Below are 54794 nucleotides of genomic sequence, written 5' to 3' on the forward strand. Positions count from 1 at the left end.
CGACGATGACGATCGCGGAGTTGAACGCGGCGGTCTGGCCGATCAGCGCCGGTCGCAGGTACGAGTCCGAGAGGGTGACGAACAGCCCGTAGACGGCGAGCGCGCCGCCGGCGGTCGGTCGCCCGACCGCGACGAGGTACGCCGATGCGGGGATCCAGACCCCGAACGCGCCTACCAGCGGCAGCAGCGTCAGGACGAACGTGGCGACCGTGAGGAAGACGATCGCCGGGACGCCAGCGACGAACAGACCGGCGCCGAGCATCACCGCCTGGATGGCGGCGACGGCGACGTTCCCAACGACCGACGCCCACATGAGATCGTCCAGTCCGGCCCGGAGTTCGGCCAGGTCCTCGTCCGGGACCGGTAGCACCCACTCGATCCACGCGAGCAGTCCATCGCCGTCGCGCAGCAGCGTGAACAGGACGAAGAGGGTGACCGTCAGCCCGATGAACAGTCCGGGGAGGCTCCCGACGAGGTCGACCGCGCCGTTCGTCACCTCCCGGATGGCCGCGGCGATCCGGCCCTGGTTGGCCTCGTAGACGGCGACCAGGTCGACGGCGTAGCCGTTCGCCTCGAACAGCCGCTCGATCCGCTCGACGTCGATGTCGCCCCGCTGGATGGCGCGGACGACGTCGAACGACTGACGGACGGCGAGCGAGAGGACCCAGACGAGCGGGAGCAGGACGACCAGCAGCGTGGCGACGACGACGCCCATCGCCGCCGCCATCGGTCGGACGTACCGCTCCAGACGCCGCTGGAGCGGGTAGAGGATGTACGCGAGGACGACACCGAACAGGACGAACTGGAGGTACGGCAGGAGGACCGACAGCGCGAGGACGACGCTCACCAGCGCCACGGCGGTCAGTCCCGGCTGTTCGACGACCCAGGCCGGCGGTGTAGGGCCATCCGACATGGCCGCCGGTTCAACCGCCCGATATATTAGTTTGGTGATGGGACGGCCGATCGACGGATGGGACCCACCCACCGGGATGACCGCTCAGTCGTCGGCGCTGACGGGCCCCTCGTCGGCCTGGGCGTACCAGAGGTCGGCGTAGTCGCCGCGCTCGGCGAGCAGTTCCTCGTGGGTCCCGCGCTCGACGACCCGGCCCTCGTCCATGACGACGATGCGGTCGGCGTCGCGGATGGTCGACAGCCGGTGGGCGATGACGAAGGCGGTTCGGTCCTCGACGAGTCGGTCGAGGCTCTCCTGGATGCGCTCCTCGGTCTCGGTGTCCACGTCGCTGGTCGCCTCGTCGAAGATGATGATCTCGGGGTCGTTCAGCAGCGCGCGGGCGATGGCGACGCGCTGGCGCTGGCCGCCCGAGAGCTTGACGCCCCGTTCGCCGATCTGGGTGTCGTAGCCCTTCGGCAGGTCCTCGATGAACGCGCCCGCCTCGGCGGCCTCGGCGGCCTCGCGGACCCGCTCGCGGGCGGTCTCGGCGTCGGCCGCCCGTCGTCGGTCGGGCCGCGGTCGCTCGCCGTCAGCGTCGGTCTCGCGGGCGCGACGCTGTTCGCCGGCCAGTACCTCCCGGTCGCCGTAGGCGATGTTCTCCGCCACCGTTCCCGAGAAGAGGTACGGCTGCTGTTCGACGACGGCGACGTGGTCGCGCAGGGTCTGGAGGCGGTACTCGCGCACGTCCGTCCCGTCGACCCGCACCGCGCCCTCGTCGGGGTCGTGGAACCGAGGAACGAGCTTCAGAAGCGTCGACTTGCCGGCGCCCGTCGGACCCGCGAGCCCGACGGTGTCGCCGGATTCCACCGCCAGGTCCACGTCGCAGACGACCGGCTGCTCGTCGTACGCGAAGGTCACGTCCTCGAAGGCGACGCCCCCGTCTATCGCGTCGGGCTCGTAGGGGTCGGCGGGCTCGGTGATCGCCGGCTCGCGGCCGAGCAGGCCGAACACCCGCTCGGCGCTGGACTTGGCGAGCTGGTACTTATTGGCGGATTTGCCGACCCGTCGCATCGGGGAGTACAGCCGGCGCAGATAGAGGAAGAAGACGGCGAAGGTACCGGCGCTCAGGGCCGCCTCGCTCTCGGGATTGGCGATGAAGTCCATGCCGGCGACGTAGAGGATGGCGACGAAGACGACGCCGGTCAGCAGGCGCAGGCCCGCGAAGAAGGCCCGTCGGATCCGCAGCGCGGCGACCTTCTCGTCGTGGTAGCGCTGGCTCTGGGCCTCGACGCGCTCGCGCTCGAAGCCGTAGCGGTCGAAGGCCTTGATGACCGCGGCCCCGCTGAGGTTGTTCTCCAGACGAGTGTTGAGCCGCGAGACGGTCCGGCGGATCGACCGGTAGCGGGGCTCGATCCACGTGAGGAAGTAGCCGCTGGCGATCCCGATGACCGGCACCGGCGCCAGTGCGATGAGCGCGAGCTTCACCGAGTACGTCGAGAGGATGACGGCGATCCCGCCGACCGTGGCGACGACGCGGATGAACTGGCGGAACTCCGTGTTGAGAAACGACTCCAGCCTGTTGATGTCGCTGTTGAGGATCGACATCATGCCGCCGGTCTGGTGGTCGGCGAAGAAGTCCATCGACAGCCGCTGGAGGTGGTCGTAGGTGTCGTTGCGCAGGTCGCGCTGGATCTTCTGGGCCGCGGACTGCAGGAGGTACCGCGAGACGAAGCGGGTCACCGACCGGACGAGATAGGCCACCGCGGCGAGGACGACCAGCCGTCGGAGGAACGCCACCTTCGCGGCCTCGCTCGCGATCGCACCGCCCGGGAGGAGCCCGGCCTGGGTCAGCAGACCCGGTTCGCCGTTGTTCAGGAGGACGCGGTCGATGGCCGCGGCGACGATGATCGGCGGGACCAGCCGGGCGAACCGCGTCAGGAACGACGCGACGACGCCGACCGTCAGCCGGGGCCAGTACGGCGTCGCGTAGCCGAACAGCTGGATCATCGGGTTGCCGTCGAGGTTCTCCCGTATCCCCTCGAACCCGCCGTGTTCGTCGCTCATTGAGTGCCCGTTCGGCTCCGCACTCAAGTATCCCGGGCTTGCGGTCGGGCGCGCCGGCTCGGCGGCGCCGGGGGGCCGAAGGGGTCGGAGCCGCGGCGTTCGATTATCGCGGGCGAAAATCCGGCAGTCAGCTATAACACCTCCCTCGTGGATGATTTCGTATGATGGATACGTCGTCGATCGACGTGCTGCTCGTCGACGACAGCGGCTTCTTTCGCACGATCGTCTCCGACCGGCTGGGGGAGGCGGCGGACATCTCCGTATGGAAGGCCGAGAACGGCGAGCAAGCGCTCTCGACCCTCGCCGACCGCTCGGTCGACTGTATCGTCAGCGACTTCGAGATGCCCGGGCTGAACGGCCTGGAGCTGTACAGGCGCGTCGAGGAGGAGTACGGGCTTCCTTTCATCCTCCTGACCGGCCAGGGCGACGAGCGGACGGCCAGCCGGGCGATCGGCGCGGGCGTCGACGACTACCTCCGGAAAGACGACATCGCCGAGGAGGGCCAGCTGCAGCTGCTGGCCAACCGCATCGAGAACGTGGTCGCCCAGCGCCGCGCCAACGAGAAGTACGAGCTGCTGGTCAACAACACGCCCGACGAGATCACGCAGGTCGGCGTCGACGGGACGATCGCGGCCGCCAACGAGGCGGCCGCCCGCTCGTTCGACACCACCCGCTCGGAGCTGACCGGGGCGCATCTCTCGGACATGCTCCCGAAGGAGACGGCGGCCAGCCGCATCGAACACGGGCGGCGCGCGCTCACGGCGGGGTCGGCGGTCACCTTCCAGGACAGCTTCGGCGTCCGGCACTTCCACAACGTCGCCGCACCGGTCAGCGTCGGCAGCGAGGCCGACTCCTTCCAGCTCATCACCCGCGACATCACCGAGCAGAAGCGCCGCGAGCGCGAGCTGGAGACCCGGACGGAGGAGCTCGCGGTGATAAATCGGCTCGTGCGCCACGACATCAACAACGACATCCAGTTGCTGCTCGCCTGGGCGGACGGGATCGACCGGTACGTCGACGACGAGGAGGGCCAGGAGTACGTCGACCGCATCCAGGGGACCTGCGACCACATCGACGAGCTGACCACGATCGCCCGCGACTTCGTCGACTCGATCGGCAGCGACGCGGAGTTCTCGCTGACCGGGATCGACCTCCGGCAGATCCTCGACGACGAGATCGAGAAGGCCGACCGCCGTCACGACGACCTGACCGTCACGGCCGAGCGTCCGATCCCGTCGGTCGCCGTCAGAGCGAACGAACTGCTGTCGTCGGTGTTCGGCAACCTGCTGAGCAACGCCGCCCGCCACAACGACGCGGCCGACCCGCACGTCAGCGTCGGTGTCGAGGAATCGGCCACCGAGGTCACCGTCCGCTTCGCCGACAACGGGCCCGGCGTCCCGGACTCGCAGAAGGACGCCATCTTCGGCAAGGGCGAGATGGGACCGGAGAGCCCCGGAACCGGCATCGGACTCTACTTGGCGCACACGCTGGTCGAGCAGTACGGCGGCGAGATAGCGGTGTCGGACAACGAGCCGACCGGCTCGGTGTTCACGGTCACCCTCCCGAAACACGCGTGAAGCGACCGGCGGTCGTCGCCGCGATACCCGGCTACACGTAGATGTGTCCTTCCTCGCGGGGGCCGTGGCGGGGCGGGTCGGCGCCGACGCGACCGGCCGACACCGCGGCGGCGAGGCTATCCAGCGCGTCGTGGCTCGACTCGTAGGTGTCGCGGAACGCCCCGATGTCGACGCTACAGGCCTCGATCCCCTCGAGGTTCGTCGCGCGGCGCCGGCGGTGGTCGCCCTTGTAGCCCTCGCGATAGAGGCCGAGCCAGCCGAAGGTGGCCGCGGGGTACACCTCGACGACGCGAGTGCTCGCCGGCCCCGACTGCATCGGCGCGACGGTCGCGTCGGGGTCGCCGGCCAGTCCGGAGAGGACGTTGCGGACCCCGTAGAAGGTCTGGTACTGGACGATCGAGTCGTAGGGGCACAGCGCCGCCCGCCGGAGGTCGGTCTCCCGGCGCAGTTGCGCGGTGCCGTCGCCCGTGTAGGCCCGGGCGGTCGACCGGCAGGTCGAGGCGAAGCCGTCCGGGTCCTCCGGCCCGTCGCCGGTCAGCCAGTCGACCAGGCCCAGCCAGGTGCCGCCGCAGTGTTCGTCGAGCAACGCCTGCGGGAGGCTGAACGGGAAGTCCAGCCCGACGACCGAGAAGTCGGTCGCCCGCTCGCGGAGGCCGGCGTGCGCGCGCTCGCGGCCGACACCCCACTCGTCGGCCGCGCTGTAACAGTCGTCGACGACGAGCCCCTCCCCCGTCGACCGCGCCTCCGTCAGCCACAGCGAGCGCCCCGCGTCCGTCGCACCGCTGAAATCCACGCCCAAGACACGCGAACCCATACCACCCGTCTCTCACTCGTCCGATATGAAGGTTCGGCTTCTCCGAGTCGGGCCGGGCGAACGTCGCCCGCCAGACCGCTAGATACCTCCGAAATTCGGTGGATACCGAACACCAGTCCCGTTCGAACTGATCGATATGAGGTCTTAATACGCCACTCCGTCCTAGTGGCCCCTTACACAAAGACGTTATACGTCTATTTTCGCTACAAATTTAGCGCAACTGTGGTAGAAAAAACCGAAAGTAGAAGTGAAGCCGCAGATAATAGTGGTAGTGATGGGCATATGATCGGTCGTCGGTCGGTGTTGCAGCTCCTCACGGCGCTCGGAACTGTTGGGGCGACCGCTGGCGCCGGCGCGGCCACGGATGCCTCGTCGCCCCCTGTCGAGAGTCGCGACGCTCCGTCGATAACGAGCCCGGCGGACGTGGCCGACCAGGAACAGGACCAGCCTGTCGGGACCGAAGCGTTGCTATCGTATCTTGAGGCCAAGTACGGCGACATGCTCACCGAGGCGGACCTCTCGACGTTGGAGGAGGAAGTCGCCGGGAACATCTCCACCGCACAGGCGCTCGACGACACCGCGCTCGCTAACGGGGACGATATGGCGTTGCGGTTCGAGCCCTACCGGGGGGAGTGGGACTGATGCCGGTCTCCGACGAGGACCTATTCGATACGGTCCCGGAGCTGGGTGAGAAGCTCAGAGACGGCGAGTTCACGTCCCGGGAACTGACGGAGGCGTACCTCGACCGACTGGAGGAGATCGGACCGAAGCTGAACGCGGTTGTGACGACGACCGAGGAGCGCGCTCTGGAGTACGCCGACCGGGCCGACGCGGAGCTGGCCAACGGGGTCGATCGCGGGCCGCTCCACGGAATCCCTTACGGACTCAAGGACCTGGTTGCAGTCGACGGGTACGAGACGACGTGGGGCGCGGCCCCGTATCGCGATCAGGAGTTCGACTACAACGCCGAGATCGTCGAGCGGTTCGACGACGCGGGCGCGGTGCTGGTCGCGAAGCTCGCGATGGTCGAACTTGCCGGAGGCATGGGGTACTCTCCCGACGCGATGAGCTTCACTGGCACCGCCTATACGCCCTGGAACCTCGACGTCTGGAGCGGTGGCTCCTCCAGCGGCCCCGGGGCGGCGACGGCTGCCGGCCTGGTCGGTTTCTCGATCGGCTCGGAGACGTGGGGATCGATCTTCTCCCCGTCCGGAAACTGTGGGCTGTCGGGACTGCGACCGACCTATGGCGCGATCAGCAGGTACGGCGCGATGGCGCTGTCGTACACGATGGACAAGCTTGGACCGATGTGTCGGTCCGCGGAAGGTTGTGAGATGGTCTTCGAGGCTATCGCCGGGCCGGACCCGAAAGATCACACCTCCCTCGACCGGATGGACACGATCCGGAGCCTCGAACCCAGTGACCCCGTCCGGCTGGCGACGCTGGATCTGGAGGCCGATGACACGAACTTTCAGGACTCGCTGGAGACGCTCCGGGAGTTCGCCGAAATCGAGGAGATTTCCCTGCCCGACCTGCCCTACGGCGAGACGGCGTCGCTCACTCTCTTCGCGGAGGCGGGCTCTGTGTTCGACGATCTCATCGAGTCCGGCGACGTGCAGGACCTCACCTCCCCCCAGGGGAGCATCGGCGGGTACGCCTACGACACGATCCTGGCCAAAGACTACATCACAGCCAACCGAATCCGGCGTAAGATCCAAGTGCAACTCGACGAGGCGATGGCGCCGTACGACGCGGTTGTCCTGCCGAATCGGGCGCTGGGCGGCGCGGCAAACATCGCCGGGCTGCCCGGAATCTCCATCCCGAACGGGTTCGACGAAGAGGGCGTCCCGACGGCACTGATATTCACTGGTCGGGCCTTCTCCGATCTCAAACTCGCGGAGATCGCCAAAGAGTATCAGTCACGGGCCGAGGGCGTCGACTACACCGAACTGCTCGACATGCCGGTCTATCAGGACGAGGACGCGGGAGCGGCGAGTAGCTGAACGGGGTCAAACGGCCGCGTCGACCCGGGATCGGATTAGAACCCCGATTTCGGCCGTCGGAATGGCGAAAACAGTATCCGTCGGCCGTCCGAATCCGCGGGTATGCCACCGACGAAGGAACTCAAGTGTACGGACGACGACTGCTTCCTCGACATGTTCGAGAACCACTACACCTACGACGTGCCCGACGACCACGGCGTCTCCGACCTGTCCTGTCCGGTCTGTGGCGGCACCGACTGCCTCGAGGAAATCGAACTGTAGCCGGCCCGCGGGCGTCCCCGGGGACCCGATCGCTCTTCTGTCCCGACGCCGCGGGCACAATCCTGAAGGCCGTACCGCACTAACCGGCGGGTATGAACACGTTGCGTGACATCGGCGAGTCGCTGGGCAACACCGTGCTGGAGAACGTCGGGCGGGCGATGGGCCGCGCCCAGGAGCGGACGCCGCTGCCGGTCGACCTGCTGGAGAGCGACGACGCCTACCTCGCGGTGTTCGACGCGCCGGGCGCCCGGCCGTCGGACGTGCAGGTGCAGTTCGACGCCGGGCTCGTCGAGGTGCGGGTCGACCGCTTCCGCGGCTTCCACGAGGGCTTCGAGATGCGCTACCCCGGCCGGGGACTGGCGCTCGACGGCCACGTCGAGCTCCCCGCCGAGGCCCGCGTCGACGCCGACGCGGCGACGGCGACGCTGCGGGAGAGCGGCACCCTCGAAGTGCGCGTCCCGAAGGCCGAGCCCGTCGACCCCGACACCGACGAGGCGCTCGAAGCCGACGAGGTCGACGAGGTCCGCGACGAGGCGGACGCCGACGAACTGGACGCCGAGGCCCGCGACGCCACCGACGAGTCCGACGCGACCGACGGCGAACAGTAGCGACGCGGTCGCGGTCGCCGGTGCGGTCCCTTCTCAGTCGTCGACGGTCATCCCTTCGACCACCGAGAACTCCTCGTCGCCGTCGAAGCGGTCCGGGTCGAAGGGTGCGATCACGTCGCCGCCGAGCATCTCCTCGGCGACCCGCTCGCCCAGCGCCGGCGCACGCATGAAGCCGTGGCCGTGCCAGCCGGTCGCGACGTACAGGCCGTCCCGGATCTCTCCCAGTAGCGGGTCCCGGTCGGGCGTCGCGGTGCAGAGCCCGGCCCACGACCGGTGGACGGCGAATTCCCCACCGGGAGCGGTGTCACAGACGGTGTCCAGCCACGTCAGCGACGCCCGCTCGAACGCGTGGTCGGCCGTCTCGTCGTAGTCGTCGGGGTCGAACTCCCGCTCCTGGGTGCCGTCGCCGACGAGCAGCCCGCCGTCGCGGGGGCGGGCGTAGCGGCCCCCCGTCGCGTCGTAGCAGGTCGGCACCCCGCCGGCCCCGTCGAGCGGGTCGGTCACGAGCGCCTGCACGCGGTAGGGTTTCATCGGGACCGGGACGCCGATCTCGGCGAGCAGGCGCTTGGTGTGGGCGCCCGCGGCGACGAGGACGGCGTCGAAGCGCTCGACTCCCGTCGGCGCCTCGACGGCCGTCCCGTCGGCGGCGAGTCGAACGGGCGTCCCCGTCTCGACGGTCGCACCGGCCGACTCGGCGCGGTCGCCCATCGCGGCGACGTACGAGGCGGGGTCGAGGTAGCCGGCGTCGCGGGCGACGGCGGCGGCCGCTACGTCGACGCCGGCGAGCGGGGGGAACCGGTCGGCGAACTCGTCGGGGTCGAGTGTCGTCACGTCGCGGCCGTTGGCGCGCATGCGGTCGGCGCTCTCGCGGACGGCGTCGGCGCGGCGGTCGTCGCCCGCGCGGGCGAACCAGACGTAGGGGTGTTCGACGAAGTCGATGGCGCCGCCGGCGTCGAGATCCCGGAACCGCTCGACGGCGCGGGCGGCGACGGCGGCGTCGACGTCCTCGGCGAAGGCGTCGTAGGCGATGCCGGCGGCGCGGCCCGAGGCGCCGCCGGCGAGGTCGTCGCGTTCGTAGAGGACGGTGTCGGCGCCGCGGGCCGCGAGGTCACGGGCGGCGGTGACGCCGAGGGCGCCGCCGCCGACGACGGCGACGCGGGTCACAGGAACGGGTCGAGCCCGCGGGCGGGGTAGCCGACGATCCGGTCGGCGCCCGCGTCGCGGAGTTCCTCGACCCGGTCGGCCACCGTCTCCACGTCGCCGACGAGGCCGTAGTCGCGGACGGCCTGCGAGAGCACCTCGCGGGCGCGCCCCCCGGCGGCGGCGTCGGTGACCGCGCCGTCGGGCAGCGCCGAGCGGACGGGGCCGCGGCGGGCGGCGTAGTCGCCCAGCGCGTCGAGGACGGTGTCCTCCTCGTCGGTCAGAACGGTCGGCGCGTAGAGGGCGACCTCGCCCTCGTAGCCCGCCTGTCGCAGCGCGCGGAGTCGCCGGTCGGTGCCGGGGCCGAGCAGTTCGAACTGCGTGCCGCCGACGGCGAGGGCGATCCGCTCGATCCCCTCGGTACCGACCCAGGGGTCGCGCGAGCGGGCAGCGGCCTCGCGGAGGCGGGGCGCGACCGCCCGCTCGGACTCGGTCTCGGTGAGGTAGGCGCGGTGGCCGGCGACGAGGATCCGCCGGACCGGCTCGGGCAGCGACTCCGCCAGGTCGCGCTCGCCGAGCGGGTCGAAGCCGTCGGCGCGGACGGGCGTGGTGACGCGAACCGCCTTCTCGTCGGCCAGCGCCGACAGCGTCTCCGGAGACGGCAGGTGTTCGCGGCCCTCGTAGTCGACCGCGAGCCGCTCGACGCCGAGGTCGACCGCCCGCTCGACGTCGACCTCGGCGGGTTTGATCGCGGCCGCGTCGATCCCTGCCTGCGACAGCGTCGCGCCCTGAAGCATCGTACTCGTTCGCTATCGACCGGCGGGGAAAAGCTCTATCGCTTGGCGGTGCCGTCCCGTTCGTTTAAGCCCCGTCACCGCAAACGGACGGGGTACGATGCTCACAGCGGGTTCGGCCGCACCCGATTTCATCCTGCCGGGGACGGACGGCGAGACGATTCGCGAGTACATGCTCGCCGAACACACCCGGGAGGGGCCCGTCGTCCTGGCGTTCTACCTGTTCGACTTCCACCCGACCTGCACCGACGAGCTGTGCGAGATCCAGAACCTCGGCTGGTTCGACGTGCGCGAGGACGTGACGGTCCTCGGGGTCTCCCGCGACAGCGCCTTCAGCCACCGGGCGTTCGCCCGCGAGTACGACATCCCGTTCCCGCTGCTGACCGACAGCGACGGGGCCGTCAGCGAGCGCTACGGCGTCCGCATCGACGAGCTGGCCGGTCACCGCGACGTGTCCAACCGGGCCGTCTTCGTGGTCGACGCGGATACGAAGGTCCGGTACGCCTGGGCCGCCGACGACCCCTCGGCGCAACCCGACTGGGAGGCGGTCCGGGCGGCGCTGGACGACCTGTAGTCGAGCGACCGCTGCCGCCGAGACGGCTCCGCCGGTCCGGTCGCGACGGCCCCGTCGCGGCTCAGGCGTTGCGGCTGATATCGCGGAAGGTGTCGACGATCTCCTCGAAGTCCCGGTGTGACTCCTGTAGTTCGCGGCCGAGCTCCTCGGCCTCGCGCTTGCGGCGCTCGTACTCGTCGTTTTCGGCCAGTTCCGCCGGCGTCAGCTCCGATTCGAGCACTTCGAGCTTCGAGACGACCGAGAAGAACTCCTCCAGTTTCGGGTCGCCGGACTGCCGACTGTCGAGTTGCTGGTCGAGCGTCGTCAGCAGCGTCTCCGTCTCGATGGGCTTGGAGAGGTAGTCGTCGAAGTCCATCTCCAGGATGTTCAGGTCGGGGTCGACGGCGGTCGTCATCACGACGACGCAGTCGTAGCCGCGCTCGCGGATCTCGGCCAGCACCTCGTCGCCGTGGACGTCCGGCATCCGCCGGTCCAGCAGGACGGCGTCGACGCTCCCGTCTATCGACTCGAGCGCCTCGCGCCCGCCGTAGGCGACCCGCGTCTCGTAGCGCTCGCGGATCTTCAGCGCGAGCACGTCCGCTACCTCCGTCTCGTCGTCCACGACGAGGACCGTCGGTCGACCGTGGGCGTTCGATGACACTGCTCTATCCCCGCTGAGGACTCACCGCGTTTCACTCTGTTGGCCCGCGTCGGGCGAGCCGGTCCCCGGGGGCCGCCCCTCGACTCGCCGGCGTGACCGCCCCGGCCGACAACGTTATATGTGAACAAGTACCATGATACGGCTGGGATACCGATGTCACAGCACCCGGACCGGTTCCGCCGCGCGGACGCAGCGATACTCCACCACCTCGCCGAAGAGCGGCCGACATACGTGGCGCTCGTCGCGAACCGTCTGGGGATGCCGACGGACTACGCGCAGCGACGGATCGACAGGCTGGTCGAGGACGACCTCGTCGAGCCCGTGAGCGAGGAAGTGGTCTACCGGATCACCCGTCGCGGGGAGCAACGCCTGGCCGCCTACACCGACCGCGAGGGAACGCCCGAACCGGGCCTCGTCGCCGGGAACTGAGCGGAAACTCCGGCCGAACGGCTCGCGGCCCGTTCGCTGACCACCCGTCGCGAATCACTGCTTCTCTCGCCGCTCGTAGAGGACGAGCGCGACCATCGAGAGGACTTCCTCCCCGTCGGCCTCGGTCGTGACCGCGACCGAGGCGAGCCCCGACTCGCCGTCCCAGCCGTCCTTGTCGACGATCTCGGTCGTCACGGTGAGTTCGTCGTCGGGCCTGACCGGGCGGCGCCAGCGCAGTTCGTCCACGCCGAGCCCGCCGCGGGTCGCCCCTTCGGAGAGGTGGTTGTCGACGAGCAGCCGCATCGTCATCGCGGCGGTGTGCCAGCCGCTGGCGACCAGCCCGCCGAACGGCGAGTCGGCGGCCGCCTCGGGGTCGGTGTGGAACGGCTGGGGGTCGTAGCGCTCGGCGAAGTCGGTGATCTCCGCCGCGGTCACCTCGTAGCTGCCGTACTCGTCGGTGTCGCCGACGGTCAGGTCCTCGAAGTACTCCATCGCGCGGCCGTACGCGCGGCCGGTTGAAAAGCTCACCAGCCGGTCGGGGCTGGTCGGGGAGCGGCGGGGGAGAAGACGGGCGGCGTCGCGAGCGGTCGATATCGAACGGGGGAAAGCGGCGTTCCGTCGGTCAGGGAGCGAGCGCGCTGGTCGCGTTGGCGCTGGTCGCGTTACCGGCGGTGGCGTTGCCGGAGCCGCCCGCGCCGTTCTCGTCGAGCCAGCTCTGGAACTCGTCCTGGGTGCGGACCTCGACGGTGCCGAGCATCTGTGAGTGGCCGACGCCGCAGTACTCGGCGCAGTAGAGCTGGTGTTCACCGGTGTCGGTCGCCTCCGTGACGATGTAGTTCGACTGGCCGGGGAAGGCGTCCTGCTTCAGACCCATCGAGGGGACGTGGAACGCGTGCAGCCAGTCGGACGACGTGATGTTCAACCGCACTGGCCTGTCGGTCGGCAACACGAGCGTGTTGGCGTTGGTCACGTCGGAGTCGGGGTAGTGGAACTGCCAGTTGTACTTCTGACCGGTCACCTGCACTTCCAGCGCCTCCTCCTCGCCGTCGGTGACGGTGTCGAGGTCCGTGTCGGGCGTGGCCGTGACGAACGGGTCGGCCAGCACCTGATAGGAGGCGACGCCGACGAACAGCAGGATGATGGCCGTCGCGACGGTCCAGGTGATCTCCAGGCGGCGGTTCTCCTTGGTCGGGAGCGGCGACTCGTTGTTCTTGAACTTCCAGACCGTGTAGAAGAGAATCGCCTCCACGAGGACGGTGATCGGGACGGCGATGTACAGCAGCTGGTTGTTCAGGTTCCAGATGAGCCGTTCCGTCGTCGTGTCGGCCGACTGGGCGGCGGCGGGCTCGATCGCCACCGCTGCCAGGGCGGCCGCGAACAGCGTCAGGAGTGCGACGCGCTTACCCTTCATTGATCCCGGCTTGGGATTGTCCGCATATTAACGTGCTGAATCCGACGCGGTGTCCGAACGATATCGAGTCGTCCCCGATGGGTCGTCTCCCGAACGTGTGCGGGCCGTTGGGGCGCCCTGGCGAGGTTTCGCCGGGTCCGTCGGGACGCGCGGCCATCACCGGCCGCCCCCACCCGGTCCGCGGGCGCGCGCCGGTCGCGAAGCGCGAACACTAAGTGCGAACGCCCCAAAGTCGGGGCAACAGCGGACCCTCATGTTCAGTCGCGACTCCCGCCCGTCGTTCCCGAGTCTGCTCGCAGCGACCGCGATGGGCGTCTACCTGCTCGTCGCCGCCGGCGCCACCGCGTCGGTCGCCGACGCCGCCCGGGCGTGCTCGTCGTGGCCGGTCTGTCACGGCCCGCTCACGCTCGCCGACCCCGCGCTGCTGATCGCCTGGGCCCACCGCGTCGTCGCCCTGCTCGTCGGCGTCCTCGCACTCGCCACCGCCGTCGCCGCCGTCCGCGACCGCGCGGCGATCCGCGGGCGAGTCCTCGCCGCGCTCGCGCTCGGCCTCGTCCTGTTCCCCGTCCAGGTCGCCATCGGCGCCGTCGTCGTCACCGGCGGCGCGGCCGCTCTCCCCGCCGGCGCGCACCTCGCCGTCGGCATGGTCCTGTTCACCGCCCTGGTCGTCGCCCTCGCCTGGGAACTCGAACCCGAGACGCCCGACGCGCCCGAGGAGGGCTGGGCCGTCGAGCCCGGCGTCGACGCCGAAGCCACCGACAGTTCCGAGACGCTGGACGACGACACCGTCGCGGAACCGACCACCGTCCCGTCGGACCTCCCGCTCCGCACGCGCGTGACCGCGACCGTCTCGGCGTACTTCCGGCTCACGAAACCGCGGCTGATGTGGCTGCTCTGTCTCGTCGCCGCCGCCGGGATGGCGCTGGCCTCGACCGGCACGCCCGACCTCACCGTCCGGACCGTGGTCCTCACCCTCGGCGGCGGCGTCCTCGCCATCGGCGCCTCCGGCACGTTCAACCACGTCCTCGAACGCGAGAAGGACAAGAAGATGGACCGCACCTCCGACCGCCCCATCGCGACCCACCAGATCCCGGTCCGCCGGGCGGTCGCGTTCGGCCTGACGCTGGCCGCGAGTTCGCTCGTCGTCTTCGCCCAGTTGAACCTGTTGGCGGCCGCGCTCGGCCTCTCTGCGATCCTCTTCTACAGCGTCGTCTACACGCTCGTGCTCAAGCCCAACACCGTCCAGAACACGGTCATCGGCGGCTTCGCCGGCGCGCTCCCGGCGCTGATCGGCTGGGCCGCGGTCACCGGCGAGTTCGGCCTCCCCGGCGCGGCGCTGGCGGGCGTCATCTTCCTGTGGACGCCGGCGCACTTCTACAACCTCGCGCTCGCCTACAAGGAGGACTACGCGAGGGGCGGGTTCCCGATGATGCCGGTCGTCCGCGGCGAGGCCGCGACCCGCAAGCACATCCTCTACTACCTCGCGGCGACGCTGGTCGCCGCCGTCGCGCTCGCGGAGCTGACCGCGCTGGGCTGGATGTACGCGGCGACGACCTGCGTCTTCGGCGGCGTCTTCCTCTGGGCGGTCCTCCGGCTGCACCGCGAGCGCACCGAGTCGGCGGCGTTCCGCGCGTTCCACGCCTCCAACGCCTACCTCGGGGCGCTGTTGATCGCCATCGTCGTCGACGCCCTGGCGCTCTGACCCATGGCCACCGTCGACACCACCTCGCTGGCCGACCGGTTTCGCCCCGACCGCGGGACGCTGCTGTGGGCCGCGCTGCTCGTCAACACCGAGGTCATCCTCCTGCTCGCCTACGCCGCCCTCGGGTCGGCCGACCTGCTCTCGGCGCGGGGGCTCCGGCTGTGGGTCTACCCGTTCGTCTGGATCAACGCCTCGATCTGGGCGGTCGCGCGCACCGACATCGCGTCCGCTTCCCGCCGCAACCGCACGCTCGCCGGGGCGCTCGCCGTCGGCTACTTCGGCGTCCTCGCCTACACCGGCGGCCTCGTCGGCCCCGGCCACGGATCGCTCGGCCTCGACGTCGCGCTGACGAGCCTTCCGCCGGGATGGGCACCCGCCGTCACCTACAACGGGATGGGCGTCTCGCTGGTACTCATCCCCTACAAGCTGATCGGCTACCTCACTCTCGCGTATCTCGTGTACGCGACTGTCCTCGACGCCGCCGGCTCGGCCGTGACGGGCCTCCTGGGACTGCTCTCCTGTGTCTCCTGTAGCTGGCCGGTCCTCGCGTCGATCGCTACCGGCGTCGTTGGCAGCGGGTCCGGCATCGCCGCCGCGGTCTCGACCGGCTCGTACGGCATCTCCACCGTCGTCTTCGTCGCCACCGTGGCGCTGCTGGTCTGGCGCCCGTTCGGTCGCGAGTGAGCCGCTCGGTCTGTCCGTCTGCGCACTGACCGAGTTTAAGTGGTTCCGGATTTGAGAGATACCCGATGGATGCCCTCCAAAAGAGCAGTCGCACTCCCTCGCTCCCCGAGTCAAGTATCGTCCTTCTTGGAATCTTGTTTGCTACCGTCGGCCTCACATTCCGAGATTCATTCGGGTTTACTTCACTCCTCGCTGCGATAGGGATAGGTCTTGTAATCGCTGGAACGGTCTATATCGCTGTCGAAGGTCCCGAAGCAGTCCGACTATCACTGGTGTTCGTTTCACTCGTCGCGCTACCACTGCTCTCCTATGGCGGCGTCGTCCGATGGATCGGCGGGAGCATGATCGGAGCCGTCATCGCTGGTGCGTTGTACACTCGAATATCGAAGTAAGCGGAAGACTTGCGTTCTGTACTGAGCAGTCCGAACCCACACTCACGTACCTTTATCGCCGAGAGTCACCTACGGGTTCCCATGTCGACAGTCACGCTGACCTACTGCGTCCCCTGCGGGTTCCGCGAGCGGGCGCTCGACACGCAGGAGGCGATCCTCGGAAGCCTCGAAGGGGAGATCGACCGCTTCGAACTCGTGATGGGCGACCACGGCGTCTTCCGCGTCGAAGTCGGCGAGGAGATCGTCTACGACAAGGAGCGGGATACCTTCGACATCGACGCCATCGTCCGCGACGTGCGCGCCGAACTGTAAACTCCTACTTAACCGTTTTCCCGGACTACCGGGTCGGAAACTCTCCTCCCTTATACAGGGTGTCGCGGGGGCTACGTCGAACTGCATGAGCCAGCTCGACTCACCCGCCGGCGCGACGCGGCTCGTCGCGCTCCTGTGTGCGCTCGCCGTCGCCACCGCGCTCGTTCCGGGCGCGGCGGCCGCAGTACCGCTCGCGAACGACGCTCCCGCCGCCCAAGCGCCGGCTGTCGGTCAGTCGCTCGCCGGCCAGTCGCCGGCGGACCAGACCGTCGGCGCGGACGTGGTCGTCGGGCCCGACGAGACCGTCTCGGACCTAGAGGTCGTCAGCGGCGACGCCGTCGTCCACGGGACCGTCGAGGGCGACGTGGACGCCGCGGCCGGTTCGGTCCGGATCACCGGCGAGGTGACCGACGACGTGGAGGCCGCCGCGGGCTCGGTCACCGTCGAGGGCCGCGTCGGCGGCACGGTCGAGGCGGCCGCCGGCTCGGTCGAAGTCGGCCCCGACGCCACGGTCGGGGGCGACGTGGACGCCGCGGCCGGGACGGTCACCGTCGCCGGGACGGTCGACGGCGACCTGACCGGGTCGGAGACGGTCCGCCTGAACGAGGGTGCGACGGTCCGCGGCGACGTGACCTACGGCGAGACGCTCGACCGCACGGAGGGAGCCGCGGTCGTCGGGACCGTGACCCACGACGAGAGCCTCGGCTTCGACGGGCTCCAGTGGGGACTCACCCTCGGTGACCTCGACGATCTCGGCGACCTGACGGTCCTGCCCTCCCCGCTCGTCAGCCTCGTCACCGGTCTGGCGGCGCTGGTCGTCGGCGCGCTCGTGCTCGTGGTCTTCCCCGACTTCTCGGGGGAGATGGTCGAGACGGTGACCGACCAGCCGGGCCGCTCGGCCGCCGCCGGCCTCGCGACGATGATCGCGGTGCCGGTCGTCCTGCTGGCGGTGGCGGTGACCATCGTGGGACTACCGCTGGCGTTCGCCGGCGGCGCCGTCTTCGCGCTGGCGACCTGGCTCGCGCTGGTCTACGGCGAGTTCCTCGTCGGGTCCCGAGTGCTCGACGCCGCGGGGACCGGCGACCGCTGGGCCGCGCTCGTCGTCGGCGTCGTCGGCGTCGAACTGCTGGCGCAGATCCCGCTGTTCGGCGAGCTCCTGACGTTCGCCGTCGTCCTGCTCGGCCTCGGCACCGGTGCGCTCACGATCGCCGCCCGTCGCCGCGGCGGCGACGACGGGAGCGCCGAGACGCCGCCGCCGGATCCTACCCCCGGCGCGGTCTGACGCCGCCAACCCCCCAACGATTCCCCGCTGACGCTACCCTCCACTCCGAACCCCGCCGACGCTCGACCCTCCATCCGCCCTCCGCTGACGCTCGGCTCTCCATCCGCCCTCCGCCGACGCTCGACCCTCCATCCGCCCTCCGCTGACGCTACCCTCCATCCGCCCACCGCTGACGCTCGGCCCTCCGTCCACCCCCTGCCGACGCTGCTCGTCGCGTCGAACCCGTCGTCGCTTCCCGTTCGCTCGGGCCGGTCGTGGGGACACACGCCCCCGAACCGAACCGCCTTTGCGACGCGCTGCCGTCGATTCGCCTATGACAGCGACGCTCGTCGCCGAGGACGTGCGCCGGTCCTACGGCGAGACGGTGGCGCTCGACGGCGTCTCCCTCTCGGTCGACGCGGGCGAGGTGTTCGCCCTCGTCGGCCCCAACGGCGCGGGCAAGACGACGCTCGTCCGCGCGCTGACGGGGACGACCGACGCCGAGGGGACGGTCGAACTGTTCGGCGACGACCCGCGGGACGTGGACCGCGAGCGGGTCGGCCTGCTCCCCCAGGCGTTCGACCCGCCCGCCCGGCTCACCGCCCGCGAACTGCTCGACTACTACGCCGGCCTCTACGACGAGGCCCGCGAGGTCGAGGCGGTCCTCGACGACGTGGGCCTGGCCGACGCCGCCGACACCTACTACGAGACCCTCTCGGGCGGCCAGCAGCGCCGGACCTGCGTCGGCTCGGCGCTCGTGAACGACCCCGACCTGCTCTTTCTCGACGAGCCGACGACCGGGATCGACCCCGCGGGTCGCCGGGCGCTGTGGGACCTGCTGGAGTCGCTCGCCGACCGCGGGACGACTATCGTCCTCACCACTCACGACATGGACGAGGCTCACCGGCTGGCCGACCGCGTCGGCCTGCTCGCGGACGGGCGACTCGTCGCCGCCGACGATCCCGATACGCTCGTCGCGGAGTACGGCGGCGAGAGCCGCCTCGTCGTGGAGACGGGGGCCGACCCCGCCGGCCTCGATCTGCCCTACCCGGCCGAGCGCGCGGGCGACTCGCTCGTCGTCTCCGAGGTCCCCCCCGAGGCCATCGGCGAGGTGGTCGACGCGCTGGCGACCGAGGGTGCGAGCTACGACGCGCTCACCTGGTCGGAACCGGACCTGGAGGACGTGTATCTCGAACTCGCGAGCACCGCGAGCGAGTACGGCTATCGGCGCGCGACGGGGCGAACCGACCGGCACAGGGACGCGGCCGCTACGGACGCGGACGGCCCCGCGGAGGGCGAGCGATGACCCGGAGCGGCCGCGTGCTCGCGTCGGTCCGCGCGGGCTGGCAGTCGTTCCTCCGGCGGCGGACGGCCGTCTTCTTCACGTTCCTCTTCCCGCTGCTCATCGTCGTCATCTTCGGCGCGCTGGTCCAGACTCAGCCGACCGGTGGCGGGCTGTTCACCGAGCCGGCCGTCTACTACGTCCCGGGGTATCTCGCGGTGGTCGTCCTGTTCACGCCGCTGTCGCGGGTCGGCAGCGAGGTGGCGCGCCACCGCGAGGGCAACCGCTTCGAGAAGCTCGCGACGACGCCGCTCACCCGCGGCGAGTGGCTGCTCGCACAGACGCTCGTCAACGTCGTCGTCATCGGTCTGGCCGCGCTGTTGGTGCTGGCGCTCGTCGTCGGCCTGACCGGCGCTCACATTCCGCTGTCCGTCACGGCCGTCTCGTTGCTCGTCGGCTACGTCGTGGTCGGCGTCGCGCTGTTCTGCGGCGTCGGCGCGATCATCGGGTCGACCGCCGACTCCCAGGACGGGGTCATCGCGACGAGCAACACCATCGCCCTCCCGCTCCTGTTCCTCTCGGAGACGTTCGTCCCTCCCTCGATGCTCCCCGAGTGGTTCCGGCCCGCGATGTGGCTGTCGCCGCTGACGTACTTCTCCCGGGGCGTCCGCGCGACGACGATGGGACGCGCCGCGATCCCGACAGGCCCCGTCGCGCCGGAATTGGGCTATCTGCTCGTCCTCGCGGCGCTCGCGGCCGTCTTCGTCACGATCGGTGCCTGGATGCTCCCCCGGACGGACTGAGACGGGGCGACCGTCCCCGCCCGCGACTCGCTCCCACTCGGGTTCGTCGGCGTGCTATTCGGTGGTCTCGCTCGCCGTCTGGCCCCCGTCGCTCCCGCCACCGGGGGAGTCGTCGACGGACCCGGCTTCCGCGGACTCGCCCGCCGGTGGCCCTTGCCCGAACGCGCCGGCAGCGTCGCCGCCCGCTCCGCCGGGCTGCTGTCCGTCCCCGTCTTGCTGGGGGCTCTCATCCTCGCCCTGCCGGTCGGGCGGTCCCTCGTGGAGTTTGATCGTGACGATCCCCTCGCCGGCGGTGTACTCGTAGAGCGTCCACTTCGGGAGGGTGAGGACGCCGTTCATCTTGCGGACGCGGATCTGCTTCATCAGCGACCCCTCGACGAGCTCCTCGTCGAGGTTGAGTTCGACGATGCCGTCGACCATGTAGTTCAGGTCGTGGGGGAACTGCCGGTCCTCGCCGGTCACCGTGGCACCGGCGTAGATGGGGACGAACCGGCTCTTGCACACCTCCGCGCGCACGTCCTTGAGGAAGTCGTAGGCCTGGACCGGCTGGACCAGCGACCCGAACTCCGTCAGCGAGTCGACGACGACCACCCCCTGGTCCTCCATGCCACGGTCTTCGAGCACGTCGTCGATACGGTTGTGGAGTTCGCCCAGTTCGGTCGGGTCGCGGACCTGCGTGGTCGCGTCGGCGGCCGTCTCCGAGAGGAAGGCGTTCCAGTCGTTGAGCCGCTCGTACATCCGCTCGCGGTTCTCCAGGCGGTAGGTGAAACAGTCGACGATCTGCAGTTGGCCGGACTCCAGGTAGGGGAGGACGTTCCAGTCCAGCGTGACGAACTCCTGGACCACCGACATCGGCGGTTCGAGGAAGGAGACGAAGGCGGCGGGTTCCCCGCGCTGGAGCGCGCGCCAGACGAGTTCGGCCTGGATCGCCTCGGTACGCGTGCCCGCCAGGTCCGTCAGGAGGACGAACGAGTTGCGGGGGATCCCCTGCGGGAGGCTCTCGTCCAGCGGTGCCACGCCCGTGGGGACCCGGCGACAGCCGTGGAACTGGGTGAACACCTTCTCGCCGTCGTCGGCCGCCTCCCGACAGGCGACACAGCAGTACGTGTACCGGTGGCCGTCGCGCTCGGCGACCACCGGGTCGCTCGGGACCGGGAGCCGACAGTAGTCACAGCGGCCGCGGCCGCCCGACTCCTCGCCCGGTCCGCCGTGCGGCCCGGTCCCCCCTGTCGGCGTCGCGCCGTTCGGCTGACTTCCCGTCGGTGCGTTCGGATCCTCTGCCATGCGGATCGGTAGCAGGCGAGCGCGGAAAACGCTGCGGCCGTGTGCGTGCCCGGCGACCCGCCGCCCGGTCGTCGATCGCCGCGCGCCGGGATCAGGTGTCGTCGCGGTCGGCGCCCGCTTCGCTCCGGAGCCCGCGGAGCGACGGGCCGGCCGCGAGCAGGAGCGCCGCCTCGTGGCCCCGGGGAACCCACCCGTAGACGTGGTTGAGCATGACGTAGGTGACGATGCCGAGGAAGAGGCTGAGTGACCACGCCGCGACGGCGATCCGGCCGACGCGGGCGTGGGACGTCTCGCGTAACTCGCTGGGGCTGTGGGTCAGCCCGAGGACGACGGCGTGGAGGACGACCGGCACGGCCACCGCCGACAGGACGATGTGAACCGCCAGCATCGCCAGGTAGGCGTAGTAGACGGCGCCCTCGGCGAGGATCGACTTCTCGAACCCGCCGCCGACTTTCAGCAGGTACATCACGAGAAAGACCATGATGAGCGCGAACGCCGTCAGCATCGCTCGCCGGTGTTTCGCGACCTCGCCGCGCTTGATGTAGCGCACCCCGACGAGGATCGAGACCAGCGCCAGCGAGTTGACGACGGCGATGGCGTCACCCAGGAGGATGACCAGATCGTCGCTGATCGACGGGAACGGCGCGTAGGGCGTGAACGCGCCGATGACGAGCGCGTAACCGATGACCGAGAGGACGGCGGTGACCCGGCGCGGGTTCGCCCGCGCCCGCGACTGCAGGGAGTCGGCGACTGCCATACCGGATCTGTGGACGCCGTCGGTATACCCGCTTCGGAATCGCGGGTGGCGTCGACCCGCGGCGCTCCGACCTCGCCGCTCCGGCAGCGTCGGCCCCGCCGCTCGCAAAAATCACCGCAAACGTGAAACGGGAATCGGTCCAACTAGCGGCCATGAGCGCAGAGCAGGGCCAACGGCAGATCCGCTGTCTCGTCGCCAAGGTCGGGCTCGACGGGCACGACCGGGGCGCGCACGTCATCGCGCGGGCGCTGCGGGACGCGGGGTTCGAGGTCATCTACTCCGGCCTGCACCGCTCGCCCGACGAGGTCGTCCAGGCCGCCGTCCAGGAGGACGTGGACGTGCTCGGCATCTCCATCCTCTCGGGGGCGCACAACACGCTCGTCCCGAAGATCATGGACGGGCTGGCGGAGTACGGCGCCCGCGAGGACACGCTGGTGCTGGTCGGCGGGATCATCCCCGACGACGACGAGGAGCGACTGCGCGAGGCGGGCGTCGCCGAGATCTTCGGTCCGGGCGCCTCGATGGACGAGATGATCGACTACATCCGGGCGAACGCGCCCGAACGACGATGACGAGCGGGGACTCGGAGAATCCGTCCGAATCCACCGACGACCTCGACCCCCTCATCGCGGACCTGCTCGACGGGAGACACCGGGCGCTGGCGCGGACGATCACGAAAATCGAGAACCGCTCGCCGGGGTACCGGGACCTGGTCTCCCAGCTACACGCCCACACCGGCGACGCCGACGTGATCGGGATCACCGGCAGCCCCGGCGCGGGCAAGTCGACGCTGGTCGACAAGCTCGCCGCGACCTACCGCGAGGCGGGCCTCACCGTCGGCGTCATCGCCATCGACCCGGCCTCGCCCTTTACCGGCGGCGCGGTCCTCGGGGACCGGATCCGAATGGCCTCGAACGTCGGCGACATGGACGTGTTCTTCCGGTCGATGTCCGCCCGCGGGACGCTCGGCGGCCTCTCGACGGCGACGACGGACGCGGTGAAGGCGCTGGACGCCTTCGGCAAGGACAAGGTCATCGTCGAGACCGTCGGCGCCGGCCAGAACGAGGTCGACATCGTCCGCACCGCCGATACGGTGGTCGTACTGGTCCCGCCGGGCAGCGGCGACGACGTGCAGATGCTCAAAGCGGGGATCCTGGAGATCGCCGACCTGTTCGTCGTCAACAAGGCCGACCTGGACGGCGCCGACCGCACCGTCAGCGAACTGCGGGAGATGCTCCAGCTGCGCGACGGCGAGGTCGAGGCCGGCGGGCACCACGGCTTCGCCGAGACCACCGTCGACGTGGGCGGCGGGACCGGTCCCGAAGGCGGCGGTGTCGGCAGCGACGGGGCGGCCGAGGGCGCCGACGCGGAGGGGGTTGAGCCCTGGGACCCGCCGATCGTCGAGACGGTCGCCGACCGCGGCGAGGGGATCGACGACCTGATCGCGGCGATGGACGACCACCGGGCGTACCTCGTCGAGTCGGGCCAGCTGGAGGCGAAGGCCCGGACGCGCTACGCCGATGAGATACGGACGCTCCTCCGGGAGGACGCGCGCGAGCTACTCGCCGAGGAGATCGAGGCCCGCGGCGGCCTCGACGAGCGCGTCGACGCCGTCCTCCGTCGCGAGACGGACCCCTACACCGTCGCCGAGGCGGTCCTCGAACCGCTCGCCGACTGCGTGGCCGGGCGCCGTGAGTCTCGGGAGTAGCTCCTCCCTCCCCGACACTGTCCGCTGAACATCACTTATATGCGGGCGAGGCCCCAACCCACGGGTATGAAACTGCGGACAGTCGTCGGAGCGACGCTCGGAGCAGTCGGCGCGGCAGCCGCGACCAACCGGGTGCTCGGTCGGCGGGCCGGCGAACTCGGCCCGCCGCTCGCGGGCGACGCCGGCACCTACCGCTGGCGCGGGTTCGACGTGGCCTACACGGAGGCCGGCGACCCCGACGACCAGGATCTGGTCCTGTTGCACGGTATCAACGCCGCGGCGACCAGCAACGAGTGGCGCATGGTCTTCGAGACCCTCGCCGAGGACTACCACGTCATCGCGCCCGACCTGCCCGGGTTCGGGCGGTCCGACCGCCCGCCGCTGACCTACTCGGCGTCGCTGTACACCACGTTTGTCCGCGACTTCCTGACCGACACCAGCGACGACGCCGTCGTCGTCGCGTCGTCGCTGACCGGCGCCTACGCCGCCGACGCCGCCCGCGACGTGGCCGTGTCGCGGCTCGTGCTGGTCTGCCCGACCGCCGACACGGTCCCGGGCCGGCGCGTCTGGCTCCGGTCGCTGATCCGCGCGCCGGTCGTCGGGCAGGCGATCTACAACGGGATCGTGAGCGACCGGTCGATCCGCTACTTCCACGACGACCACGGTTATCACGACACCTCGAAGCTCAACTCCGAGACGGTCCGCTACGAGTGGGAGAGCGCCCACCAGCCGGGCGCGCGGTTCGCCCCCGCCTCCTTTATCAGCGGCCACCTCGACCCCGACGTCGACCTGGCCGAGGTCCTCGGAGACCTGAGCGTCCCGGTCACGCTCGTCTGGGGCGCCGAGACGGACATGCCGCCGCTGTCGACCGGCCGCGAACTCGCCGAGGCCGCCGACGTGGAACTGGTCTCCATCGGCGACTCGGAACTGCTCCCGCACGTCGAGCACCCCGTCGAGTTCCTCGACGTGGTGCGCGGAGTGACCGTCGAGTCCGGGGCCTGACCGGGTGGCTGGCCGTCACCACTTCCCGCCTCAGCGCGGCCGGAAGACGACCGCCCGATCCCCCGTCGTCTCCCGTTCGCCCACACCGATACCGACGGGCATCCCCACGTCCACGTCGTCGGGGTCGGCGCCGCGCAGCAGACCGGTCACGCGGACGGGGCCGTAGTCGACGATGGCGGTGACGTAGGGCGTGTCGGCGCTGAACTGCGGCGTCGCGACCGAGACCTCGGTGAACGTCGCCACCTCGCCCGCGTCGGGCAGCGGCGTCTCCGAGAGGTCGCGGCTCCCGCAGTCGGGGCAGACCCGCCGCGGGGGGAGCCAGCCGTGGCCGTTCTCGCACTCGACGTAGTACCCCGAATCGTCCTCGATGGCGTCGAGCCAGTCGTCGAAGGCGCCGTCTCTGGCTTTGTCGCTCACGCGACCACCTCCAGGACGTGGACGGTCGCGCTCGCGACGGTGCCGCCGGCGTTGTGCGCGACGCCGACGCGCGCGTCGCCCACGTCGTCGGCCCACGCGGACTCGCCTTCGAGCACCTTCGTCAGCGAGACGACCTGCGCGACGCCGGTCGCCCCGACGGGGTGGCCCTTCGCCTTCAGCCCGCCCGAGAGGTTGACGGGCGTCTCGCCGGTCGCGTGGGTCTTCCCGTCGCGGGCGGCGGCGATCCCCTCGCCGGGCTCGCAGAGGCCCAGCGACTCGATGGCGAGCACTTCGGCGATGGTGAAACAGTCGTGGACCTCGGCGATGTCCACGTCGTCGGGAGCGACGCCGGCGTCGGCGTAGGCCTCCTCGGCGGCCTCGCTCGCGGCGGGCGAGCGGGCGAGGTTCTCGCGGTCGTGCAGCGCGAGGTTGTCGCCGCCCTGGCCGGTGCCGGTGACCGCCACCGACGCGCCGAGGCCGTGCTCCGCGGCGTACTCGGCGCTGGTCAGGACGGCGGCGCTGGCGCCGTCGGTGATCGGGCAGGCGTCGTACAGCCCCAGCGGATCGGCGACCATGGGCGCTCCCAGCGCGTCTTCGACGGTGATCTCCTTGCGGAGCTGGGCGTGCTCGTTGGGCAGGGCGTGGTCGTGGTTCTTCACGGCGACGGCGGCCAGATCCTCGCGGGACCCGCCGAACTCCCGGAAGTACGCGCGGGCCATCAGCGCGTAGGCGCCGGGGAAGGTCATCCCGGCGCGGATCTCGTAGAGGTCGTCGGCCGCGATGGAGAGGGCGTCGGTCGCCCCCGCGGTCCCGATGTTGGTCATGCGTTCGCTCCCCCCGACGAGGATCACGTCCGCTTCGCCCGACCGCAGATGTCTGACTGCTTCGCGGACCGCCGCGCCGCTGGAGGCGCAGGCGGCCTCGTAGCGTGTCGCCGGCACGTCGAGGCCGACGGCCTCGGCCATCAGCGGTGCCTGGTGGCCCTGATGTTCGGCGAGTTCGCCCATGAAGTTGCCGTAGAACAGCGCCTCGACGTCGTCGGGGTCGACCCCCGAGTCGTCGAGCGCCGCCAGTCCGGCCTCGGCGAACAGGTCCCGCCCCGTCCGCTCGGAGTGCTCCCCGAACGGAGTCAACCCGACGCCGGTGACGCGTGGGTGGCTCATCGACTACTCGTAGGGACTCCAGCCGGTAAAAGCCGCGCGTTCACGTGTGAACCGAACGCACGATCAGTCGATCGAATCGCCGGATCGCATCCGGATCCCCCGCTCTCACATCCCCATGTCGTCGGCCGCCTCGGGCACCGGCAGGTCGTGGGGGCCGACGCCGAGCAGCTCGGCGGCGTGGTCCAGCGCCATGTCGAACCCGTAGTAGCGTTCGAGTTCGTCGCCGTCCGCGCTCGGCCGGACCTTCAGCATGGCGTAGCCCTCGACGTTCTGGGCGACCGCGGCCGTCGCCCCGTCGCGCTCGAAGGTCAGCAGTCGCTCGGTCTCGGTCTCCTCGTAGCGGGCCGTGATCCCGTCGCTCGTCGCGGTCGCGTCGGTCATTGGCGGATCTGTGGGCCGGTGATAGTCGTAGGCTTCGATCGCGCCTCGTTACGCGCCGGTCCAGCGCCCCGTCGCGAACCGCAAGAGTCGACCCGTCCCCCGACGCAGAGCCGTCCATGACCAAGTGGCTCCAGAGCGGGCGCCGCCGGGACATCTGCGTGATCCTCGCCGGGGAGGGACCGCTCCACGGCCAGGCGCTCAAGTCGCGGCTCGAATCGCACTACGACGGGCGCATCGAACCGAAGTCGTTCTACGGCGCGCTCGCCACGCTCGTCGACAACGGCCACCTCGAACTCCGCGAGGCCGGCATCCACGACGAGTACGCGCTGACCGACGCCGGCCGGCGGATGGTCGACGACCAGTTCGCGTGGATGGCCGACCACCTCGAAGATTGAGTTCCATCTGTCGTGGCGACAGTATCCGCAGCGACCGTGGGGCGTCGAACATCCTTGACCCGCTCACATGTGCTGTTTCGACCGCACTCGACAGCAAGCGCTGAAAGCCCTCGACCCGCTCGCGGTCGCTGAAGCGGGATATCCTCGGCCGCTTCGCGGCCTCGGATAGTGCCCGCTCAGGCGACCACGCAAGCGCGAGCGCGCCTCGCCCTTTCAGTCCGCCGAGGACAGCACCGCAACAGCAGACCGCCCCGCACAGCACCGCAGAAGGCCACGAACCTCCCCAACCGATTCGCTCCTGCCGTCGCTCATCCCTCGCACGACTATTTCGAGCGGTCCGCCAAGAGGCGGACACGCTCGACAGCGCGCGCCGACAGCACCACTACCGCCTTCACTCCATTGACCACCGTCGCCGCCGAGATAGTACGCTTTTCCCCGCCGGGGCCGAACCGCCGGTATGGTCACCAGGGACGCCACGTGGGCGTATCGCGACGAGTTCGGCGACGAGTTCGCCCGCACGTACTTCCGGCGGTTCGGCGAGGGCGTCGTCTCCAGCGTCGGCGTCGGCACCTACCTCGGCGACCCGACCGACGAGGCCGACGACGCCTATCACGACGCCATCGTCGAGGCGCTCCAGTCGGGGGTCAACGTCGTCGACACGGCGATCAACTACCGCAACCAGCGCAGCGAGCGCGTCGTCGGCGAGGCGCTCGAAGCGGCCGACACCGACCGCGAGGCCGTCCTCGTCGCGACGAAGGGCGGGTTCGTCCCCTTCGACGGCGAACGCCCGGAGAATCCCGGCCAGTGGATCCACGAGGAGTACGTCGACACGGGGATCGTCGACGCCGACGACCTGGTCGCCGGCCAGCACTGCATCGCTCCCGATTACATCGACGACCAGCTCGACCGCTCGCTGGAAAACCTCGACCTCGATACCGTCGACCTGTACTACGTCCACAACCCGGAGACGCAACTGGCCGACCGCTCGGCCGAGGCGGTGTACGACCAGCTGGAAGAGACGTTCACCCGGCTGGAGGAGCGGGCCGCGGCGGGCGACATCCGCCAGTACGGCGTGGCGACGTGGGACGCCCTGCGCGTGCCCGGCGACGACGACAGCTACCTCTCGCTGGCCGAAATCGTCTCGCGGGCGCGGGAAGCGGCCAAGCGCGCGGAGAACGCGGCGACGCATTTCCGGGCGGTCCAGTTGCCGTTCAACGTGGTGATGGCGGACGCGTTCACCGTCGAGGCTCAGGAGGGCTCGGAGGGTCCCCAGTCGACGCTGTGGTTCGCTCACGACGCGGGACTGAACGTCTTCACGAGCGCGTCGCTCGCGCAGGGGAAACTCGCCCGGGCGGGGCTGCCCGAGGACGTGGCCGAGCGGGTCGAGGGCGAGACGAGCGCGCAGAAGGCGATCAACTTCGCCCGGAGCGCGCCCGGCGTGACGTGCTCGCTTGTCGGGATGGGATCGCCGGCACACGTCGCCGAGAACGTCGCGGCGGGGACCCATCCGCCGCTCGGAGCCGATTCGTTCGACGCCGTCTTCGAGTGAGTACCGCAGAAGGGTGACCGTCGGGCGGTCGGTGGCGCTACGGCGGGGCCGGCGCGGCGGTCACCCGACCTTCTTCCACTTGCTGTCGCACTCCGGACAGACCCGGACGGTACCGATCTCGTCGGGGTCGTTCTCGGTCCCGAGCTCCTCGCCGCATTCGCTGCAGGCGAGGCGTTCGTAGACGTCTTTCTCGATCTCCCCCGAACGCAGCCCCTTCCGGACCGATTTCATGGCCGGGGGTACGACACCGACTCTGAAAAACCCCATGCATAGATCCCACACACCACGGCCCGGCGCAGTCGGGTGAAATCCGGGCCGTCGGACCCCGAAACCGACCCCGCGTACGCCGGAATAGCGGGCTATATGAACGTCGAGTCGCTAGCGGGCGTCGATGGAGTACGTCCAGGAGCGGGTGGCGACGCTGCACGACTTCGGCGTTGGGGCGCCCGAGGCGCCGGTCGACCGGGCGACGGTCGTGGTGCCGCTGACCGACCGCGACCACGCCAGCCTCGCCGCCGAGCGCGTCCTCTCGACGCTGGGGACGGTCGACCCCGAGTCCGTCCTCGTCGCGCTGCGGGCCGACGAGGGGAAAGTCGACGCGGTCTGCGAGTGGGTCGACTCGCTCGACGTCGACGCCGACGTCCTGTGGTGCAACGCGCCCACCGTCCGCGACCTGCTGGGCGAACACGGCCTCAACGGCGAGGCGGGCAAGGGCCGCGACGTGTGGCTCGCACTCGGCGCCGCCGCCGCCCGCAGCGACCTCGTCGCCGTCCACGACGCCGACGCGACGACCTACGGGCCCCAGCACGTCCCCCGCCTCCTGTTCCCGCTCGCCCGCGACTACGAGTTCGTCAAGGGCTACTACGCCCGCGTCGAGAACGACCACCTCTACGGCCGGCTCTGCCGGCTGTTCTACGAGCCCGCCGTCGCCGCGCTCGCCGAGACGCACGACGCCCCGCTCGTCGACTATCTGGGCGCGTTCCGCTACGCGCTGGCCGGCGAGTTCGCCGCCACGAGCGACCTGGTCCGCCAGTTCCGCCCACCCCGCGGGTGGGGGCTGGAGGTCGCCACGCTCGGCGACGCCTTCCGAACAGCCGGATTCGGGGGCACCGCGCAGGTCGATCTGGGTATCCACGAACACGACCACCGCGCCGTCAGCGGCCGCGGCGGCCTCTCGGACATGGCCGACGAGGTTGCCGCCGCGCTCTTCGGCGCGCTCGACGACGGCGGCGTCGCCGTCGACTACGACGACCTCCGCGAGCGCTACCGGACGACCGCCCGCCGCCTGGTCGACCAGTACGCCGCCGACGCCGCGTTCAACGGCCTCGACTACGATCCCGCCGACGAGCGCCGGCAGGTCGACGCCTACGCCGAATCCGTCCGTCCGCCCGAGTCCGGCGACCGGCTGCCCGCCTGGGCCGGGACCGACCTCGACCCCGACGCCGTCTGCGACGCCTCCCGACGCGCCCTCGACGAAGTGACCGACCGCTGAGTTTTGGTTTCCGGGTCCCTCGAAATCGGCGCGGTTGGTGGACTGACAACGTCGGCGCACGCTGTCGGGCGTGCTCGAACCTCGTGAGAGCCGCCCGTCGACATCGTGCGAGGGATGAGCGAGCCGACGGCGAGCGAATCGGCTGGGGAGGATCGTGGCCGTCTGCCGTCGCTGTAAGGTGCTGTCTCTGGTGTTCTCGTGAGCGGAACGAGGTCGACCGGAGGGAGATCTCGATGCGAGCGGCGACCGAAGGGAGCCGCGAGCGAAGCGAGGGTATCCCGCCCAGCGACCGCACCCGCGCCGAGGGCGTTCACCGCCCGCTGTCTCGTGCGCTGTCTCGTTCGGTAGGTTCGGCTCGGAGCGAGCGGGTCGAGGGCTTTCAGCGGCCGCTGACGAACTCGCCGTCGGAAACTGAACACCACGATACTCCTAAATTTCGCCGGCCATGGCGTCGAACAGGCGGTCGACGAACTCCTCGCGGTCGAGGCCGTCGCCGGGGCCCAGCCCTTCCATGTGCTCGACGGACAGTTGCCCGCCGCCCATGCGGGCGTGGCCGCCGGCGTTGGCCATCGGGATCTCGTCGACGACGGCGCGCAGGGTCTTGCCCATGTGGACCCGGTCGTCGCGCGAGCGGCCCGAGAGATGCAGTGTGTCGCCCTTCTGCCCCATCACGACGACCGCCGTGACGCCCTCCAGCTGACTCAGCTCGTCGGCGGCCTGGGGGATGGCGTCGGCGTTGGAGACCTCGCCCACGTCGGCGACGGCGAAGGCGTTGCGGACGTGTCGCTGGTTGATGGCGCGGGCCTTGACCTCCAGCACTTCGGCGTCGACCTGCGGGTTGGCGATGCGGTCGAGGCGGTCCTCGTCGATACCCTCGTAGAGGTACGCCGACGCCTCGAACTCGGCGGCGGAACAGCCCTTGGTCAGCTGTTTGGTGTCGGACTGGATGCCGTAGAGCAGCCCGGTGGCGGTGTCGGAGGGGAGGACCCGGTCGTCGTCCTCCCCGAGGTCCGCCTCGTCCTCCGGGGCGACGGGCTCCCAGCCCTGCTGTTCGAGGTACTCGGCGAAGATGCTTGCACAGGAGCCGTGGTCGGGGCGCACGTCGGTGAACGCCGAGCCGGTGCCCTCGCCGGGGTGGTGGTCGACGACGGCGACCGGGTCGACGGAGTCGGCGCCGGCGAACCCGCGGGGCTCGTTGTGGTCGACGAGGACCACGTCGTCGGCCAGCAGGTCGCTCGCGTTCTCGACGCGGTCGAACTCCAGGTCGAGGACGGTCTCGAAGGCGCGATTCTCCTGGTGGCGGATCTGGCCGGGGTACTGGAGGTGGGCGTCGGCACCGGTCGCCTCGGCGAACTCGCCGACGGCGAGCGCCGAGGCCATGGCGTCGGGGTCGGGGTTGGGGTGCATCAGGACCGAGATCTCGTCGCGGCCGGCGAGGTGACCGACGAACTCCGCGCCCGGCGTTCGGCGTAAGCGCCGGATCCCCCACCAGAGCGCGACGAGCACGGCGAGCAAGCCGACGACGGCGGCCGCCAGAACCAGCGGGTCCTGTTCGGCGACCGCCGCGGCGGCGTCCTGGGGCGCGACCGCCCCGACGCCACCCGCGGCTGCGTGTGGCATACCCGGGCTGTCGCCTTGGAGGGTCAAGTAGTTTCTCACTGTCTTACTGCCCGGCGAATCGGCGAAGATCGCGGTCGAAGACCGCCGATCGGCCGAATTTCGATACGGCAGCTCCGTGACGACTCGGACACCGAACAGGTTCGTCCGGGGTCAGGCCGTCCCGTCGTCCTCCGCGAGATACGCGTCGACCGCCGCCCGGTACCCCTCCCGGTAGGTCGGGAACGCGAACTCGTAGTCCAGCCCGCGCAGTGTCCCGTTCGAGACGCGCTTGCTCGTCCGCAGTCGCCGCTCGACGGTCTCCGAGAGGTCCTCGGCGGCGAGCCGCTCTTCGATCGTCCGCTTGGGCGGTTCGGGCTCGCCGCATTCCCCCGCCAGCCAGTCGGCGAACTCCCACTTGGCGACCGGCTCGTCGTCGACGACGTTGACCGCCTCGCCGCGGGCCAGGTCCGATTCGAGCAGGTACCGCACCGCGCCCGCGGCGTCGTCGCGGTGGACCATGTTCAGGTACCCCTCCGTCACCGGCCCCTCGACGTAGCGGCTCAGCCGGTACCGATCCGGGCCGTACAGCCCTGCGTACCGAGCGACCGTGCCGTCGACGCCGTACTCCGCGGGCCGCTCGACGGCGATCCGCTCGGCCGCCGCGAGCACCTCCGTCTTCCCCGTCGTCGGCTCGATGGCCGTCCCCTCGTCCACCCAGTCGCCGTCGTGGTCGCCGTATACGCCCGTGCTCGACGTATACACGACGCGGTCGGGGGCGTCGTCGCGCCCACAGAAGTGGTCGACGGCGGTCTGCAGTCCCTCGATGTACACCTCGCGGGCCGCTTGCGCGCCGCGACCGCCGCTGCTGGCCGCGAAGACCACGGCGTCGGCGTCGGGCACCGCCGCCAGCGCATCGCCGTCGGTCACGTCCGCCTGCACACCCGCGAAACCGGCCGCCTCGACCGCATCGACGCCGGATTCGGAGCGGCGGACGCCCACCGCGTCGTGGCCCGACGCGGTCAGCTGCCGACCCAGTTCGATCCCGACGTAGCCACAGCCGAGGATAGCGACGCGCATTATCGGGCTTCGAGGAACTGGTGGATCGCCGCGTACTCGGCGAGCGTGATCGGGTACCGGCCCTCCACCTTCTGCTGGATCTCCTTGGGATCCATCTCGTCGTCCAGCCCCGCGGCGACGGCGTCGACGTCGACGACCGCGGTGGTCATCCCCATCAGCAGGATGTCCAACGCCTCCAGCTTGATCGTCTCGCCGTCCGGCCGGTCGGGGTCGGCCGCCAGGACCGCCGACGCGGCCTCCAGCGTCAGCTCCGGCCGGTCGCCGGCGGCGATCGCTTCGACGACCGCCCGGTCGACGCCCGACCGCGAGACGACCGTGTCGGTCCCCACCGACTCGACCGTCGCTGCCAGTACCTCCCCGTACGCGCTCCGTAACTCCTCGGGCGACCGCTCGCCCGCCGACTCGAACTCGCCTCTGAGCATACCCGTCCTTCGCGGTCGGCCTACAAGTCAGTGTCACTCTCGACCGGCCCCGGATCGGCTCGGTTCGTCGACTCGTGAGTCACTGACCCTGCCTCCAGTCCGGACATTCGCCGGTCGGATCGTATTCGTACCGCTCGCTCGGCGCGCAGTCCCGCTCGTCGGTTCCGCCGCTCCCATCGACCGACAGCGGATACGTCTCGCCGGTCCACGGACGCTCTCGGGGGTCCGGCCCCGGGATCGGCCACCCCTTCGACTGCTCGATCGAGTTGCCGTCGATGTCCCCGACGCCCGTGCCGCCGGGCGGGACGACCACCGTCACCGCCGTCCGGGTCGTGAACGTCACCTTCGAGGAGCGACCGAGTACCTCCGAGGCGCCGTCGCCGTCCAGATCCAGCGTCGCGTTCCCGCCGTCGCGGACGTACTGCAGCGACGCGTCACCGACGGCGGGCGTCCGCCGCGGCACCTCGACGGCGAAGCGGGCGTACTGGCCCCGGACCGTCACCGACCAGACGTTCGTCGTCACCCACCAGGTCGCGACGGGCGGCGCCACCGGTAACCCGGCCGGGATCTCGGTGACGGACTCGTTGAACCGTTTCGCCGCCGTCTCCGAAATCTTCGATTTGACCGCCTGCCCCACCACGTCCTTCACCCCGGTCGCGACGGTCGTCACCGCCGTCCCCGACACCTTCCCCCGCTTCGACTCCAGCGCGTCGTACAGGCCGGTCCGTACCTGCAACCGCACCCAGTCGCGCCGGATCGTCGTCCACTCCTCCTCGGCCCGCCGCGCCGCGGCGGCGACGATCGGGTCGACGACCGACCCGTTCGACATCGCGAGCGCCCGCGCGTCGAGCGAGCTCCACCGGTCTACCCCCGACTCGACGATGGCCTCGCGGTCGGTCGAGGCGTTGCCGACGCCCGCCGACGCCAGCTCCGCCGCGAGTTCCCCCTCGACCGCCGCGACCGTGTCGTTTAGTTCCGCCTGCAGGCGATCGCGGCGCTCCCTGACGGTGGCGTTGGGCCGGTAGTCGAGCGTCCGGTTGGCCGCCCGGAGCGCCCGAGCGGCCGTCGAGAGCCGGCGCTCCCGGCTCGTCCCGCCGGGGAGGAGCGCGCTCAGCGCCACGTCCGTCGCGTCGGCGAAGGGGATACTGAAGTAGTTCACGTTCCGGGTAGTCAGCGGATGCGTGTCGTTGTCGACGGCCGTCACCTGGTCCGGTGTGACCTTCGCCAGCGTCAGGTACGGCGGCGCACCGTCGACCGAATACTCCAGATTCGGGCCGTCGCTGCTCGCTCCGGCACCTGCACCGGCTCCGCCCGATCCGGGCCCACCGCCGGGGCCGGCGTCGCGCTCGTCGGCCCGTCGGGCGTCGTAACTCGACCGCAGCCGCGACAGCGACGGGCCGCCGACCGTCCCGATCGCGCTCTCGAACGCGCTCTCGCGTTTCGACCGCTGGTCCGCCCGTCGTTCCACTCGATCGACCACCGACGAGAGATAGCGCCCGCGGACGGCCGCTCGGGCCTTGGCGGCGACGCTATCGTACGTGGCCGGCGCGTCGACGAGCTCACCCCGCCGCTCGCGTAGCTGCGCGGCCAGCTCCGCGGCCGGCCTCGCTTCGTGTGTCCCCATCCGGCCGCGCGCGACCGAGACGGACGCCTCCCGGACCGTTCGGCGTAGCTCGATCAGGTCCCGGTAGACCCACTGCGACAGCTCCCCGGGCCACTCGCCGTCGATCCGCGTCGGCGTCTCCGAGAGCGTACCGCGCGCCGCGCGCCCGGCGAGCGCGTCCGGCCCGCCCGCGAACTCGACCGCATCGTCGACCTTCGGCGGCACGTCGGCGAGATTGGGGCCGCCGAACCGGCCGCCCCGCTCGTGGACGGACGGGATGGGATGGTCCGGGGCGTGGGGCGTCGGCGCGTGGCGTCCGACGACGGCCACACGAACCCGTTTCGTCTCGGTGCTCGTCCGCGTCGTCGAGTTGAACGAGCCGTTGTGATGCCACACCGCCCTCCGCTCGTGGCGCAGCCGCACCGTCCGGACGTAGGTCGCCAGCCGGTGGTACCCCGACGGGTCCGAGACGGTCGGGCCGCCCGTCGCGTTCGATACGCCGACCACGTCGGTGTCCGTCGACTCAACGCGGAACTGCCAGTCGTCGCCCGACGGCGGATCCGGCCGGGCGGGCGTCCCGCCGCCGACCCGCTCGGTCGCCGCCAGCGTCCGAACGTCGGCGCCGTACACGGAGTCGATCGTCCCGTTGACCCGGCCGTCGCGGACGAACTCCCGGTAGGCCCTGTCCGCCGAGAGCCCGACGGAGACGTTCACCGTCTCGTTCGGTGCCGGCGCGTCGGTCCCGCCCGAGGCGAGTCCCGGGACGCCCGCGCTCTCCGAGGGGCCCCCGGCGGTCCGAATGCCCTCGCGGAGGAGCTTGTTCGTCGAGTCCTCGCTCGGGCCGTGGGTCGCGACCACCTCCTGCAGCCCGACGCGAGCGATCGCGGTTCCGAGCGCGTCGCGTCCGTCCGGGTCGCTCGCGCCGAAGACCGCGCGCTGCTCGTCGAGCACCGCCCCGTTGGTCATCAGCTCGACGTGACGGTTCGCGACGACGTTTTCGATCGGTGCGCCACCGTACTGGGCGTAGCCGCGCGCCCAGGCCACCGCGTACAGCCGGACGGTCAGCCGCTGGCCCAGTCCGGGCTTCGAGACCCCGCGCTTGAGCCGCTCCTGGTAGGTCTCGACGCGCTCGTGGACGGCCAGCACCGGCGTCGGGACGATGACCGAGAACGATCGGCGTTCGGTGCCGACCACGCGACCGTCCCGGGTCGCCTCGACGGTGACATTCGAGAGCCTGACCCGGAGCTTCGTCCCGTCGGGGCCGGCCCGTTCGACGCTCACTCGTTCCATCGCCGCCCGGAGCGCCTCCGGCGTCGGCGTCGGGGCCAGCGACGCGTTCGCCCGAACCCCGCGGTGGGTTCGGGCGACCGTCCGCAGTCGCTCCCGGGCGGCGCGGTAGATCCGGACCCTCAGCGCGTCCCTGAACGCCGTCTCTGGGTCGAGCAGCGCCCCCCACTGGTTGTTCGCCGGCGTCAGGACGGGGTCGCTGGCGGCGGCGACGCCCGCCTCGGCGACGGCCGTTCGGACCGCCGCGCGGGCGTCGGCGGTCGTCCGCTCGACGGCCAGGTCGACCGCCGGCTCGGGCGTCGGCTGCGGGCGGTCGACCGCGCTGGCGAACAGCGCGCTCGACAGCACCAGCAGGACGCCGACGAGCGCGAACGGGACGCGACCGCGCGTTCCGACCTCGAACCCGTCCCGAGTCACCGCGACCACGTCCTGACGACGATCCGAACCCGATGGGCTCGCACCGCCCCGGCGGCTTCCGCCGGCGAATCGTACCGTCGCCCCAGATCCCTCGACAGCCGCGCCGCGAGCGCACCCGACAGTCTCCGGTTCGCCCGCTCGACGTCCTCGGGCGTCAGGAAATCCGTCGCATCGACGCCCAGCACGGAGGAGGCCCGCCGGTAGCGGTGGGCGACCAGCGCCCGGTCCGGCCCCTCGCTGTAGAGCGCGTCTCGCGTCTCGTTCGGCTGGAACAGGCCCGCGACCACGGCGTCGGCGAGCACCGTCGCGACGCCGTCGAAGCCGGTCGTCCGCGCCGCCCGTTCCGCCGCGGCCGAGACGTTCGCCACTCCGCTCGCGGCGGCGACGGTCGCGACCGACACGTCGGCGTCGCGGGGCGGTGCGTCGCCCGCGGTGAACGACGACCGCAACGTCGCGTCCGGGTAGGGGCGCCAGGTCACCGCGACCTGGGCGTTCGCTTCTCGCGTGTGCAGGACGCGCCGGGTCGCGTTCCGGCTTCCCGCCCGCAGGTCCCCGCCCATCCCGGTGAGGGACGATTCTCCGAGCGCCGGGTCGGCCACCGCGGCCGCCGCGAGCAACTCCGCGTACGTGGCGCTCGCCGTCCGGTCGACGGTGACCGAGACGGTCTCGTCGCCGTCCAGTAGCGCCGACGACGGGACCCGCGCCGAGCGCGTGTAGGTCACCTCGGTCGTGGTCGTCGCCAGCAGGTCCGCCGTCTCCTCGGCGACGCGGTTCCCGTCCGGTGCCCGCCGGTCACCGACGCCCGCGAGCGTCCCGACGGCGACGCCGATTAGCAGGACGAAGAGTACGGTGTCCAGCGCTGTGCTCGACGCTCTCAGGTCCATACGCGCACCTCCAGCCGACCGGGTTCGACCCGGCCGGGGCCCGTATCGACACTCACTCGCCGACGCGCGGTGTCCGCCGTCCCCGGTGCGGTCGGGCCGGCCCGTTCGGTCCGGTTCCCGACGGCGAGCGTGGCGTTGACCCGGTAGCCGTCGGGGCCGCGGTCGAGCGCGGCGGCGAGCCGGTCGGGCCGGGCGACGCCGCCGACGGTCAGCGCGCGTTCGACCCGGTCGGCGGCCGCCTCGGCGTGGTTCCGCTCGACCGGTCCCGGGAGGTTCGTCTCGAAGGCGCCGGCGTAGAGCGCCAGCGCCAGGGCGACGACGACCACCGCGACGACCGCCGCCAGCGGCTCGGTCTGGGCCTCACGCCCCGACGAGCGTCGCATTCGTGTCCCCCCAGCTCACTCGTCTGACGAGCAGCGTCTCCGGCGCGGGCCGCCACGACGGCTCGGTCGTCCGCGAGCGGTCGAGCACTCGCGCGAACGTCGACTCGCTTCGGAACACGCGTTCGGGCGGGACGCCGCGGAGGACGCGCCGGAGTCGGTCGCCGTCGCCACCTGCAACTCGGACCACGGGGCCGTACGCGAGCGACGCGTGAGCGTCGCCGCCGGGACCGCGCAGGCCGACCCGGTGAGCACCGATCCGGATCCCCCGGGCGTCGACCGGGTGTCGAGCCGTCGCCTCGTGCGGGCTGGCGGCGACGCTGTCGATCGTGTGGGCGACGGGTTTCGCGTCGGGCGGCGGCGCCGTCGGGACCCGCAGCGCGAAGCCCAGGATCCCGGCGCTCACGACCGCGAGCCCGAGCCAGACGTAGGTCGATTCCACGGCGGTGTCGAACATGGGTCGGGCTGGTCGCCCACTCCGATTTAAACGTTCACACGAGCCACCCCGTCCCCACGAGGCCGGCGACGAAGACGGTCGCCGCGAGACAGAGCGCGCGGCCGACGCGGTAACCGACCAGCGAACGGTCGAGGCCCCGTTCCAGGCCGGTCGCGAGCGTCGTCAGGACGACGGCGAGCGTCATCACGTACGCGCCGACGGCGAGGCCGAGTGCGGCGGGCGAGACGGCGGCCGTCAACGGGCCGTCGGTGCTCATCTGCTCGGCGAGCGTGACGGTCGCGCCGCCGACGAGCGGGCCGAACACCGCCGCCGTGTTCGCGAGCGTCGACGTGACCCGTTCTAAGTCCCGTCGGATCGTCCGTTCGACCCCCTGCAGGTCGTCGAGGTGGTCGGCCATCGCGACGACGGCCGGCCCGGCCGGCCGCCCCTCCGAGGCGGCGACGGCGAGCAACTCCGCCGTGCTCCGCGCGCGCTCGCTCGGCACCGTCGCGAGCGCGCCGTGCTCGCCGAGGAACGACTCGTGGACGCCCGCGCGGACCTGTCGCTGCTGGCGGACGGCGTCGGCGAACACCTCGCCCGTCGCCGAGTCCAGCAGCTCGACAGCGTCGTCCAGCGCCGCCTCGACCGAGCGGCCCCGATCCACCTCGCGGCCGACCAGATACAGCGCGTCGGGTAGACCGGATTCAACGGCCGCGACCCGGTCGCGGACCGCGGTCATCGGTCGGTAGGCGACGACCAGCGCGACGCCGAGCCCGGCGGCCGGCGCCGCCACGAGCGCCGTCCAGGGCGCCGCGATCGTCGTGACGACGAGCCAGGCGCCCGCAGCCGTCGCCGCGCCCGCGACCGCCGCGGGCCACCGGCTGTCCGGCACGTCGGGATGGGACCGCGAGACCGGTGCCGGCGGGAACGCGACGGGCCGGCGCGCGAGCAGCCACCCGCTCGCGACCAGTAGCGCCGCGGGCAACAGCAGATCGTAGCCGACGACGACCGCCGACAGGGGAATCTCCAGACCGACGGTGCCGGCGGTCGGGAGCAACGCGACGAGCGCCAGCGGGAGCAACACGCCGAACGCGTACAGCGCCGTCGCCGGCCCTTGAACTCCGGCCGCGAACTCGGCCATCGATTCCCGGGTCCCCTCGAGCGTCACGTCGAGCGCGCCGTCGAGCGCCCGCTCGCGCTCCTCGGGTTCGGCCGAACCCGCCGACTCGACGAGCGTGAGCGCGCGTCGGAGCGCGGGGAACCACTCCGCCCACTCGTCGGCGAACGACGACAGTCCCGACCGACCGGTCCCGCGCGCCCCTCGAACGTGCCCATCGAGACTCCGCGCCAGCCGCCCGTCGCACGTCTCGGCGGCGAAGGCGGCCGCCGTCTCGGTCGTCGGTGCCAGTCGCATCCGCAGGACGGCGCTGCTGACGAGTTCCGGCGCCGTCCCGAGCGCGCGGGTCCGCCGGGCGGTCGCCAGGCCGCGGGGGACGTACCGCGCCGCGGCCGCGACGGCGAGGCCGACCAGCAGTCCCGCGGCGACCCCCACCGACGGGAGTCCCAGGAGCAGGGTCAGCGGTACGGCGACCGCGACGGCCGTGAGGACACCCGCGCCGTCTCCCGCTCGGAGGACCGTCTCCGCGTCGAGGTCCCACCCGAGGAAGTCGACGGCGCGCGCGAGTTCCGGGTCCTCGCCCGGGTCCCACGGTGCGGCGGTCGCGAGCGCCTCGACGGCCGCGACGAATCGGTCGTCGCCATCGCGGACCGTACCAGCCCGATTCGCCGGCGTCCGCGACGGTCGCGGCGCCCGCCCATCCCCATTCCGCGTGTCGGTCGTCACGCTTCCACCCGGTCGACGCGCGCTCGTTCGACCGCCTCGGGGTCGGTCCGTCCGGTGGCGGCGAGACCGTCGAGCCACTCCGCTCGGGCGGACAGCTCCGCTCTGAGGTCGGCGTAGCTCTCCCCGGGTCGCGCCAGCGCCCCGACTAGGCGGCTGTTGCCCCGTTCGATCCGGTCGGTCGACCCCAGCCCGTCGCCGTCGCGTTCGTACAGCGGGACGAACTCGACCGATCCGGCGTCGGCGTCGGGGTCCGGCCGGTCGCCGGTCCCTCCGTGTCCACCACCGGTCCGCTCGACTTCCTCGATCGCACGGACGCGGCGCTGGGTCCCGCCTTCGCGCTCGGCGGCTTCGAGCGTGACCAGCAGGTCGGTCGCCGCGAAGGAGCTCTCGGGAACACCCAGGTCGGCGACGACGCGCTCTCGGACGGCCGCGCCGCCGTCGCCGTGGATCGTCCCGAGGACGGCGCCGTCGTTGGCCCCGACGCGCATCGCCTCGTAGAGCGTGGCGGCCTCCTCGCCCCGGATCTCGCCGACCACGAGCGCGCCGCTGCCGAGCCTGAGCGCGGTTCGGAGCGCCTCCGTCGGGCTCGTTCCGGCGTCGTCGAGCGAGCTGCGGAGCGCCTGCACGTCGCGGCCACCCGACTGGAGGGCGTCGACCGGGAGCTCGGGCGTGTCTTCGATGACGACCGCGCGCGTCTCGGCAGGGACCTCCCACAGCAGCGCGCTCAGGCAGGTCGTCTTCCCGGCGCCGCGCGGGCCAGCCACGAGGCCCGCCGCGCCGCGCTCGACCGCCACGGACAGCAGGGCCGCGGCGTCGGCGGACATCGTCCCGTTCGCGACCAGCGCGGGGAGCGTCCAGGCCTCCCGGTCGCCGGCGCGGAAGGCGAAGGCGACGCCGTCGCTCACCGGATCGGTCACGGCGGCCACGCGTACGCGGCGGTCGCCGGTCGCGACGGCGGCGTCGAGCGTCGGGTCGGCGCCGGAGAACGCGCGCCCGCTCTCGCGTCGAAAGCGCGAGGCCAGCGCCGCGGCGCCAGCCTCGGTGAGCCGGACGTTCGTCCGCATCGCCTCGCCGTCGACGCGGACCCGCAGCGGCCTCGCCGCGACCGGTGCCGTCGCGAACACGTCGGAGACGCGCGGGTCGGCGAACAGGTCCGCGACGACGCCGTACCCCCGCGCGTGCTTGCGGAGGACGGCCGCGATGTCCTCGACCGGGTCGTCCTCGTCGGCGACCGCCCGGACGGCCCGGCCCGGCGCTCGCTCGGCGCCCGCGACCTCGGCGCCACCGATCTCGCCGCCGGCCAGTCGGTCGTAGGCGGCCGACAGCGTCGCCGTCGTCGCTTCGTCGAAGCGCGCTTCGACCGGTTCGAGGTGGTAGGTCGCCAGCGCGTCGGCGGGCCGCTCGTAGATCCGAACGAGACCGCCCGCGTCGAGTTCGCGACGGTCGCGCAGGTGGGCGTCGCTCGGCGGCCGCGCGGCCACCCTGGAGCGGCTGATCGTCGGCCCCACGAACGGTCGGAGCGCGCCGTCGTACCCCTCCGCACCCGTCGCGCCCTCGGCCAGTCCCGTCTCGGCGGCGATCCGTTCGACGGGACCGGCCCGGCCGGTCGCCTCCCGCGCGGCTGCGAGCGGGTCGCGACGCGCCCGGTCGGCGAGGCGCTCGTCGTGGAACGCGGCGGCGTCGGCGAACCGTCCGGCCGCCGTCAACAGCGCCGCGGCGTCGTCCTCGTAGGCCCGGACGGTCCCGTCGGCGCGGGTTTCGACGGCTTCGGCGTCGCGGTCGGTGAGCGCCCCGACGACCGTCTCGCGGCAGTCGGCCGACGACGCCAGGCGGCCGCCGCCGGGGCAGTCGCCCGCGTCGACGACCAGCCGGTCCCCCTCGAAGGCCGGGCTGCACTCGCAACCGTCCTCGTCGTCGCTCCCGCGGAGTCGTGACAGCAGTGCGTCCATGGCCCCCGGTGGCCGGGCGCCCGTATTTCAACCTTCGCGCCGGACGCGGACGACCGTCCGACCGTCGACGGCGACGAGTTCGAGGGCGAGTCGCGTCTCCCCGTCGACCCGGAGCCGGTCGGTCGGGTACGGTCGGACGCGGACGCCGTCGGCGACTACCGCGTGCTCCGTCCCGCCGGCGACGCGCCAGGCGAATCTGGTCGCGGCCGGCCCCTCGCGCTCGCGTTCACGGACACCCGTCTCCGAGTCTGCCGGTTGCGCCGGCCGACCGACGCCGAACCGTTCGATCCCGGCGCTGGCGAACCCCTCGGTCGGGAGATCGAGAGTGACCGTGCGCCGCGCGGGGCCGGCGCCGGGCGGGAGCGCGCCGTTGCCGGCCGCGAGCGCCCGGGCCTCCGAGACGAGGCGGTCGACCGCGTCGCTGACGGCGGTGTCGCTGCGCTGGACGCCCGCGTACTCGGCCGCAGGAACCGTAATCCCGGCCACCGCGACCAGCAGCGCGACGGTGAAGGCGACCCTCACCACGGCCTACAGCGCGTCGCGGACGCGCTCGATGAACTGTTCGGTCCCGCTGTCGGCGTTCGACTCCGAGGACGGGTTCTCGGACCCGTCTCTCCGGGAGCGGTCGCCGTCGCCGCGAGCCGAGCGGTCGCGCTGCCGGGTCTTCCGGCCGTCCTCGTCGGAACCGGCCCCGTTCGACCGTCCGCGACGATGTCCCCGGCCGCCGTCGCGGCGGTCGGAGTCGGTCGGACCGGTCGGATCGCGGTCCGCGCTCGCCGTCCCGGTCGTTCCCGCCGATGGACGCCCGGGCGTCCGCCCCGCGGACGAGTCGCTCGGCGAGTCGAGGGGGTCGGTTCGTTCGGCTGGGTCGACGGGGCCGGTGCGGTCGGTTGAGTCGACGGGTCCGCCGCGCTCGCTGGGGCCCTGAGACGGGTCGCGAGGCCGCTCTCTCGGTCGGTCGCGGCCCGTGCCGTCGCTCTCGACGGCGGCCTCGACGGTCTCGGCCTTGGCGAGCGCGGCGCTGGCGCGGCGTTCGACCTCGCGGTTGACGGCGCGGACGTTGCCCGCGTAGCCGCGGACGGCTTCGAGGCCGGCTTCGAGTTCGTCCAGGCGCGATTCGACGGTTTCGAGCCGCGTTTCGAGGGTCTGGAGGTCGTCGACGACGCCGCTGCGGTCGCGCAGCTCTCGCAGGTCGGTGTCGCCGTCGGTCAGCGCGCGTTCGACGGCGTCGAGTCGCGCGTCGAGGTCTCGCTCGGACATGGACTGGGGTGGTCCCGTCACCGCACTTGAACCCTCGGCCGTACCCAACGTTGAATAACCACTACTCCGAGGGTAGTGATATGAAAGTCGTCCTGATTGGTGTCGGCCAGGCCGGGGGCAAGGTGACCCAGCGGCTGGCCGAATACGATTACGACATGGGGTTCGGCGCCGTGCAGGGGGCGATGGCGGTCAACACCGCCGAGGCGGACCTTCGGAATCTCGATATCGATACGATGCTCATCGGCCGCGACCGCGTGAAAGGCCACGGGGTCGGCGGCGACAACGAACTCGGCGCGGAGATCATGCAAGACGAGGCGACGGAGGTGATGGACGGTCTCGACGCGAAGCTCTCCACCGACGCCGAGGCCGTCGTCATCGTCGCCGGACTCGGCGGCGGGACCGGCTCCGGCGGCGCGCCCGCGCTCGCCAGTGAACTCAAGCGCATCCACGACATCCCCGTCTACGTCGTCGGCATCCTCCCCGGGCGCGACGAGGGCGCCATCTACCAGGCCAACGCCGGCCGCTCGCTCAAAACCGTCGCCCGCGAGGCCGACTCGCTGTTGCTCATCGACAACGACGCCTGGCGCACCGCCGGCGAGTCGATGGAAGAGGGGTTCAACGAAATAAACGACAACATCGCCCAGCGATTGGGCCTCCTCTTTGCCTCCGGCGAGATCGAGGCCGTCGACGAGGTCGCCGAGAGCGTCGTCGACTCCTCGGAGATCATCAACACGCTCCGTCCCGGCGGCATGGCCGTCCTCGGCTACGCCAGCGCCGCCGCCAGCGAGGACGCCGGCGAGAACGTCAACGCCATCACCTCCACCACGCGCAACGCGCTGTTGACGGGGACGAGCGTCCCGAACGTCGTCGAGGCGGAGACGGGCCTGCTGGTCGTCGCCGGCCAGCCCGAGCGCATCTCCCGGAAGGGCGTCGAGCGCGCCCGCTCGTGGATCGAAGAGGAGACGGGCAGCATGCAGGTCCGCGGCGGCGACTTCCCGCTCGACTCCGAGCGCATCGCCGCGCTGGTCCTGCTGGGCGGCGTCGAGCGCTCCAACCGCATCGACGAGTTCATGCAGCGGGCCAAGGAGGCCCACGAGGCCAAGAACGACGACCGCGGCGAGGCCAAGGAGGCGTTCGTCAACGAGGAGCTCGACGACCTGTTCTGACCCGCCGCGTTTCGGGGCTCCCGCCGGCTGGAAGCGAAAGCTCTAATCGCCGGGCCGGGGAACTTGCGGGCATGGCTGACGACGACTCCGACGAGGAGGCACCCGCGGTCGAACTCGGCGAGGGCGAACCGGTCGAGGGAGCGCCCCTCGCGCGCGTCACCTCGCGCCTGAACTGGGGCGCCGCCCACAGCGACATCGTCGAGCGCGAAGGCGACAGCACGATCCGTACCCCCGACGGTCCCCGGGACCTGGCCGACGTGATGGACGAGGTCGACACTCCCTACTTCGAGACTCGCCAGGAGTTCACCGGGGCCGTCCGCGAGGTCGTCGGTACCGGACCGATCCCCACCGCCGACGAGTAACCGTTCTCCCCGCAGGGTCCGTCTCCGCCGCGGACCGGCTCCGCGCCGGCCGCAGTCACACCCCGACGCCGTGAGACGGTAGCTTACCGGGTCGCGGCCGACCGTAGCCCGCGCATACTTACGTCGCAGCGGCTGGTCGTTCCCGCAGAGGATGGTTCAGGCCGTACTCGTCGCCGGGGTCGTCGCGTCGGTGTTCGTCGGGTTCAACATCGGGGGGTCGTCGACGGGGATCGCGTGGGGACCGGCGGTCGGCGCCCGGATCCTCCGGAAGGTCACGGCCGCCGGGCTGATGACCGCGTTCGTCTTCTTGGGCGGCTGGACGGTCGGGCGAAACGTCATGGACACGCTCAGCGGCGGCATCGTCACGACGGAGATATCGCTCGGCGCGGGCGTGGCCGTCCTCTTTTTCATCGGGTTCAGCATCCTGATCGCCAACGTGTTCGGGGTGCCCGTGCCGACCTCGATGACGACGGTCGGCGCGATCGCGGGGCTCGGGCTCGCGACCGGGACGGCGAACGTCCGGACGATCGGGTGGATCGTCTCCTGGTGGGTCGTGACGCCGGTCGTCGGGTTCTGGATCGGGGCGACCGTCGGTCGGTACGTCTACCCCGAACTCAATCGGCGGGCCCGGATCGATGTCTCCGAGGGACCGACGCTGGCGCTCGACCGCAGCGGCGCCGTCCCGCGCCCCGCGCTCGGGCCGAACACGACGCGCGGCGAACTCGCCGGGACCGTCGTCGTGCTCGTCGTCGGCTGCTACATGGCCTTCTCCGCGGGCGCGAGCAACGTCCCCAACGCCGTCGCGCCGCTGGTCAGCAGCCGCGCGCTCGAACCCGACCTGGCGATCGGGATCGCGACCGTCGCCATCGGCCTCGGCGGGTTCACGATCGCCCGCCGGACCATGGAGTCGGTGGGGTCGGAACTGTCGGACATTCCGCTGCTGGCGGCGCTGGTCGTCATGATCACCGCCTCGACGGTGACGACGGCCCTCTCGTACATCGGCATCCCGATCAGCCTCGTCATGGCGTCGGTGATGACCATCGTCGGCCTCGGCTGGGGGCGAGCGACGCGTCCCATCGCCGCGCGCGACGCGCTCCGGGGAGACTTCGACAGCGAGATCGAACCCGGTGCGCTGACGGCCGAACCGGAGGCACCGGTGGCGGAGATCGGCGAGGCCGAACCCCCCGAGGTGCTCGACGCCGGCGACCTGTTCAACCCCCGCGCCATCGTCAAGTACGTCTCGATGTGGATAATCGGCCCGACCATGTCGACGCTGCTCGCCTACGTCTTCTTCACGCTGGTCCCGGTCACCTGACGAACCACCCGAACCGCTCCCTTTCGTCCACCGCCGGTTTTTACGGGTCCTGCTCGTAGGGTAGCTATGATATCGCGCGTCCTCGTGCCGATGGACGGGTCGGAGATGAGCGAACGAGCACTCGAATACGCCGTGGAAGCCTATCCGAACGCAGAGCTCACGGTCCTGCACGTCGTCGGCGAGCCATCGCCGCTGTGGGGAGAGGCTGCCGGGATCGCGATCGCCGACGACATCGACGCGGCCGCGCGCGAACACGCCGACCCGATATTCGAGCGCGCCCGGGCGATCGCCGACGAGGCCGACGGCGATATCGCTCTCGACACCGAGGTCGCGCTGGGTCATCCCGTGCGCGCCATCATCAACCGGGCCGACGAGTACGACACGGTCGTCATCGGCAGCCACGGCGGCACCGTCGCCGAGCGGTTGTTCGTCGGGAACGTCGCCGAGAAGGTGTTCCGCCGGTCGCCGGCCCCGGTGGTCGTCGTTCGGTGAGCCGCCGGCCCGGACTCGACCGGTGGTTCGTCCGGCCGACGCGGTCGCCCGGGTCAGGCGCGCCCGTCGTCGGCCGGTTCGTCGGGCCCCGGTGTGTCCGCCGCGTCACCGGTCTCGTCCGGTCGGGGACTCCCCTCGACGCGTTCGTCCAGCGACTCGACCCGCGCCTGAACCTCGTCGAGCTGGTCGCCCATCGTCCGTTCGACGGCCCCGACCGTCTCCTCCATCGACTCCTCGACCGTCTGTTCGACCGATTCTTCGACCGATTCCTCGACCGTCTGTTCGACCGACTCCTCGACCGTCTCTCTGACGACGCTGCTCATCCAGTCGGGGTCGAATCGGGCCATCTTCCAGACGACGTGGGCGACGTACGCCGCGAAGACGCCGACGCCGAAGGCGATCCCGACGTTCGTGTTCACCGTCGCTATCAGCACGATCGACAGCGCGATCAGGCCACCGTAGGCCAGGTCGACGAGCGCGTCGGCGCGAGCGGGGCTCACCACGGCGGCCGGTCACCCCCGCGTTCCCCCCGTTCGGGTCCGTTCGCTCGCCGATTCCCCCGTCGGCTGGCTCTCCCCTCGAAGCGCATGGTTGTCCGGTCGTTTCTACGGGGTCCGGACGGATTAGTCCCGGCCCGGGAACGAACTCACCGCCGGCGGCCGTGAGCGAGCGTCGCCTTTCCTGAATCCCGTCCGGAAGCTCGTCGTCCTGTGTCGGGGCCGTATCGGGGTCGACATCGAATCGCGTAACGCCTCGCCGGTGGGTTCGCGACCGGTCGGACCTCTCCGGGTTCGTTGTCCCGGCGGCCGACATCGGCGCGTGCCAGACTCCGATGTGGCTCCACGTCCGCGAAAACGCTTCGAATTCACGGGGAGGCGGGTCTCGAACACCTCCCGAATATCGCCGCCGACCGAGCTCACTCCAGCAACTGGTCGGCGATCGTGTTCCGAAGCACCTCGCTCGTGCCCTCGTATATCTCGTTCAACTTCGCGTCGCGGTAGTAGCGCTCGACGGCGAAGTCCGTCGTGTAGCCGTAGCCGCCGTGGATCTGGACGGCCTCGTTGCACACCTCACGGGCCATCTCGGAGGCGTACAGCTTCGCCTGCGCGGCCTCCTTGACGTAGCGGTCGCCGCGCATCTTCCTGTCCGCCGCGGCGTGCATCAGATACCGCGCCGCGTTGATCTTCGTGTCCATATCCGCGAGCTTGTGCTGGATGGCCTGGAACTCGCTGATAGGCTGGTCGAACTGCTCGCGGTCCTGGGCGTATTCGAGCGCGTCGTCGAGCGCGGCCTGCGCGAGCCCGATAGAGCGGGCGGCGATGGTGATCCGGCCGCCGTTGAGCGTCTTGAGCGCCTGGACGAAACCGGCGCCCTCTTCGCCGAGCCGGCGGTCGGCGGGGATCTCCATCTCGTCGAAGCGCAACTCCGCGGTGGGACAGCCCTTGTCGCCGAGTTTGTGCTCGGTCCCTTCGACGTGGAACCCCTCGTCCTCTGCGGGGCGGGCGACGAACGACGAGATGCCCTTGCCGCCCGCGTCGGGGTCGGTCTTGGCGAAGACGACCACCGTGTCGGCGACGGAACCGTTCGAGATCCACAGCTTCCCGCCGTCGATAGTGTAGGTATCGCCGGAACGCTTCGCCGTGGTCTCCATCGCCGGCACGTCGCTCCCGGCGCCCGGCTCCGAGAGCGCGAACGCGCCGATCTCTTCGCCTTCGGCCATCGGCGTCAGGTACCGTTCGCGCTGGTCCTCGTCGCCGAACTCGGAGACCATGTTACAGGCCAGCGAGACGTGCGCGGCGACGATCGTGCCGAGGCCGCCCGAGCCCCGGGAGATCTCGACGAGCGCTTCGGGGTAGGCGTGGTAGTCGAGGCCGGCGCCGCCGTACTCCTCGGGGATCGGCATGCCCATCAGGCCCAGTTCGGCCATCTCGTCGATCAGATCGGCCGGGAACTCGTCGGTCTCGTCGATCTCGGCGGCCCGCGGAACGACCTCGTCGTCGACGAACTCCGCGACCGTGTCGCGGATCTGGCGCTGTTCCTGCGTGAGGGCGAAGTCCATGTGACCACCTACCGCGGCTCGACCCTTGATTGTTCGCCAGGTTCCCTCGCTCGCGACCCCGGGCCGCTCAGACCCGCGTCGCGTCGGCGGACAGGCTCTCGTCGACGACGAGTTCGAGCGTCTCCTCGTCGCAGGGGATCGAGAGGGCGACCTCCCAGGGGTCGGTCGAGCGGACGGTGAGGTGGCGGTCGGTCATCGCCCACTCGAACTCCCAGTGGGGGCGGCTCGTCACGTCGACGCCGTGGTCGTGGAAGAAGGCGACGACGGCGGGGTGATAGAGGTGCGCGAGGCCGACCGACATGTACTGGCTGCTGCCGCAGTGGTCGCAGTGGCAGCCGACGAACACGTCCAGCCGACCACTCCCGTCGGTCCAGACCTCGTCGCCGGCGACGAACTCGAACGCGAGTGCGCTGACGCAGATCGGGCAGACGCCGCGGGCGTACGCGAGCATCTCGTGGCGGTTGTACTGGTCGATACGGTCGAGCACGTCGCCTCTGTCGCCCGTCTCGACGGCGCTGGGTGGAATCTGGGTGTGCGAGTAGACGTGGTCACAGCCCGGACAGCGCAGTTCGAAGGTACCCTCGTCGTAACGAGCCTCGACGGGCGTCTCGCAGAAATAGCAGTCGAGGCCGATCGCGAACGGGTCCAGGGAGGTTCGACGGTTGACACTTCCCGCCCGGATGAGACGGTAGAGGGTGAGCCCCTCGGCGCGCATGGTGTACCCGTCCTCGTCATGGTCGACGACCTGGTCGACCAACTGCGAGAGGTGGTAGTTGAACTGCCCGCTGTCCATTTCCGGGTCGACGGCCTCGCGCAACTCGGAGAACGAGACCCCCTCGTGGGGGCGTTCGCCGAGCGCGCGGAGGATGGCGGCGCGCGTCTCGTTGCCGATGAGCGCGAACGCGTCCTCCGGGTCGGCGTCCGTCGCGGGATCGGTGTCCTCGGGCATGTCGACCCCTTCCCGAGTCACGTCGAAATAGGTTGGTGTCCCGGAGGGCCCGGACGCTCGTTCCGTCGCCGGCGACGAAGGGGAACCACGCGCCGGATCGACCAGCTTTTTCGCCCGAGCGGCCGTTGGGTCGAACATGGACACACGCGAGTTCGGCTCCACCGGCTGGGACGTGACGGAGATCGGCCTCGGCACCTGGAACGTCGGCCCGTCGTGGGGCGACGTGACCGACGAACAGGCCAGGGAGGCCATCGCCACGGCGCTGGACGACGGCGTCAACTTCGTCGACACCGCCGAGGTGTACGGGCAGGGCCGCGCCGAGCGACTCATCGGCGAGGTGCTCGACGAACGGGACCCCGACCGGACGATCTACGTCCCCACGAAGGCCGCGCCCGACGAGGACGGCGGCCACTCCGAGGAGGGGCTTCGGTCCTCCGTCGAGGGATCGCTCGACCGGCTCGGCGTCGACTCGCTGGACCTGGTCCAGCTGCACTGCCCGGAGACCGAGGCGTTCTACGACCCCGAGAACTTCCGCGCCCTGGAAGACCTCAAAGAGGCGGGCCTGATCGACCACGCCGGCGTCAGCGTCGAGAAGGTCGAGGAGGCCGACAAGGCCATCGAACACGACGTCGTCGAGTCCGTACAGATCATCTTCAACCCGCTGCGCCAGCGCCCGGCCGAACGGTTCTTCGAGCGCGCGGCGAACGAGGACATCGGGGTCATCGTCCGCGTCCCGCTGGCGTCGGGCCTGCTCGCGGACGCCTTCGAGGGACCGGAGGACTTCGGCGAGGGTGACCACCGGCGGACCGCCGCCGAGGAGGGCGTCGACGCCGGCGTCGGCCGAAAAGGTGGCGAGACCTTCGCGGGCGTCCCCTTCGAGGACGGCCTGGCCGCCGTCGACGACCTGCGGCCGTTCGTCCCCGACGACGCGACGATGGCGCAGTTCACCCTCCGCTGGATCCTCGACCACGACGCCGTCTCGACGGTCATCCCGGGCTCGACCTCGCCCGACCACGTCGCCGAGAACGACGCCGCCGCCGACCTGGCGCCGCTCTCCCACCAGACCCACGGCGCCGTCCGCGACATCTACGACGAGCACGCCCGCGAGTACGTCCACCACCGCTGGTAACGGGCCGCCGGCACCGCGGCGACCTCGCCGACCGCGCCGTCGCGACCGCACCACTCCGAAATCTTCTTACGGGCGCCCCTCGCTGTCGGTTCTCGTTCGATGGGGAGCGCTCCCGAGCGCTCCGCGGGTGCGTTTCAGCCGGAGATCACGGCCAGCGAGTCCCGACGCCGTCGGTCGGATCTCCAGCCGAAAACGGCGGGTTTGGTTCTCGGAGTTCCTCGACCGCGCGTCAGTCGGCGCTCGTGGGGTCGGTCCGGTCGGAGCCGCCGACCGGGTCGGTGCGCTCGCCCGGCCCGCGACCCAGCAGGTACAGCGGGAAGCCGAACAGGACGGTCGCGCCGGCCCACGGGACGGTGGTGAAGAGGGAGACGAGCAGTCCGAACACCGGTGACGCCGACGGCGCGTAGAGGACGGCGGCGCCGAACGCGGCGAGCACGGTCGCGACGGCGACGAATCCGCTGACCGCTCCTCGACCGCGGGCGCGGCCGAGGGGGAACCAGAGCGCCGCGGGGATCGACAGCAGCGCGGTCTGGAACGCGACGACCGAGACGGTGCTCGCTATCGCGGCCACGAGCGCCGCCGCGCCGAGCGTCCAGGCGAGCGCGACGCGGGCGGACGGGCGGTCGAGGAACGCGCCCGCGGCGACGAGCGCGTACAGCGCGGCGAAGGTTGCGACGGTTTCGGCGACGGCGGCGTCGAGGAGCACGGACCCGGCCAGCGCCGCACCGGCGACCACCGCGGCGACGGCACCGCCGCCAGCGATCACGGTCCCGAGTCGCGCCGTGTCGACGGCGGGCAACTCGTCGCCCCAGCGCCGTACCGCCAGCAACAGGGACCCCAGCAGGACCGCGGGCGCGACGCCGAGCGCGAGCCCGCTCGGTTCGGCGAGTGAGACGCCGAAGGCGACGAACCCGACGCTCGTCAGCCCGCGCGCCGCGGGTCCTCCCGAGGGCGCGAACGCCAGGCGGGTGTCCCTTCCCAGCCCCGGTTCCTCGTCGGTGGGGAGCCAGACGACCGCCCCGTTCTCGACAGTCGCGGCCGACGGTGCGCGACTCACGACCGTGCCGTTCGGCCCCTCGATCCGGAGCCGGTCCGCTTCGAGGGAGAGCCCGGCGCGGCGGGCGCGCGGGTCGAGCAGATCGACGAGAACGACGCCGCCGAGGCTCCGGTGGGCCACGGCGGGCTGGTCGAAGGTGACGCTCAGCGTGTCGTTCGTGACTTCGGTGTGCAGGTTCCGCGGGTCGTCGACGACGGTGCGGCGGTCGAGGCTCGCGTGGACGACGCGGTCGCGGAGCGTCGCGTTCGCCGCGAGCCGGTCGGCCGCGCGGTCGTCGACCCGGACGCGCGCGTCCCAGTGGCCGCTCCCGTCCTCGCGGACGCGGATCGTCGCCGCGCCGTACTCGACGGTGAGCGGGACGCCGGCGTCCTCGGCGGCGTCGGCGAGGCCGGGGCCACAGACACCACAGACGGCTTCGGGTGGTGGTGCCGCGCTCGCGGGACCCGCGACGCCGACGGCGACGAACGCGAGGGCGACGAACGCGAGAGCGAGCGGAGGGCGGACGTTCATCACGACTGTCCTCACAGCGTGGGGACAAGTCCGTTCCGAAGAGTCACATCGGCGTTTGACCCTCCGCGGCCGCCGGCTCAATCGTACTCGTAGAACCCTCGGCCGGTCTTCTTCCCGAGGTCGCCGGCCTCGACCTTGCGCGCGAGGAGGTAGGCGGGTTTGTAGCGGTCGCCCAGCTCCTCGTGGAGCGTCTCGGTGGCGTGCAGACACACGTCGAGGCCGATGTGGTCGGCCAACTCCAGGGGACCCATCGGGACGTTCGTCCCGAGTTCCATCCCGCGGTCGATGTCGGCCTTCGCGGCGACGCCCTCGTCGTAGGCGCGGATCCCCTCGTTGATCCACGGCATGAGGATCCGGTTGGTCACGAAGCCGGGCTTGTCGTCTGCCTCCCAGGTCTCCTTGCCCAGCGCCGCGGCGAACTCGTGAGCGAACTCCACCACCGCGGGGTCGGTCTTCTCGCCGACGACGACTTCGACGCCCGTCATCACCGGGACGGGGTTCATGAAGTGCAGGCCGACGACGTTCGCGGGGCGGTCGGTTGCGGCGGCGATGGTCGTGATCGAGAGCGTGCTGGTGTTCGTGGCGAGGGTCACGTCGTCGTCGGTCACGTCGTCGAGGTCGGCGAACACGTCCCGTTTGACGTCGACGTCCTCGACGACGGCCTCGATCACCAGATCCGCGTCGGCGAGGTCGGCCAGGTCCGTCGTTCCCGTCACGCGCCCGCGCATCGTCTCGGCCTCGTCCTCCGAGACGGTCCCCTTCTCGACGAGCCGATCGAGTCCGTCCGTCAGGTCCTCGATCCCCCCTTCGACGAGGGCGTCTTCCACGTCGCGCAGGACGACCTCGTAGCCCGACTGCGTGGCGACCTGCGCGATACCGCTCCCCATGGTGCCGGCGCCGACGACGCCGACGGTGTCGATGGCATCGAGTTCGCGCATACCCCTCCTCCGCCCGCCGCCCGCCTAAACCTACCCCCGTTCGTCGTAGCACACGCTCCGTGCCGGACGACAGTCAGATACTTGCCACGTACTTGCGGCGTCGTCGCCGATTCTCCCAGGCGAGGCGATTTCGGCCGTCCGAGCGCGTGCGAACGTCACGCACGCTCCAATCGTTTACTCGCACGGTAGTAAATAATGTCAGAAAGAAGATATATACGTTCGGTCCGTGTACGCTCGTTCGTAATGCGACCCATCGCAGACGCTCCGGTCACGCGGGACGGGAAGGTACTCGTTTTGGCGTACGACCACGGTATCGAGCACGGGCCGGTGGACTTCGACCCCCAGCCCGAGAGCGCGGACCCGGAACACGTCTTCGATGTGGCCACACACCCCGCGGTCACCTCCCTCGCGGTCGGCAAGGGCGTCGCGGAGGCCTACTACCCCTCCTACGAGGACGACGTGTCGCTGCTCGCCAAGCTCAACGGCACTTCCAATCTCTGGATGGGCGAACCCGACAGCGCGGTCAACTGCTCGGTCGAGTACGCCGCCGAGGAGCTGGGCGCCGAGGCCGTCGGCTTCACCGTCTACCCCGGCGTCAACGGCGAGGTGGAGATGTTCGAGGAGTTCCGCGAGGTCCAGGAGAAAGCCCGCGAGTACGACCTCCCGGTCGTGATGTGGTCGTACGCCCGCGGCCAGGCCGTCAAGAACGACACGGGCGAGGAGACCATCGCCTACGCCGCCCGGCTGGGGCTGGAACTCGGCGCGGACATTGCCAAGGTCAAGTACCCCGGCAGCCAGGAGGCCATGGAGACGGTCACCCGGATGGCCGGCCCGACGAAGGTGCTGATGTCGGGCGGCTCCAAGACGAGCGACCGCGAGTTCTTGGAGAGCGTCAAGAGCGTCATCGACGCCGGCGGCGCCGGCCTCGCCGTCGGCCGCAACGTCTGGCAGCGCGAGAACCCCCGGCGCATCCTCGACGCGCTCGAGGAAGTCATCTACGAGGAAGCCTCCGTCGACGAGGCCCTCGACGCGGCAGCACCCAAACCATGAGCCAGCAACTCCCGCCCTCGGCCGACTGGATCGGACACCCGACCGTCGACGCGGTCTTCGACGTGGTCCGCGACACCGCCAGCGAGGTCCGCGAGGCGCTGCCCGAGCGCCGCGCGTACGTCGAGGGGCACAACCCCAGCGGCGAGAAGGTCCGCGCCGCCGACGAGTACGCCGACGAGCTGTTCTGCGAGCGCCTGCTCGCGCTCGAGTCCGTCGGGAGCTACGCCTCCGAGGAACGGGAGTCCGCGCGGACCGCCGACGACGGCGGCGAGTTCCACCTCGCGCTCGATCCACTGGACGGTTCCTCGAACCTCACGTCGAACAACCCGATGGGCACCATCGTCAGCGTCTACGACGAGCCCGTGCCGACCACCGGCGACCACCTCGTCGCCGCCGCGTTCGTCCTCTACGGGCCCAACACCACGATGGTCGTCTCCGACGGGGACAGCGTCGACGAGTACCTCATCGAGGCGGGAGCCGCGGAGGGTAGCGGCGAGGACGACGACGGCCGCAAACTCCTCCGCGAGGGCCTCACGCTGCCCGACGACCCGACGGTCTACGCCTTCGGCGGCCGCCGCCCGGACTGGACCGACGACGTGACCGAGGCGGTCGAGGCCCTGGAGGACGACCGACTGAAACTCCGCTACGGCGGCGCGTTCATCGCCGACGTGATGCAGGTGCTCACCCACGGCGGCGTCTTCGCCTACCCCGAACTGGCGGATACGCCCGAGGGCAAGCTCCGCTACTGCTTCGAGTGCGCTCCCGTCGGGTTCGTCGTCGAGGCCGCCGGCGGTCGCGTCTCCGACGGCTACGGCGACC

Annotated in this window: 57 protein-coding genes (2 of these 57 only partly in view); 27 read left to right on the forward strand and 30 right to left on the reverse strand. The window is 71.0% G+C overall.

Annotation, left to right across the window (positions count from 1 at the left end; all coding sequences use genetic code 11):
• Both HZS55_RS09395 and HZS55_RS09400 read right to left on the reverse strand, forming a co-directional pair.
• Nucleotides 1–913, reverse strand: partial view of an AI-2E family transporter gene (locus HZS55_RS09395; RefSeq protein WP_179911422.1) — the 5' portion only. 188 nt of this gene lie to the left of the window's left edge; only the first 913 of its 1101 coding nucleotides appear in the window; its start codon is at nt 911–913; its stop codon lies off the left edge, out of view.
• Between the two features lie 84 nt (nt 914–997).
• Nucleotides 998–2956: an ABC transporter ATP-binding protein gene (locus tag HZS55_RS09400; RefSeq protein ID WP_179911423.1), complete on the reverse strand. Its 1959-nt coding sequence runs from the start codon at nt 2954–2956 to the stop codon at nt 998–1000.
• A 161-nt stretch (nt 2957–3117) separates the two neighbouring features.
• On the opposite strand from HZS55_RS09400, the gene HZS55_RS09405 reads away from it, so the two are divergent.
• Nucleotides 3118–4533: a sensor histidine kinase gene (locus tag HZS55_RS09405; protein WP_246308402.1), complete on the forward strand. Its 1416-nt coding sequence runs from the start codon at nt 3118–3120 to the stop codon at nt 4531–4533.
• 31 nt (nt 4534–4564) lie between these two features.
• On the opposite strand, the gene HZS55_RS09410 is transcribed toward HZS55_RS09405, so the two are convergent.
• A complete protein-coding gene (locus HZS55_RS09410) occupies nt 4565–5347 on the reverse strand; it encodes a DUF429 domain-containing protein (RefSeq protein ID WP_179911424.1) in 783 nt (260 codons plus the stop codon).
• A 300-nt stretch (nt 5348–5647) separates the two neighbouring features.
• Here HZS55_RS09410 and HZS55_RS09415 point away from each other — a divergent pair, with 300 nt between their 5' ends.
• From HZS55_RS09415 to HZS55_RS09430, 4 genes are all read left to right on the forward strand, one after another.
• A complete protein-coding gene (locus tag HZS55_RS09415; RefSeq protein WP_179911425.1) occupies nt 5648–5989 on the forward strand; it encodes a hypothetical protein in 342 nt (113 codons plus the stop codon).
• Nucleotides 5989–7350, forward strand: a complete 1362-nt coding sequence (locus HZS55_RS09420) for an amidase (protein WP_179911426.1) — start codon at nt 5989–5991, stop codon at nt 7348–7350. Before HZS55_RS09415 ends, HZS55_RS09420 begins: the two co-directional genes overlap by 1 nt.
• Before the next feature lie 102 nt (nt 7351–7452).
• A complete protein-coding gene (locus HZS55_RS09425) occupies nt 7453–7611 on the forward strand; it encodes a DUF7559 family protein (RefSeq protein WP_179911427.1) in 159 nt (52 codons plus the stop codon).
• A 92-nt stretch (nt 7612–7703) separates the two neighbouring features.
• On the forward strand, nt 7704–8219 hold the full coding sequence (locus HZS55_RS09430; RefSeq protein ID WP_179911428.1) for an Hsp20/alpha crystallin family protein: 516 nt from the start codon (nt 7704–7706) through the stop codon (nt 8217–8219).
• Between the two features lie 33 nt (nt 8220–8252).
• Here HZS55_RS09430 and HZS55_RS09435 read toward each other — a convergent pair whose 3' ends face one another.
• Both HZS55_RS09435 and HZS55_RS09440 read right to left on the reverse strand, forming a co-directional pair.
• Nucleotides 8253–9383 carry an NAD(P)/FAD-dependent oxidoreductase gene (locus tag HZS55_RS09435; RefSeq protein WP_179911429.1) on the reverse strand — a complete coding sequence of 377 codons (1131 nt, stop codon included), beginning with the start codon at nt 9381–9383 and terminating at the stop codon, nt 8253–8255.
• A complete protein-coding gene (locus tag HZS55_RS09440) occupies nt 9380–10156 on the reverse strand; it encodes a DUF7388 family protein (protein ID WP_179911430.1) in 777 nt (258 codons plus the stop codon). Before HZS55_RS09440 ends, HZS55_RS09435 begins: the two co-directional genes overlap by 4 nt.
• 97 nt (nt 10157–10253) lie before the next feature.
• On the opposite strand from HZS55_RS09440, the gene HZS55_RS09445 reads away from it, so the two are divergent.
• The gene (locus HZS55_RS09445; RefSeq protein ID WP_179911431.1) at nt 10254–10727 is read left to right on the forward strand and encodes a redoxin domain-containing protein; all 474 of its coding nucleotides are present in this window, start codon (nt 10254–10256) and stop codon (nt 10725–10727) included.
• 61 nt (nt 10728–10788) lie between these two features.
• Here HZS55_RS09445 and HZS55_RS09450 read toward each other — a convergent pair whose 3' ends face one another.
• Entirely contained in the window at nt 10789–11367 is a 579-nt protein-coding gene (locus HZS55_RS09450; protein WP_179911432.1) for a response regulator transcription factor, read from the reverse strand.
• A gap of 153 nt (nt 11368–11520) precedes the next feature.
• Here HZS55_RS09450 and HZS55_RS09455 point away from each other — a divergent pair, with 153 nt between their 5' ends.
• Nucleotides 11521–11796, forward strand: a complete 276-nt coding sequence (locus tag HZS55_RS09455; protein ID WP_179911433.1) for a MarR family transcriptional regulator — start codon at nt 11521–11523, stop codon at nt 11794–11796.
• A 54-nt stretch (nt 11797–11850) separates the two neighbouring features.
• On the opposite strand, the gene HZS55_RS09460 is transcribed toward HZS55_RS09455, so the two are convergent.
• Both HZS55_RS09460 and coxB read right to left on the reverse strand, forming a co-directional pair.
• On the reverse strand, nt 11851–12288 hold the full coding sequence (locus HZS55_RS09460) for a MaoC family dehydratase (RefSeq protein ID WP_179911434.1): 438 nt from the start codon (nt 12286–12288) through the stop codon (nt 11851–11853).
• A gap of 130 nt (nt 12289–12418) precedes the next feature.
• Nucleotides 12419–13207 carry a cytochrome c oxidase subunit II gene (coxB, locus tag HZS55_RS09465; protein WP_179911435.1) on the reverse strand — a complete coding sequence of 263 codons (789 nt, stop codon included), beginning with the start codon at nt 13205–13207 and terminating at the stop codon, nt 12419–12421.
• Nucleotides 13208–13460: 253 nt separating this feature from the next.
• Here coxB and HZS55_RS09470 point away from each other — a divergent pair, with 253 nt between their 5' ends.
• The 7 genes from HZS55_RS09470 (at nt 13461) to HZS55_RS09500 (ending at nt 19643) form a co-directional block, all read left to right on the forward strand.
• Nucleotides 13461–14909, forward strand: coding sequence for a heme o synthase (locus tag HZS55_RS09470; RefSeq protein ID WP_179911436.1), 1449 nt, complete (start codon nt 13461–13463; stop codon nt 14907–14909).
• Nucleotides 14910–14912: 3 nt separating this feature from the next.
• Nucleotides 14913–15593, forward strand: a complete 681-nt coding sequence (locus tag HZS55_RS09475) for a DUF7546 family protein (RefSeq protein WP_179911437.1) — start codon at nt 14913–14915, stop codon at nt 15591–15593.
• Nucleotides 15594–15658: 65 nt separating this feature from the next.
• Complete coding sequence (locus tag HZS55_RS09480; RefSeq protein ID WP_179911438.1) at nt 15659–15985, forward strand: hypothetical protein; 327 nt, start codon at nt 15659–15661, stop codon at nt 15983–15985.
• 81 nt (nt 15986–16066) lie between these two features.
• Nucleotides 16067–16297, forward strand: a complete 231-nt coding sequence (locus tag HZS55_RS09485) for an Rdx family protein (protein WP_179911439.1) — start codon at nt 16067–16069, stop codon at nt 16295–16297.
• Between the two features lie 85 nt (nt 16298–16382).
• Nucleotides 16383–17579, forward strand: a complete 1197-nt coding sequence (locus HZS55_RS09490) for a polymer-forming cytoskeletal protein (protein WP_179911440.1) — start codon at nt 16383–16385, stop codon at nt 17577–17579.
• Nucleotides 17580–17892: 313 nt separating this feature from the next.
• Entirely contained in the window at nt 17893–18864 is a 972-nt protein-coding gene (locus tag HZS55_RS09495) for an ABC transporter ATP-binding protein (protein WP_179911441.1), read from the forward strand.
• Complete coding sequence (locus HZS55_RS09500) at nt 18861–19643, forward strand: ABC transporter permease (RefSeq protein ID WP_179911442.1); 783 nt, start codon at nt 18861–18863, stop codon at nt 19641–19643. The genes HZS55_RS09495 and HZS55_RS09500 overlap by 4 nt, the downstream gene beginning before the upstream one ends.
• A gap of 54 nt (nt 19644–19697) precedes the next feature.
• Here HZS55_RS09500 and HZS55_RS09505 read toward each other — a convergent pair whose 3' ends face one another.
• Both HZS55_RS09505 and HZS55_RS09510 read right to left on the reverse strand, forming a co-directional pair.
• A complete protein-coding gene (locus HZS55_RS09505) occupies nt 19698–20927 on the reverse strand; it encodes an RAD55 family ATPase (protein ID WP_246308403.1) in 1230 nt (409 codons plus the stop codon).
• Between the two features lie 91 nt (nt 20928–21018).
• Complete coding sequence (locus tag HZS55_RS09510) at nt 21019–21684, reverse strand: DUF420 domain-containing protein (protein ID WP_179911443.1); 666 nt, start codon at nt 21682–21684, stop codon at nt 21019–21021.
• A 152-nt stretch (nt 21685–21836) separates the two neighbouring features.
• Here HZS55_RS09510 and HZS55_RS09515 point away from each other — a divergent pair, with 152 nt between their 5' ends.
• The 3 genes from HZS55_RS09515 to HZS55_RS09525 all read left to right on the forward strand — a co-directional run bounded on the left by HZS55_RS09515 (nt 21837) and on the right by HZS55_RS09525 (nt 24394).
• Complete coding sequence (locus tag HZS55_RS09515) at nt 21837–22256, forward strand: cobalamin B12-binding domain-containing protein (RefSeq protein WP_179911444.1); 420 nt, start codon at nt 21837–21839, stop codon at nt 22254–22256.
• Entirely contained in the window at nt 22253–23392 is a 1140-nt protein-coding gene (meaB, locus tag HZS55_RS09520; protein WP_179911445.1) for a methylmalonyl Co-A mutase-associated GTPase MeaB, read from the forward strand. Before HZS55_RS09515 ends, meaB begins: the two co-directional genes overlap by 4 nt.
• 66 nt (nt 23393–23458) lie before the next feature.
• Nucleotides 23459–24394 carry an alpha/beta fold hydrolase gene (locus HZS55_RS09525; protein WP_179911446.1) on the forward strand — a complete coding sequence of 312 codons (936 nt, stop codon included), beginning with the start codon at nt 23459–23461 and terminating at the stop codon, nt 24392–24394.
• A gap of 30 nt (nt 24395–24424) precedes the next feature.
• Here the strand turns inward: HZS55_RS09525 and HZS55_RS09530 are convergent, their stop codons facing one another.
• The 3 genes from HZS55_RS09530 to HZS55_RS09540 all read right to left on the reverse strand — a co-directional run bounded on the left by HZS55_RS09530 (nt 24425) and on the right by HZS55_RS09540 (nt 26355).
• Nucleotides 24425–24811 (reverse strand): Zn-ribbon domain-containing OB-fold protein, encoded by a 387-nt coding sequence (locus HZS55_RS09530; RefSeq protein WP_179911447.1) that lies wholly within the window; start codon nt 24809–24811, stop codon nt 24425–24427.
• Nucleotides 24808–25974, reverse strand: coding sequence for a thiolase domain-containing protein (locus tag HZS55_RS09535; RefSeq protein ID WP_179911448.1), 1167 nt, complete (start codon nt 25972–25974; stop codon nt 24808–24810). Before HZS55_RS09535 ends, HZS55_RS09530 begins: the two co-directional genes overlap by 4 nt.
• A 105-nt stretch (nt 25975–26079) precedes the next feature.
• The gene (locus HZS55_RS09540) at nt 26080–26355 is read right to left on the reverse strand and encodes a DUF7111 family protein (protein WP_179911449.1); all 276 of its coding nucleotides are present in this window, start codon (nt 26353–26355) and stop codon (nt 26080–26082) included.
• Nucleotides 26356–26471: 116 nt separating this feature from the next.
• Here HZS55_RS09540 and HZS55_RS09545 point away from each other — a divergent pair, with 116 nt between their 5' ends.
• Nucleotides 26472–26750 carry a PadR family transcriptional regulator gene (locus HZS55_RS09545; protein ID WP_179911450.1) on the forward strand — a complete coding sequence of 93 codons (279 nt, stop codon included), beginning with the start codon at nt 26472–26474 and terminating at the stop codon, nt 26748–26750.
• Between the two features lie 457 nt (nt 26751–27207).
• Nucleotides 27208–28299, forward strand: a complete 1092-nt coding sequence (locus HZS55_RS09550) for an aldo/keto reductase (protein WP_179911451.1) — start codon at nt 27208–27210, stop codon at nt 28297–28299.
• A gap of 60 nt (nt 28300–28359) precedes the next feature.
• Here HZS55_RS09550 and HZS55_RS09555 read toward each other — a convergent pair whose 3' ends face one another.
• The gene (locus HZS55_RS09555) at nt 28360–28530 is read right to left on the reverse strand and encodes an HVO_0758 family zinc finger protein (RefSeq protein WP_179911452.1); all 171 of its coding nucleotides are present in this window, start codon (nt 28528–28530) and stop codon (nt 28360–28362) included.
• 160 nt (nt 28531–28690) lie between these two features.
• Here HZS55_RS09555 and HZS55_RS09560 point away from each other — a divergent pair, with 160 nt between their 5' ends.
• The gene (locus HZS55_RS09560; protein WP_179911453.1) at nt 28691–29791 is read left to right on the forward strand and encodes a glycosyltransferase family protein; all 1101 of its coding nucleotides are present in this window, start codon (nt 28691–28693) and stop codon (nt 29789–29791) included.
• A 429-nt stretch (nt 29792–30220) separates the two neighbouring features.
• Here the strand turns inward: HZS55_RS09560 and HZS55_RS09565 are convergent, their stop codons facing one another.
• The 11 genes from HZS55_RS09565 to HZS55_RS09615 form a co-directional block, all read right to left on the reverse strand.
• Nucleotides 30221–31411 carry a DHH family phosphoesterase gene (locus HZS55_RS09565; RefSeq protein ID WP_179911454.1) on the reverse strand — a complete coding sequence of 397 codons (1191 nt, stop codon included), beginning with the start codon at nt 31409–31411 and terminating at the stop codon, nt 30221–30223.
• Between the two features lie 150 nt (nt 31412–31561).
• On the reverse strand, nt 31562–32467 hold the full coding sequence (locus HZS55_RS09570; protein ID WP_179911455.1) for an NAD-dependent epimerase/dehydratase family protein: 906 nt from the start codon (nt 32465–32467) through the stop codon (nt 31562–31564).
• Nucleotides 32467–32889 (reverse strand): DUF5791 family protein, encoded by a 423-nt coding sequence (locus tag HZS55_RS09575; RefSeq protein WP_179911456.1) that lies wholly within the window; start codon nt 32887–32889, stop codon nt 32467–32469. Before HZS55_RS09575 ends, HZS55_RS09570 begins: the two co-directional genes overlap by 1 nt.
• Before the next feature lie 79 nt (nt 32890–32968).
• The gene (locus tag HZS55_RS09580; RefSeq protein WP_179911457.1) at nt 32969–36196 is read right to left on the reverse strand and encodes a DUF7286 family protein; all 3228 of its coding nucleotides are present in this window, start codon (nt 36194–36196) and stop codon (nt 32969–32971) included.
• Nucleotides 36193–37080 carry a DUF7284 family protein gene (locus HZS55_RS09585; protein WP_179911458.1) on the reverse strand — a complete coding sequence of 296 codons (888 nt, stop codon included), beginning with the start codon at nt 37078–37080 and terminating at the stop codon, nt 36193–36195. The genes HZS55_RS09580 and HZS55_RS09585 overlap by 4 nt, the downstream gene beginning before the upstream one ends.
• Nucleotides 37071–37463 carry a DUF7285 family protein gene (locus HZS55_RS09590; RefSeq protein WP_179911459.1) on the reverse strand — a complete coding sequence of 131 codons (393 nt, stop codon included), beginning with the start codon at nt 37461–37463 and terminating at the stop codon, nt 37071–37073. Before HZS55_RS09590 ends, HZS55_RS09585 begins: the two co-directional genes overlap by 10 nt.
• Nucleotides 37441–37917, reverse strand: coding sequence for a DUF7283 family protein (locus HZS55_RS09595; RefSeq protein WP_179911460.1), 477 nt, complete (start codon nt 37915–37917; stop codon nt 37441–37443). The genes HZS55_RS09590 and HZS55_RS09595 overlap by 23 nt, the downstream gene beginning before the upstream one ends.
• A gap of 34 nt (nt 37918–37951) precedes the next feature.
• Entirely contained in the window at nt 37952–39739 is a 1788-nt protein-coding gene (locus HZS55_RS09600; protein ID WP_179911461.1) for a type II secretion system F family protein, read from the reverse strand.
• Complete coding sequence (locus tag HZS55_RS09605) at nt 39736–41688, reverse strand: ATPase, T2SS/T4P/T4SS family (RefSeq protein ID WP_179911462.1); 1953 nt, start codon at nt 41686–41688, stop codon at nt 39736–39738. Before HZS55_RS09605 ends, HZS55_RS09600 begins: the two co-directional genes overlap by 4 nt.
• A 27-nt stretch (nt 41689–41715) precedes the next feature.
• A complete protein-coding gene (locus HZS55_RS09610; protein ID WP_179911463.1) occupies nt 41716–42210 on the reverse strand; it encodes a DUF7311 family protein in 495 nt (164 codons plus the stop codon).
• 6 nt (nt 42211–42216) lie between these two features.
• A complete protein-coding gene (locus tag HZS55_RS09615; protein ID WP_179911464.1) occupies nt 42217–42948 on the reverse strand; it encodes a DUF7310 family coiled-coil domain-containing protein in 732 nt (243 codons plus the stop codon).
• 80 nt (nt 42949–43028) lie between these two features.
• Here HZS55_RS09615 and HZS55_RS09620 point away from each other — a divergent pair, with 80 nt between their 5' ends.
• From HZS55_RS09620 to HZS55_RS09635, 4 genes are all read left to right on the forward strand, one after another.
• Nucleotides 43029–44114: a tubulin/FtsZ family protein gene (locus HZS55_RS09620; RefSeq protein WP_179911465.1), complete on the forward strand. Its 1086-nt coding sequence runs from the start codon at nt 43029–43031 to the stop codon at nt 44112–44114.
• 71 nt (nt 44115–44185) lie between these two features.
• The gene (locus HZS55_RS09625) at nt 44186–44476 is read left to right on the forward strand and encodes a DUF5789 family protein (protein ID WP_179911466.1); all 291 of its coding nucleotides are present in this window, start codon (nt 44186–44188) and stop codon (nt 44474–44476) included.
• Nucleotides 44477–44627: 151 nt separating this feature from the next.
• Nucleotides 44628–45791: an inorganic phosphate transporter gene (locus HZS55_RS09630; protein WP_179911467.1), complete on the forward strand. Its 1164-nt coding sequence runs from the start codon at nt 44628–44630 to the stop codon at nt 45789–45791.
• Between the two features lie 66 nt (nt 45792–45857).
• The gene (locus HZS55_RS09635) at nt 45858–46283 is read left to right on the forward strand and encodes a universal stress protein (RefSeq protein ID WP_179911468.1); all 426 of its coding nucleotides are present in this window, start codon (nt 45858–45860) and stop codon (nt 46281–46283) included.
• Between the two features lie 53 nt (nt 46284–46336).
• Here HZS55_RS09635 and HZS55_RS09640 read toward each other — a convergent pair whose 3' ends face one another.
• The 3 genes from HZS55_RS09640 to HZS55_RS09650 form a co-directional block, all read right to left on the reverse strand.
• A complete protein-coding gene (locus HZS55_RS09640) occupies nt 46337–46783 on the reverse strand; it encodes a hypothetical protein (protein ID WP_246308404.1) in 447 nt (148 codons plus the stop codon).
• 416 nt (nt 46784–47199) lie between these two features.
• Nucleotides 47200–48342, reverse strand: coding sequence for an acyl-CoA dehydrogenase (locus tag HZS55_RS09645; RefSeq protein WP_179911470.1), 1143 nt, complete (start codon nt 48340–48342; stop codon nt 47200–47202).
• Between the two features lie 67 nt (nt 48343–48409).
• Complete coding sequence (locus tag HZS55_RS09650) at nt 48410–49291, reverse strand: winged helix-turn-helix domain-containing protein (protein WP_179911471.1); 882 nt, start codon at nt 49289–49291, stop codon at nt 48410–48412.
• A gap of 136 nt (nt 49292–49427) precedes the next feature.
• Between HZS55_RS09650 and HZS55_RS09655 the strand changes: the two genes are divergently transcribed.
• Nucleotides 49428–50420, forward strand: coding sequence for an aldo/keto reductase (locus HZS55_RS09655; protein WP_179911472.1), 993 nt, complete (start codon nt 49428–49430; stop codon nt 50418–50420).
• Nucleotides 50421–50649: 229 nt separating this feature from the next.
• Here the strand turns inward: HZS55_RS09655 and HZS55_RS09660 are convergent, their stop codons facing one another.
• A complete protein-coding gene (locus tag HZS55_RS09660; protein ID WP_179911473.1) occupies nt 50650–51987 on the reverse strand; it encodes a hypothetical protein in 1338 nt (445 codons plus the stop codon).
• A gap of 77 nt (nt 51988–52064) precedes the next feature.
• Complete coding sequence (locus HZS55_RS09665; protein ID WP_179911474.1) at nt 52065–52925, reverse strand: 3-hydroxyacyl-CoA dehydrogenase family protein; 861 nt, start codon at nt 52923–52925, stop codon at nt 52065–52067.
• A 243-nt stretch (nt 52926–53168) separates the two neighbouring features.
• Between HZS55_RS09665 and HZS55_RS09670 the strand changes: the two genes are divergently transcribed.
• On the forward strand, nt 53169–53975 hold the full coding sequence (locus tag HZS55_RS09670) for a class I fructose-bisphosphate aldolase (RefSeq protein ID WP_179911475.1): 807 nt from the start codon (nt 53169–53171) through the stop codon (nt 53973–53975).
• Nucleotides 53972–54794, forward strand: partial view of a class 1 fructose-bisphosphatase gene (locus HZS55_RS09675; protein WP_179911476.1) — the 5' portion only. Its footprint extends 95 nt past the window's final position; the window shows 823 of its 918 coding nt (coding positions 1–823); the start codon lies at nt 53972–53974; its stop codon lies off the right edge, out of view. Before HZS55_RS09670 ends, HZS55_RS09675 begins: the two co-directional genes overlap by 4 nt.

Source organism: Halosimplex rubrum (assembly GCF_013415885.1).
Taxonomy (GTDB): Archaea; Halobacteriota; Halobacteria; order Halobacteriales; family Haloarculaceae; genus Halosimplex; species Halosimplex rubrum.

What these genes read in the sequence shown, in the direction of transcription:
- HZS55_RS09400 (WP_179911423.1), bottom strand. Translation starts at nt 2,956, where the DNA reads ATGAGCGACGAACACGGCGGGTTCGAGGGGATACGGGAGAACCTCGAC.
- HZS55_RS09405 (WP_246308402.1), top strand. Translation starts at nt 3,118, where the DNA reads ATGATGGATACGTCGTCGATCGACGTGCTGCTCGTCGACGACAGCGGC.
- HZS55_RS09410 (WP_179911424.1), bottom strand. Translation starts at nt 5,347, where the DNA reads ATGGGTTCGCGTGTCTTGGGCGTGGATTTCAGCGGTGCGACGGACGCG.
- HZS55_RS09420 (WP_179911426.1), top strand. Translation starts at nt 5,989, where the DNA reads ATGCCGGTCTCCGACGAGGACCTATTCGATACGGTCCCGGAGCTGGGT.
- HZS55_RS09425 (WP_179911427.1), top strand. Translation starts at nt 7,453, where the DNA reads ATGCCACCGACGAAGGAACTCAAGTGTACGGACGACGACTGCTTCCTC.
- HZS55_RS09430 (WP_179911428.1), top strand. Translation starts at nt 7,704, where the DNA reads ATGAACACGTTGCGTGACATCGGCGAGTCGCTGGGCAACACCGTGCTG.
- HZS55_RS09440 (WP_179911430.1), bottom strand. Translation starts at nt 10,156, where the DNA reads ATGCTTCAGGGCGCGACGCTGTCGCAGGCAGGGATCGACGCGGCCGCG.
- HZS55_RS09445 (WP_179911431.1), top strand. Translation starts at nt 10,254, where the DNA reads ATGCTCACAGCGGGTTCGGCCGCACCCGATTTCATCCTGCCGGGGACG.
- HZS55_RS09455 (WP_179911433.1), top strand. Translation starts at nt 11,521, where the DNA reads ATGTCACAGCACCCGGACCGGTTCCGCCGCGCGGACGCAGCGATACTC.
- HZS55_RS09460 (WP_179911434.1), bottom strand. Translation starts at nt 12,288, where the DNA reads ATGGAGTACTTCGAGGACCTGACCGTCGGCGACACCGACGAGTACGGC.
- coxB (WP_179911435.1), bottom strand. Translation starts at nt 13,207, where the DNA reads ATGAAGGGTAAGCGCGTCGCACTCCTGACGCTGTTCGCGGCCGCCCTG.
- HZS55_RS09470 (WP_179911436.1), top strand. Translation starts at nt 13,461, where the DNA reads ATGTTCAGTCGCGACTCCCGCCCGTCGTTCCCGAGTCTGCTCGCAGCG.
- HZS55_RS09475 (WP_179911437.1), top strand. Translation starts at nt 14,913, where the DNA reads ATGGCCACCGTCGACACCACCTCGCTGGCCGACCGGTTTCGCCCCGAC.
- HZS55_RS09480 (WP_179911438.1), top strand. Translation starts at nt 15,659, where the DNA reads ATGGATGCCCTCCAAAAGAGCAGTCGCACTCCCTCGCTCCCCGAGTCA.
- HZS55_RS09485 (WP_179911439.1), top strand. Translation starts at nt 16,067, where the DNA reads ATGTCGACAGTCACGCTGACCTACTGCGTCCCCTGCGGGTTCCGCGAG.
- HZS55_RS09490 (WP_179911440.1), top strand. Translation starts at nt 16,383, where the DNA reads ATGAGCCAGCTCGACTCACCCGCCGGCGCGACGCGGCTCGTCGCGCTC.
- HZS55_RS09495 (WP_179911441.1), top strand. Translation starts at nt 17,893, where the DNA reads ATGACAGCGACGCTCGTCGCCGAGGACGTGCGCCGGTCCTACGGCGAG.
- HZS55_RS09500 (WP_179911442.1), top strand. Translation starts at nt 18,861, where the DNA reads ATGACCCGGAGCGGCCGCGTGCTCGCGTCGGTCCGCGCGGGCTGGCAG.
- HZS55_RS09505 (WP_246308403.1), bottom strand. Translation starts at nt 20,927, where the DNA reads ATGGCAGAGGATCCGAACGCACCGACGGGAAGTCAGCCGAACGGCGCG.
- HZS55_RS09510 (WP_179911443.1), bottom strand. Translation starts at nt 21,684, where the DNA reads ATGGCAGTCGCCGACTCCCTGCAGTCGCGGGCGCGGGCGAACCCGCGC.
- HZS55_RS09515 (WP_179911444.1), top strand. Translation starts at nt 21,837, where the DNA reads ATGAGCGCAGAGCAGGGCCAACGGCAGATCCGCTGTCTCGTCGCCAAG.
- meaB (WP_179911445.1), top strand. Translation starts at nt 22,253, where the DNA reads ATGACGAGCGGGGACTCGGAGAATCCGTCCGAATCCACCGACGACCTC.
- HZS55_RS09525 (WP_179911446.1), top strand. Translation starts at nt 23,459, where the DNA reads ATGAAACTGCGGACAGTCGTCGGAGCGACGCTCGGAGCAGTCGGCGCG.
- HZS55_RS09535 (WP_179911448.1), bottom strand. Translation starts at nt 25,974, where the DNA reads ATGAGCCACCCACGCGTCACCGGCGTCGGGTTGACTCCGTTCGGGGAG.
- HZS55_RS09540 (WP_179911449.1), bottom strand. Translation starts at nt 26,355, where the DNA reads ATGACCGACGCGACCGCGACGAGCGACGGGATCACGGCCCGCTACGAG.
- HZS55_RS09545 (WP_179911450.1), top strand. Translation starts at nt 26,472, where the DNA reads ATGACCAAGTGGCTCCAGAGCGGGCGCCGCCGGGACATCTGCGTGATC.
- HZS55_RS09550 (WP_179911451.1), top strand. Translation starts at nt 27,208, where the DNA reads ATGGTCACCAGGGACGCCACGTGGGCGTATCGCGACGAGTTCGGCGAC.
- HZS55_RS09555 (WP_179911452.1), bottom strand. Translation starts at nt 28,530, where the DNA reads ATGAAATCGGTCCGGAAGGGGCTGCGTTCGGGGGAGATCGAGAAAGAC.
- HZS55_RS09560 (WP_179911453.1), top strand. Translation starts at nt 28,691, where the DNA reads ATGGAGTACGTCCAGGAGCGGGTGGCGACGCTGCACGACTTCGGCGTT.
- HZS55_RS09565 (WP_179911454.1), bottom strand. Translation starts at nt 31,411, where the DNA reads ATGCCACACGCAGCCGCGGGTGGCGTCGGGGCGGTCGCGCCCCAGGAC.
- HZS55_RS09570 (WP_179911455.1), bottom strand. Translation starts at nt 32,467, where the DNA reads ATGCGCGTCGCTATCCTCGGCTGTGGCTACGTCGGGATCGAACTGGGT.
- HZS55_RS09575 (WP_179911456.1), bottom strand. Translation starts at nt 32,889, where the DNA reads ATGCTCAGAGGCGAGTTCGAGTCGGCGGGCGAGCGGTCGCCCGAGGAG.
- HZS55_RS09585 (WP_179911458.1), bottom strand. Translation starts at nt 37,080, where the DNA reads ATGGACCTGAGAGCGTCGAGCACAGCGCTGGACACCGTACTCTTCGTC.
- HZS55_RS09590 (WP_179911459.1), bottom strand. Translation starts at nt 37,463, where the DNA reads ATGCGACGCTCGTCGGGGCGTGAGGCCCAGACCGAGCCGCTGGCGGCG.
- HZS55_RS09595 (WP_179911460.1), bottom strand. Translation starts at nt 37,917, where the DNA reads ATGTTCGACACCGCCGTGGAATCGACCTACGTCTGGCTCGGGCTCGCG.
- HZS55_RS09605 (WP_179911462.1), bottom strand. Translation starts at nt 41,688, where the DNA reads ATGGACGCACTGCTGTCACGACTCCGCGGGAGCGACGACGAGGACGGT.
- HZS55_RS09615 (WP_179911464.1), bottom strand. Translation starts at nt 42,948, where the DNA reads ATGTCCGAGCGAGACCTCGACGCGCGACTCGACGCCGTCGAACGCGCG.
- HZS55_RS09620 (WP_179911465.1), top strand. Translation starts at nt 43,029, where the DNA reads ATGAAAGTCGTCCTGATTGGTGTCGGCCAGGCCGGGGGCAAGGTGACC.
- HZS55_RS09625 (WP_179911466.1), top strand. Translation starts at nt 44,186, where the DNA reads ATGGCTGACGACGACTCCGACGAGGAGGCACCCGCGGTCGAACTCGGC.
- HZS55_RS09630 (WP_179911467.1), top strand. Translation starts at nt 44,628, where the DNA reads ATGGTTCAGGCCGTACTCGTCGCCGGGGTCGTCGCGTCGGTGTTCGTC.
- HZS55_RS09635 (WP_179911468.1), top strand. Translation starts at nt 45,858, where the DNA reads ATGATATCGCGCGTCCTCGTGCCGATGGACGGGTCGGAGATGAGCGAA.
- HZS55_RS09645 (WP_179911470.1), bottom strand. Translation starts at nt 48,342, where the DNA reads ATGGACTTCGCCCTCACGCAGGAACAGCGCCAGATCCGCGACACGGTC.
- HZS55_RS09650 (WP_179911471.1), bottom strand. Translation starts at nt 49,291, where the DNA reads ATGCCCGAGGACACCGATCCCGCGACGGACGCCGACCCGGAGGACGCG.
- HZS55_RS09655 (WP_179911472.1), top strand. Translation starts at nt 49,428, where the DNA reads ATGGACACACGCGAGTTCGGCTCCACCGGCTGGGACGTGACGGAGATC.
- HZS55_RS09660 (WP_179911473.1), bottom strand. Translation starts at nt 51,987, where the DNA reads ATGAACGTCCGCCCTCCGCTCGCTCTCGCGTTCGTCGCCCTCGCGTTC.
- HZS55_RS09665 (WP_179911474.1), bottom strand. Translation starts at nt 52,925, where the DNA reads ATGCGCGAACTCGATGCCATCGACACCGTCGGCGTCGTCGGCGCCGGC.
- HZS55_RS09670 (WP_179911475.1), top strand. Translation starts at nt 53,169, where the DNA reads ATGCGACCCATCGCAGACGCTCCGGTCACGCGGGACGGGAAGGTACTC.